The organism is Lentzea aerocolonigenes, from assembly GCF_000955955.1.
Taxonomy (GTDB): Bacteria; Actinomycetota; Actinomycetes; order Mycobacteriales; family Pseudonocardiaceae; genus Lentzea; species Lentzea aerocolonigenes_A.
Genome location: NZ_JYJG01000003.1, coordinates 55,408 through 112,724 on the forward strand (window position 1 = coordinate 55,408; position 57,317 = coordinate 112,724).

At 68.3% G+C, this 57,317-nt stretch carries 54 protein-coding genes (2 of these 54 only partly in view); 33 read left to right on the top strand and 21 right to left on the bottom strand.

The genetic code is table 11. From position 1 onward, the window contains the following. Both UK23_RS00720 and UK23_RS00725 read left to right on the top strand, forming a co-directional pair. Positions 1-223, top strand: partial view of a polyadenylate-specific 3'-exoribonuclease AS gene (locus tag UK23_RS00720; protein WP_045309346.1) — the final stretch only. It extends 290 nt beyond the left edge of the window; only the last 223 of its 513 coding nucleotides appear in the window; its start codon lies off the left edge, out of view; the stop codon is at positions 221-223. Between the two features lie 75 nt (positions 224-298). Further along, positions 299-1,327: a 6-phosphofructokinase gene (locus UK23_RS00725; RefSeq protein ID WP_045309347.1), complete on the top strand. Its 1,029-nt coding sequence runs from the start codon at positions 299-301 to the stop codon at positions 1,325-1,327. A gap of 96 nt (positions 1,328-1,423) precedes the next feature. Here the strand turns inward: UK23_RS00725 and UK23_RS00730 are convergent, their stop codons facing one another. Next, positions 1,424-2,431: a DUF2891 domain-containing protein gene (locus UK23_RS00730; protein ID WP_045309348.1), complete on the bottom strand. Its 1,008-nt coding sequence runs from the start codon at positions 2,429-2,431 to the stop codon at positions 1,424-1,426. Between the two features lie 165 nt (positions 2,432-2,596). Here UK23_RS00730 and UK23_RS00735 point away from each other — a divergent pair, with 165 nt between their 5' ends. Next, positions 2,597-3,985, top strand: a complete 1,389-nt coding sequence (locus UK23_RS00735) for a class II 3-deoxy-7-phosphoheptulonate synthase (RefSeq protein WP_045309349.1) — start codon at positions 2,597-2,599, stop codon at positions 3,983-3,985. A 72-nt stretch (positions 3,986-4,057) separates the two neighbouring features. Here the strand turns inward: UK23_RS00735 and pknB are convergent, their stop codons facing one another. Next, the gene (pknB, locus tag UK23_RS00740) at positions 4,058-6,067 is read right to left on the bottom strand and encodes a Stk1 family PASTA domain-containing Ser/Thr kinase (protein WP_052684261.1); all 2,010 of its coding nucleotides are present in this window, start codon (positions 6,065-6,067) and stop codon (positions 4,058-4,060) included. A 77-nt stretch (positions 6,068-6,144) separates the two neighbouring features. On the opposite strand from pknB, the gene UK23_RS00745 reads away from it, so the two are divergent. Both UK23_RS00745 and UK23_RS00750 read left to right on the top strand, forming a co-directional pair. Next, on the top strand, positions 6,145-6,510 hold the full coding sequence (locus UK23_RS00745) for an Rv2175c family DNA-binding protein (protein WP_269112239.1): 366 nt from the start codon (positions 6,145-6,147) through the stop codon (positions 6,508-6,510). Between the two features lie 69 nt (positions 6,511-6,579). Further along, entirely contained in the window at positions 6,580-6,981 is a 402-nt protein-coding gene (locus tag UK23_RS00750; protein ID WP_156212614.1) for a hypothetical protein, read from the top strand. Between the two features lie 17 nt (positions 6,982-6,998). Here the strand turns inward: UK23_RS00750 and UK23_RS00755 are convergent, their stop codons facing one another. The 3 genes from UK23_RS00755 to UK23_RS00765 form a co-directional block, all read right to left on the bottom strand. After that, on the bottom strand, positions 6,999-7,889 hold the full coding sequence (locus UK23_RS00755) for a phytoene/squalene synthase family protein (protein WP_045309351.1): 891 nt from the start codon (positions 7,887-7,889) through the stop codon (positions 6,999-7,001). Further along, positions 7,886-9,418, bottom strand: a complete 1,533-nt coding sequence (gene mptB / locus UK23_RS00760; RefSeq protein WP_196777560.1) for a polyprenol phosphomannose-dependent alpha 1,6 mannosyltransferase MptB — start codon at positions 9,416-9,418, stop codon at positions 7,886-7,888. Before mptB ends, UK23_RS00755 begins: the two co-directional genes overlap by 4 nt. A 61-nt stretch (positions 9,419-9,479) precedes the next feature. Next, positions 9,480-10,547 carry a polyprenyl synthetase family protein gene (locus tag UK23_RS00765; protein WP_045309353.1) on the bottom strand — a complete coding sequence of 356 codons (1,068 nt, stop codon included), beginning with the start codon at positions 10,545-10,547 and terminating at the stop codon, positions 9,480-9,482. A 104-nt stretch (positions 10,548-10,651) separates the two neighbouring features. Between UK23_RS00765 and metF the strand changes: the two genes are divergently transcribed. Then, positions 10,652-11,533, top strand: coding sequence for a methylenetetrahydrofolate reductase [NAD(P)H] (gene metF / locus UK23_RS00770; protein WP_045309354.1), 882 nt, complete (start codon positions 10,652-10,654; stop codon positions 11,531-11,533). Here the strand turns inward: metF and UK23_RS00775 are convergent. After that, positions 11,530-12,183: a DUF3153 domain-containing protein gene (locus tag UK23_RS00775; RefSeq protein WP_082114326.1), complete on the bottom strand. Its 654-nt coding sequence runs from the start codon at positions 12,181-12,183 to the stop codon at positions 11,530-11,532. The two genes, metF and UK23_RS00775, sit on opposite strands and share 4 nt — an antisense overlap. Positions 12,184-12,301: 118 nt before the next feature. Here UK23_RS00775 and UK23_RS00780 point away from each other — a divergent pair, with 118 nt between their 5' ends. Beyond that, on the top strand, positions 12,302-13,954 hold the full coding sequence (locus UK23_RS00780; protein WP_045309356.1) for a DUF885 domain-containing protein: 1,653 nt from the start codon (positions 12,302-12,304) through the stop codon (positions 13,952-13,954). Between the two features lie 159 nt (positions 13,955-14,113). Here UK23_RS00780 and UK23_RS52445 read toward each other — a convergent pair whose 3' ends face one another. Continuing rightward, on the bottom strand, positions 14,114-14,608 hold the full coding sequence (locus UK23_RS52445; RefSeq protein WP_052684262.1) for a VOC family protein: 495 nt from the start codon (positions 14,606-14,608) through the stop codon (positions 14,114-14,116). Between the two features lie 24 nt (positions 14,609-14,632). Between UK23_RS52445 and UK23_RS00790 the strand changes: the two genes are divergently transcribed. Continuing rightward, positions 14,633-16,198 (top strand): alkaline phosphatase D family protein, encoded by a 1,566-nt coding sequence (locus UK23_RS00790; RefSeq protein ID WP_045309357.1) that lies wholly within the window; start codon positions 14,633-14,635, stop codon positions 16,196-16,198. Here UK23_RS00790 and UK23_RS00795 read toward each other — a convergent pair. Next, positions 16,175-16,921 carry a maleylpyruvate isomerase N-terminal domain-containing protein gene (locus tag UK23_RS00795; RefSeq protein ID WP_052684263.1) on the bottom strand — a complete coding sequence of 249 codons (747 nt, stop codon included), beginning with the start codon at positions 16,919-16,921 and terminating at the stop codon, positions 16,175-16,177. The genes UK23_RS00790 and UK23_RS00795 overlap by 24 nt on opposite strands. After that, positions 16,918-17,361, bottom strand: coding sequence for an SAV_6107 family HEPN domain-containing protein (locus UK23_RS00800; protein WP_045309358.1), 444 nt, complete (start codon positions 17,359-17,361; stop codon positions 16,918-16,920). The genes UK23_RS00795 and UK23_RS00800 overlap by 4 nt, the downstream gene beginning before the upstream one ends. Before the next feature lie 203 nt (positions 17,362-17,564). Here UK23_RS00800 and UK23_RS00805 point away from each other — a divergent pair, with 203 nt between their 5' ends. From UK23_RS00805 to UK23_RS00820, 4 genes are all read left to right on the top strand, one after another. Continuing rightward, positions 17,565-18,053 carry a YbaK/EbsC family protein gene (locus UK23_RS00805; protein WP_045309359.1) on the top strand — a complete coding sequence of 163 codons (489 nt, stop codon included), beginning with the start codon at positions 17,565-17,567 and terminating at the stop codon, positions 18,051-18,053. Next, on the top strand, positions 18,050-18,613 hold the full coding sequence (locus tag UK23_RS00810; RefSeq protein WP_045309360.1) for a GNAT family N-acetyltransferase: 564 nt from the start codon (positions 18,050-18,052) through the stop codon (positions 18,611-18,613). Before UK23_RS00805 ends, UK23_RS00810 begins: the two co-directional genes overlap by 4 nt. A gap of 77 nt (positions 18,614-18,690) precedes the next feature. Further along, a complete protein-coding gene (locus tag UK23_RS00815; protein WP_052684264.1) occupies positions 18,691-19,326 on the top strand; it encodes a GntR family transcriptional regulator in 636 nt (211 codons plus the stop codon). Then, positions 19,323-20,309, top strand: coding sequence for a 1-aminocyclopropane-1-carboxylate deaminase (locus tag UK23_RS00820; protein ID WP_156212616.1), 987 nt, complete (start codon positions 19,323-19,325; stop codon positions 20,307-20,309). Before UK23_RS00815 ends, UK23_RS00820 begins: the two co-directional genes overlap by 4 nt. A gap of 421 nt (positions 20,310-20,730) precedes the next feature. Here UK23_RS00820 and UK23_RS00825 read toward each other — a convergent pair whose 3' ends face one another. Continuing rightward, the gene (locus UK23_RS00825; protein ID WP_196777568.1) at positions 20,731-25,275 is read right to left on the bottom strand and encodes an ATP-dependent helicase; all 4,545 of its coding nucleotides are present in this window, start codon (positions 25,273-25,275) and stop codon (positions 20,731-20,733) included. Positions 25,276-25,386: 111 nt separating this feature from the next. Between UK23_RS00825 and UK23_RS00830 the strand changes: the two genes are divergently transcribed. The 8 genes from UK23_RS00830 to UK23_RS00865 all read left to right on the top strand — a co-directional run bounded on the left by UK23_RS00830 (position 25,387) and on the right by UK23_RS00865 (position 32,865). After that, positions 25,387-27,237, top strand: a complete 1,851-nt coding sequence (locus UK23_RS00830) for an Hsp70 family protein (RefSeq protein ID WP_045309363.1) — start codon at positions 25,387-25,389, stop codon at positions 27,235-27,237. A 53-nt stretch (positions 27,238-27,290) separates the two neighbouring features. Next, positions 27,291-28,541, top strand: coding sequence for an MFS transporter (locus tag UK23_RS00835; protein WP_045309364.1), 1,251 nt, complete (start codon positions 27,291-27,293; stop codon positions 28,539-28,541). A gap of 9 nt (positions 28,542-28,550) precedes the next feature. Beyond that, the gene (locus tag UK23_RS00840) at positions 28,551-28,745 is read left to right on the top strand and encodes a DUF3046 domain-containing protein (protein WP_045309365.1); all 195 of its coding nucleotides are present in this window, start codon (positions 28,551-28,553) and stop codon (positions 28,743-28,745) included. Positions 28,746-28,892: 147 nt separating this feature from the next. After that, on the top strand, positions 28,893-29,939 hold the full coding sequence (gene recA / locus UK23_RS00845) for a recombinase RecA (protein WP_045309366.1): 1,047 nt from the start codon (positions 28,893-28,895) through the stop codon (positions 29,937-29,939). A 13-nt stretch (positions 29,940-29,952) separates the two neighbouring features. Further along, a complete protein-coding gene (locus UK23_RS00850; protein ID WP_045309367.1) occupies positions 29,953-30,462 on the top strand; it encodes a regulatory protein RecX in 510 nt (169 codons plus the stop codon). A gap of 369 nt (positions 30,463-30,831) precedes the next feature. Continuing rightward, the gene (locus UK23_RS00855) at positions 30,832-31,458 is read left to right on the top strand and encodes a nucleotidyltransferase family protein (protein WP_231114327.1); all 627 of its coding nucleotides are present in this window, start codon (positions 30,832-30,834) and stop codon (positions 31,456-31,458) included. Between the two features lie 28 nt (positions 31,459-31,486). Continuing rightward, on the top strand, positions 31,487-31,939 hold the full coding sequence (locus UK23_RS00860; protein WP_045309369.1) for a MarR family winged helix-turn-helix transcriptional regulator: 453 nt from the start codon (positions 31,487-31,489) through the stop codon (positions 31,937-31,939). Between the two features lie 125 nt (positions 31,940-32,064). Further along, complete coding sequence (locus tag UK23_RS00865; protein WP_045309370.1) at positions 32,065-32,865, top strand: alpha/beta fold hydrolase; 801 nt, start codon at positions 32,065-32,067, stop codon at positions 32,863-32,865. A gap of 60 nt (positions 32,866-32,925) precedes the next feature. Here UK23_RS00865 and UK23_RS00870 read toward each other — a convergent pair whose 3' ends face one another. Further along, complete coding sequence (locus UK23_RS00870) at positions 32,926-33,726, bottom strand: S1 family peptidase (RefSeq protein WP_045309371.1); 801 nt, start codon at positions 33,724-33,726, stop codon at positions 32,926-32,928. Positions 33,727-33,912: 186 nt separating this feature from the next. On the opposite strand from UK23_RS00870, the gene UK23_RS00875 reads away from it, so the two are divergent. From UK23_RS00875 to UK23_RS00885, 3 genes are read left to right on the top strand one after another with little or no spacing between them, the layout of a single operon-like run. Then, the gene (locus UK23_RS00875) at positions 33,913-34,674 is read left to right on the top strand and encodes a hypothetical protein (RefSeq protein ID WP_045309372.1); all 762 of its coding nucleotides are present in this window, start codon (positions 33,913-33,915) and stop codon (positions 34,672-34,674) included. Between the two features lie 42 nt (positions 34,675-34,716). Beyond that, a complete protein-coding gene (locus UK23_RS00880; RefSeq protein WP_045309373.1) occupies positions 34,717-35,484 on the top strand; it encodes an RNA ligase family protein in 768 nt (255 codons plus the stop codon). Beyond that, positions 35,477-37,069 (top strand): AAA family ATPase, encoded by a 1,593-nt coding sequence (locus tag UK23_RS00885; RefSeq protein ID WP_082114316.1) that lies wholly within the window; start codon positions 35,477-35,479, stop codon positions 37,067-37,069. Before UK23_RS00880 ends, UK23_RS00885 begins: the two co-directional genes overlap by 8 nt. A 153-nt stretch (positions 37,070-37,222) precedes the next feature. Here UK23_RS00885 and UK23_RS48125 read toward each other — a convergent pair whose 3' ends face one another. Further along, complete coding sequence (locus tag UK23_RS48125) at positions 37,223-38,452, bottom strand: DUF4142 domain-containing protein (protein WP_196777561.1); 1,230 nt, start codon at positions 38,450-38,452, stop codon at positions 37,223-37,225. Positions 38,453-38,712: 260 nt separating this feature from the next. Here UK23_RS48125 and UK23_RS00895 point away from each other — a divergent pair, with 260 nt between their 5' ends. From UK23_RS00895 to UK23_RS00905, 3 genes are all read left to right on the top strand, one after another. Further along, on the top strand, positions 38,713-39,240 hold the full coding sequence (locus UK23_RS00895) for a sigma-70 family RNA polymerase sigma factor (RefSeq protein ID WP_045309470.1): 528 nt from the start codon (positions 38,713-38,715) through the stop codon (positions 39,238-39,240). A gap of 64 nt (positions 39,241-39,304) precedes the next feature. Further along, positions 39,305-39,709, top strand: a complete 405-nt coding sequence (locus UK23_RS00900; RefSeq protein ID WP_196777562.1) for a zf-HC2 domain-containing protein — start codon at positions 39,305-39,307, stop codon at positions 39,707-39,709. A 222-nt stretch (positions 39,710-39,931) separates the two neighbouring features. Next, on the top strand, positions 39,932-42,457 hold the full coding sequence (locus tag UK23_RS00905; protein WP_045309375.1) for a LuxR family transcriptional regulator: 2,526 nt from the start codon (positions 39,932-39,934) through the stop codon (positions 42,455-42,457). Here the strand turns inward: UK23_RS00905 and UK23_RS00910 are convergent. The 4 genes from UK23_RS00910 to edd all read right to left on the bottom strand — a co-directional run bounded on the left by UK23_RS00910 (position 42,417) and on the right by edd (position 48,593). Beyond that, positions 42,417-43,652: an MFS transporter gene (locus UK23_RS00910; RefSeq protein WP_045309376.1), complete on the bottom strand. Its 1,236-nt coding sequence runs from the start codon at positions 43,650-43,652 to the stop codon at positions 42,417-42,419. The genes UK23_RS00905 and UK23_RS00910 overlap by 41 nt on opposite strands. After that, positions 43,652-45,613 carry a PEP/pyruvate-binding domain-containing protein gene (locus UK23_RS00915; RefSeq protein ID WP_045309377.1) on the bottom strand — a complete coding sequence of 654 codons (1,962 nt, stop codon included), beginning with the start codon at positions 45,611-45,613 and terminating at the stop codon, positions 43,652-43,654. The genes UK23_RS00910 and UK23_RS00915 overlap by 1 nt, the downstream gene beginning before the upstream one ends. 214 nt (positions 45,614-45,827) lie before the next feature. Next, on the bottom strand, positions 45,828-46,466 hold the full coding sequence (eda, locus tag UK23_RS00920) for a bifunctional 4-hydroxy-2-oxoglutarate aldolase/2-dehydro-3-deoxy-phosphogluconate aldolase (RefSeq protein WP_045309378.1): 639 nt from the start codon (positions 46,464-46,466) through the stop codon (positions 45,828-45,830). A gap of 270 nt (positions 46,467-46,736) precedes the next feature. Then, positions 46,737-48,593 carry a phosphogluconate dehydratase gene (edd, locus tag UK23_RS00925; RefSeq protein ID WP_045309379.1) on the bottom strand — a complete coding sequence of 619 codons (1,857 nt, stop codon included), beginning with the start codon at positions 48,591-48,593 and terminating at the stop codon, positions 46,737-46,739. Between the two features lie 228 nt (positions 48,594-48,821). Between edd and UK23_RS00930 the strand changes: the two genes are divergently transcribed. From UK23_RS00930 to UK23_RS00945, 4 genes are all read left to right on the top strand, one after another. Continuing rightward, positions 48,822-49,115 carry a hypothetical protein gene (locus UK23_RS00930; RefSeq protein ID WP_045309380.1) on the top strand — a complete coding sequence of 98 codons (294 nt, stop codon included), beginning with the start codon at positions 48,822-48,824 and terminating at the stop codon, positions 49,113-49,115. Positions 49,116-49,200: 85 nt separating this feature from the next. Further along, positions 49,201-49,965, top strand: a complete 765-nt coding sequence (locus UK23_RS00935) for a hypothetical protein (protein WP_045309381.1) — start codon at positions 49,201-49,203, stop codon at positions 49,963-49,965. A gap of 9 nt (positions 49,966-49,974) precedes the next feature. Beyond that, positions 49,975-51,843, top strand: coding sequence for a fumarate reductase/succinate dehydrogenase flavoprotein subunit (locus UK23_RS00940; RefSeq protein ID WP_045309382.1), 1,869 nt, complete (start codon positions 49,975-49,977; stop codon positions 51,841-51,843). Then, positions 51,840-52,586, top strand: a complete 747-nt coding sequence (locus UK23_RS00945; RefSeq protein ID WP_045309383.1) for a succinate dehydrogenase/fumarate reductase iron-sulfur subunit — start codon at positions 51,840-51,842, stop codon at positions 52,584-52,586. The genes UK23_RS00940 and UK23_RS00945 overlap by 4 nt, the downstream gene beginning before the upstream one ends. On the opposite strand, the gene UK23_RS00950 is transcribed toward UK23_RS00945, so the two are convergent. Further along, positions 52,576-53,229: a LuxR C-terminal-related transcriptional regulator gene (locus UK23_RS00950; RefSeq protein ID WP_082114318.1), complete on the bottom strand. Its 654-nt coding sequence runs from the start codon at positions 53,227-53,229 to the stop codon at positions 52,576-52,578. The genes UK23_RS00945 and UK23_RS00950 overlap by 11 nt on opposite strands. A 114-nt stretch (positions 53,230-53,343) precedes the next feature. Between UK23_RS00950 and UK23_RS00955 the strand changes: the two genes are divergently transcribed. Genes UK23_RS00955 through UK23_RS00965 form a run of 3 tightly spaced genes read left to right on the top strand, consistent with a single transcriptional unit; the run spans position 53,344 to position 54,459 of the window. Beyond that, positions 53,344-53,622: a hypothetical protein gene (locus tag UK23_RS00955; RefSeq protein WP_045309385.1), complete on the top strand. Its 279-nt coding sequence runs from the start codon at positions 53,344-53,346 to the stop codon at positions 53,620-53,622. 13 nt (positions 53,623-53,635) lie between these two features. After that, positions 53,636-54,001 (top strand): hypothetical protein, encoded by a 366-nt coding sequence (locus tag UK23_RS00960; RefSeq protein WP_045309386.1) that lies wholly within the window; start codon positions 53,636-53,638, stop codon positions 53,999-54,001. Further along, the gene (locus UK23_RS00965) at positions 53,986-54,459 is read left to right on the top strand and encodes a hypothetical protein (protein WP_156212620.1); all 474 of its coding nucleotides are present in this window, start codon (positions 53,986-53,988) and stop codon (positions 54,457-54,459) included. The genes UK23_RS00960 and UK23_RS00965 overlap by 16 nt, the downstream gene beginning before the upstream one ends. Positions 54,460-54,509: 50 nt before the next feature. On the opposite strand, the gene UK23_RS00970 is transcribed toward UK23_RS00965, so the two are convergent. The 4 genes from UK23_RS00970 to UK23_RS00985 all read right to left on the bottom strand — a co-directional run. Then, entirely contained in the window at positions 54,510-55,367 is an 858-nt protein-coding gene (locus UK23_RS00970; protein WP_045309388.1) for an amino acid ABC transporter permease, read from the bottom strand. Next, positions 55,364-56,011, bottom strand: coding sequence for an amino acid ABC transporter permease (locus UK23_RS00975; protein ID WP_045309389.1), 648 nt, complete (start codon positions 56,009-56,011; stop codon positions 55,364-55,366). The genes UK23_RS00970 and UK23_RS00975 overlap by 4 nt, the downstream gene beginning before the upstream one ends. A 79-nt stretch (positions 56,012-56,090) precedes the next feature. Further along, complete coding sequence (locus tag UK23_RS00980; protein WP_045309390.1) at positions 56,091-56,981, bottom strand: glutamate ABC transporter substrate-binding protein; 891 nt, start codon at positions 56,979-56,981, stop codon at positions 56,091-56,093. A 40-nt stretch (positions 56,982-57,021) separates the two neighbouring features. Further along, on the bottom strand, positions 57,022-57,317 hold the 3' portion of the coding sequence (locus UK23_RS00985) for an amino acid ABC transporter ATP-binding protein (RefSeq protein WP_196777569.1). 433 nt of this gene lie beyond the right edge of the window; only the last 296 of its 729 coding nucleotides appear in the window; the start codon falls outside the window, past its right edge; it ends in the stop codon at positions 57,022-57,024.

Genomic DNA, 57,317 nt, shown 5'->3' on the forward strand with positions numbered 1-57,317 from the left:
CCACGTCGCGCTGGCGCAGCTGTGGGGTGCGATGCCGGCGTTGCCGCGCGCTCTGCCCCGGTTCACTCGCGACCTGCGGCAACGCTGGGACGACGTCGGCAGGCCCAGGCTGCCGGCCCCGCCAGCCGACGCCCACGACGCCCTCGCCGACGCCCGCCACAACCTCGCGCGGTGGAAGGTGATCGAGGAACATCGGCGGAAAATCGGGTTTCCCGTCCGGTAAGTGAGACCCGCATTGCTGCACCGATACAGCTCGTGAAAGTCTGAGTGACACAGAACACGAGAGATTGGGAAGCAGATGCGCATCGGTGTGCTCACTGGCGGTGGTGACTGCCCCGGTCTGAACGCCGTGATCCGGGCCGTGGTCCGCAAGGGCATCAAGGCACACGGCTGGGAGATCGTCGGGTTCCGCAACGGGTGGCAGGGTCCGATCGAGAACCTGACCAAGGAGATCGGCCTCGCGGACGTCGAGGAGATCCTCACCCGCGGTGGCACCATCCTGGGCTCGTCGCGCACGAACCCGTACAAGGTCGAGGGCGGTGTCGACCGCATCCGCGAGACCATCGCGGCCAACAACATCGACGCCATCGTCGCGATCGGCGGCGAGGACACCCTCGGCGTCGCCAAGCGCCTCACCGATGACGGCATCGGCGTCGTCGGCGTGCCGAAGACGATCGACAACGACCTCGGCGCCACGGACTACACGTTCGGCTTCGACACGGCCGTGCACATCGCGACCGAGGCGATCGACCGCCTTCGCACCACGGCCGAGTCGCACCACCGTGCGCTCGTCGTCGAGGTCATGGGCCGGCACGCGGGCTGGATCGCGCTGCACTCCGGTCTCGCCGGTGGCGCGAACGTCATCCTCGTGCCCGAGCGCCCGTTCAGCGTCGACAAGGTCGTCGAGTGGGTCGAGCGCCGCTTCGAGCGCGAGTTCGCGCCGATCATCGTCGTCGCCGAGGGTGCGATTCCCGAGGGCGGCGCCGAGGTGCTGCACTCCGGTGAGCGCGACGCCTTCGGTCACGTCCGTCTCGGCGGCGTCGGCCAGTGGCTCGCGGAGGAGATCGCGGACCGCACCGGCAAGGAGTCCCGCGCGGCCGTGCTCGGCCACATCCAGCGCGGCGGTACGCCCACTGCGTACGACCGCGTGCTCGCGACCCGTTTCGGCCTGCACGCCGTCGACGCCGTCGCGGCCGGTGACTTCGGCACGATGGTCGCGCTGCGCGGCACCGAGATCGTCCGGGTGAAGCTGTCGGAGGCGACGGCCGAGCTCAAGACCGTTCCGACGGAGCGCTACGAAGAGGCCGAGGTCTTCTTCGGCGCCTGATCCGGGCCTGATATCCAATATCCGATATATCGGTTATGCAAAAGACGTTTGCGGACGACCGCAAACGTCTTTAGCATAAGCAGGTGTTTGTGCTGGTCAGAAGGCTTTGGCGTCGAGGTAGGCGGCGAACGTGCCGAGCCAGTGGTCGGCCATGTAGCCGTGACCGCCGAACACGTAGGTCCACCCGGCCTCGCGGTGCGCGGCGGAAGCGGTGCGGGCCAGCGAGGCATACCGGTGCCCGGTCGGCAGGGCGTCGGCGATGGCCTCCCAGTTCCAGGCGCGGGACAGCGCGAGCCCGGCCAGGTGCGAGCCGTAGGGGTCGCTGGGGTCGTCGACCGGGAAGGGCTCGCGCAGCACGCGCCACCGTTCCGCGTCGAGGTCCGGCAGGTAGGCGTCGAACCAGGCGCCGAACTCCGGGGTGTCGAGGGCGCGGCGCATCAGGTCGGCCGTCGTCAGCGCGGGGGAGAGGAAGTCGGCGGCGTCCGGCTCGAACCCGCCGTACGCGACCTCCTCGCGGTGCCAGCGCAGAGCCGCGTCGATGCACGCCGACGCCAGCTCGAAGTCGCCGTTCACCTGAGCGGCGTCGAACACCAGGCAGGTCGCGAACGCGGTGTTGCCGTGGGTGCCGGTGCGCACCGGGAGGCGCGCGGCCGAGATCCATTCGAGCCACCGGTCGCGCAGGACGTCCGCGATCGGCGACACGGACCACGGCAGGCCGGAGGTCCGCAGTTCGGCGTCGAGCAGCAGCAGCCACGCCCACCCGTAGGGCCGCTCCCAGTGCCGGCCAGAGGCGGATGCGAAGAACGCGGCCTCGACGGCGCAGTTCTCCTCCGTGATCAGCTTGTCGAGCGCGTCACGGGCCGCATCAGCGCCCGCGAGAGAAGGACGCAGCCGCAAGAGACGCACGGCGAGCCACGTCTGATGCACGCACGAGTGCCAGTCGAACGACCCGGCGAACACGGGATGCAGCACCCGCTGCGGTATCAGCCGGTCGTCGCCGTCGATGACGTGCGACCAGTGCACCGGGTGATCGCGCTGGATGTTGTCGATCGCGATGGCCAGCAGCCGGGTCGCGGTGCCGTCATCCAGTCGGGGGGCGTTCATGGCCACATCATGCAGTGCGTCGTCTCAATAGGGCAGAGGTCGATAGTTGACAAGTAACAGACTTCACCGGTCGATACACCATCTGATGGTGCCCATATCAAGACCCCTCGAACTGCTGACAGGCCCGGCCCGGTCTCTCAGTGTGGGACAACTAGGATGAGCAGCGTGAACTGGACCGTGGACGTGCCCATCGACACGCTTCCCGAGCTTCCGCCGCTGCCTCCCGAGATGCGCAAGCGCCTGGACGACGCCCTGTCGCGCCCGGCTGCCCAGCAGCCCGAATGGCCCGACGCCGAACAGGTGCGTCGCGTGCGGACCGTGCTCGAGAGCGTGCCGCCGATCACCGTGCCCGCCGAGATCGACCGGCTGCACACGCAACTGGCGCAGGTCGCGAACGGTGAGGCATTTCTGCTGCAGGGCGGTGACTGCGCGGAGACGTTCGCTGACAACACCGAGCCGCACATCCGCGCGAACATCCGGACCCTGCTGCAGATGGCCGTGGTGCTGACCTACGGCGCGAGCCTTCCGGTGGTGAAGGTTGGCCGCATCGCCGGCCAGTACGCCAAGCCGCGTTCGTCGGGCATCGACGCGCTCGGTCTGCCGTCCTACCGCGGCGACATCATCAACTCCCTGGTCGCGACGCCAGAAGCCAGGGTCGCCGATCCGGGCCGCATGATCCGCGCCTACGCGAACGCCGGCGCGGCCATGAACCTGCTGCGCGCGCTCACCGGCGCGGGTCTGGCCGACCTGCACCGGGTGCACGACTGGAACCGCGACTTCGTGCGCACCTCGCCCGCGGGCGAGCGCTACGAGGCCCTGGCCGGCGAGATCGACCGCGGGCTGAAGTTCATGTCGGCCTGCGGCGTGAACGACCAGTCGCTGCACGGCACCGAGATCTTCGCCTCGCACGAGGCGCTGCTGCTGGACTACGAGCGCGCACTGCTCCGCCTCGACACGACGCGCGACGAGCCCAGGCTCTACGACCTGTCGTCGCACTTCGTGTGGATCGGTGAGCGCACCCGTCAGCTCGACGGCGCGCACATCGCGTTCGCCGAGATGCTGTCGAACCCGATCGGTCTCAAGATCGGTCCGACGACGTCGCCGGAGATGGCCGTCGAGTACGTCGAGCGTCTCGACCCGCGGGGCGAGCCTGGCCGCCTGACGCTCATCTCGCGGATGGGCAACCAGAAGGTCCGCGACGTGCTGCCCGCGATCATCGAGAAGGTCGAGGCCAGCGGCCACAAGGTCATCTGGCAGTGCGACCCGATGCACGGCAACACGCACGAGTCGTCCACCGGCTACAAGACCCGCCACTTCGACCGCATCGTCGACGAGGTCCAGGGCTTCTTCGAGGTGCACCGCCGCCTCGGCACCCACCCCGGTGGCATCCACATCGAGCTCACGGGTGAGGACGTCACCGAGTGCCTCGGTGGCGCGCAGGAGATCTCCGACGACGACCTCGCCGGCCGCTACGAGACGGCGTGCGACCCGCGCCTGAACACGCAGCAGTCGCTCGAGCTCGCGTTCCTCGTCGCCGAGATGCTCCGCTCGTAGGTCTTTCCTGAAGACGAGCTGAAGAACGAAGGGCCCCGCGTCGAGAACGCGGGGCCCTTCTGTTTCACCTGATCAGAGACCGACGATCGTGATCTCCGTGCCGCGCTTGACCTTGGTGCCCGGCTGCGGGTTCTGGTTCACGACCGTCGCGTTGTTGCTCCGGTTGAACTCGACCTTCACCTTGAAGCCGCGCTCCTCGAGCTCCTTCTTCGCGTCCCGGACCTTCTGCCGCGTCACGTCCGGCACCTCGATCTCCGAGTTGTCCTGGAAGAACACGGTGACGCGCTTGTTCGCGTTCCCCTCCAGCACAGTGCCCGCGGGCGGGTCCGTGCGCACCACCCGCGCGTCGTCGCCGTTGGCCGCGTCCTGACCGGTCGCCTCGACCGGTTCCAGCCCGGCGCGCTGCAGCTCCGCGAACGCCTCGTCCTTCGACTTGCCCTGCACGTTCGGCACCGGCCTGCGCGGCGCGGGACCCTTGCTCAGCACCAGGGTCACCGGGCTGTTGATCGTCAGTGCCGTGCCTGGACGCGGGTCCAGCGCCACGACCTTGCCGATCGGCACCGTGTCGTGGAACGCGTCCTTCGTCGGGTCCTTGGCCGTTTTCAGACCCGCGGCCTCGATGTCCTTCGTCGCGGTCTCGACATCGACGCCGGCGTTGACGAACGGCACGACGGGCTTGCCGCGCGAGACGGTGACCTTCACGGTCTGGTTCTTGCGCAGCTCCACGCCGGCGGCGGGGTCGGTGCTGATGACCTGGCCGTTCGGCACGTCGTTCGACGGCACCTTCTCGACCAGCCCGGTGAGCTCCGCGACCCTCAACAGCTGCGACGCGTTCACCTCGGACTGCCCGACCACCGCCGGCACGGCCGTCCAGCGGCCCGCGCCGAGGTACCAGGAGAACAGGCCGACGATCAACGCCAGCACGGCGACCACGGAGCCCCAGATGATGAAGAGCCGCTTGCGCCGCTTGCGCTCTTCCTCGATCGGGTCGACCTTCGGCTTCCTCTTCTGCGGGGGACGGCGCCGCGGCTGCTCCGGGCGCGGCATCGCGCGCGTGCCGGAGATGCCGGGCGGAGGCGTCGGCGGGCCCGTGTTGATCGTCGTCATCGCGGACTGCACCGGCTGCACCGGCCGGGTCGCCTCGGCGATCGACGGCGGAGTGGCGCCGACCGAGACCGGAACCGGTCTCATGACCATCGTCTTGTCGTTCTCGGGCGCGGAACCCGGAACGGGCACCGGCTGCGGGGTGAGGCCCAGCTCCGAGCCCACCCGCTCCAGTTCGGCGAGGAAGGCGTCGGCGTTCACGGGACGTAGCGACGGGTCGCGCCGCGTCGCCTTGCGCACCAGCGTGTCCAGGGCCAGCGGGATGTCGGGAACGGACGGGACGTCGTTGTTCACGTGCTGGTAGGCCACCGAGATGGGCGTCTCACCGCGGTACGGCGCCTGACCCGCCAGCATCTCGTACAGCACGATTCCGGCCGCGTAGACGTCACTGCGCGCGTCCGCGGCACCCGTCTCCACCTGTTCAGGTGAGAGGTAGGCCACAGTGCCGAGGATCTCGCTGTCGCTCGTGACGCCGTTCTCGGCGATCGCGCGGGCCAGTCCGAAGTCCGCCACCTTGACCTGGCCACCCGGTCCGATCAGCACGTTCTCCGGCTTCACGTCGCGGTGCACCAGCCCGGCGCGGTGGGCCGCGCCCAACGCGGACAGCACGGGGCCGAGCACGCTCAACGCGACGGCGGGAGGGAGCTTGCCGCGCTGATTGAGCAGGTCACGGAGGTTTCCGCCGTCGATCAGCTCCATCACCAGGTACACCTGGTCACCGTCGACGCCCTGGTCGTGCACGGACACCACGGCCGGGTGATGCAACTGCGCGGCCGCGCGCGCCTCGCGCTCGAAGCGCGCGACGAACGCCGGGTCCGCCGTCAGGTGCGGATCCATCACCTTGACGGCCACATCGCGATCGAGGCGGGTGTCGCGACCTCGATAGACGGTGGACATGCCGCCCCGCGCGAGCACGGAGTCCACCCGGTAGCGCTGCTCGAGCAGTCCACCCATCACGTTCGAAACCGACCTCTCCACAGTGCGAGATGGTAAAGCTCAGGATGACCCGGTTGGCGGAAGGGCGTTCACAGTTCGGTTATGGCATCGTGACCCCCGTGAGTGCGATTCCTGCCGCTGCGGATGTACTGGCTGCCGACCTGGAGGTTCTTCCTCTCCCCGAGGTGGCCGACCGAATGGGACTCCCGGTAACGCGGGTCCAACAACTGCTGCGTGACGGGCAACTGCTCGCCGTGCGGCGGGACGGCGTTCTCGTCGTTCCCGAAGCGTTCCTCGCCGCCGGAACCGTCGTGAAGGGTCTGCCGGGCACCATCACGGTGCTGCGCGACCAGAACTTCTCCACGGACGAGATTCTGCGCTGGCTCTTCACGGAGGACACGAGCCTCCCTGGCACTCCGATCGAAGCATTGCGCGGAGACCGTGGGCGTGAGGTAAAGCGGCGCGCGCAAGCCATGGGCTTCTAGTTCACACGATGCGGCGGTTCCGGGCGTCTCCCCGAGCGGGAGACGTCCGGAACCCCTGAACTTGTGTCCATGATCGTCAAGACTCTCCTCGCCGGGTTCACGGCCGTCGGACTGTTGTTGTCCCCGGTCGCCGCCTCGGCCGCTCCCGCTGTGCACGCCAAGCCCACCACGCTCGAACTCGACGCCGGTGGCGCCAAGGTCAAGGTCAAGAAGGGCAACCAGCTCCAGATCAAGGGCAAGCTCGGTGCCCAGGGCGGCGAACGTCAGCTGACGCTCGGTCTCGACATCTTCGCCCAGGTCAGGGTCAACGCGGGTGTGTGGACCAACATCTTCACGAAGTCCTGCAGCCCGAACGCGCAGTTCAACGCCAAGCTGTCCATCGACGCGTCGGCCGACCTGCGCCTTTACTTCCCCGGCACGAGCACCTATGCCTCCGCGACGTCGAACATCGTCGGCGTTGTCGTCATCTAGAAGGTCTAACGGCGTGTTCATCTGACCATCGCGCGTGCGAGCAGTGCCCGGCCCGCGCCGGGCACTGCCACCGCGAGACGACGAGAGTTCGGCACGGCGACCCGCCTCCAGAGCACCTCGCAGCCGACCAGTCCCAAGATGTCGCGATACAGCGTGTACGCCGTCTGCATACAAGGCCGCGACGCCGGCGACAGCATCCCGATCCCCGGCTCGGCCGACTGATATATCGCATACGAGTGCGCGACGAGGTCGTCCAGCGCCCGTTGCACCCGCTCGTTTGCGCGACGACGGCAACGCACCCATTGCAAAAGGTCGCGGTCGACGCCGTGCGCGCCGAGGACGTCCTGCGGCAGGTACACGCGGCCGCGGTCGAGGTCCTCGCCGACGTCGCGCAGGAAGTTCGTCAGCTGGAACGCCACCCCGAGCCGAGCTGCGTACGGTGCGGCCTCCTCGCGGGGCACGACGGTGCCGAGCACCGGCAGCATCTGCAGCCCGATGACCTCCGCCGAGCCGTGCATGTACACGCCGAGCGCGTCGAGGTCGGCGTACTCGGTGACGTCGAGGTCCATCCGCATCGACGCGAGGAAGTCCGTGAAGAGCGACCTGTCGATGTCGTAGCGCCGCATCGTGTCCGCGAGCGCGAGCAGAACCGGGCTGGAGGGCTGCCTGCTTTCAATGTCACTGTCCAGCAGCCGCTCGAGGTGGTCGAGTTCGTCCGCGCGGTTGTCGACGCCGGCCGCGTCGACGATCTCGTCGGCCCACCGCGCGAATGCATACAACGCGTGCACAGCCGGTCGTTGGTCTGCGCGCAGCAGCGTCGTGGCCAGGAAGAACGTCTTGCCGTAGCGAGCGTTGATCCGGCGGCACGAGGCATACGCGGACGCCATATCCAATGTATTGGTGCTCATGCGTGCTCGTATCGAGGGGACAGGCCGAACGGGTCCGGCTCGACCAACGACCACGCCGCCAGCGCCGACACGCCGAGCGCGAAGGACAGGTAGCTCCAGAAGTACAGGCCCGTGTCTCCGTTCGGGAACGTCACCAGCAGCAGGAAGACCGACGCGAGCGTCACCGTCACCAGCGCGCGCGTGGTCCACAGGAACCCGGCGGCGAGCACCAGCGGCCAGCTGAAGTACCACGGCAGCGTCGCGGGGGACAGCAGCGCGACGGCCAGCATCGTCACCGCGCCGCGCCGGACGTTGTCGCGCACGTCGCCGTCCCGCGCCGCCCACCACTGCGTCCAGGCGACCCAGATGAGCACGACCGCGCCGAGCGTCCGCGCGACGCCGATGAAGATGCCGCTGCTGACGCTGTCGCCGTCGTCGGAGAACCAGCTCACGACCATGTGCACGAAGGCGCCGGCCCCGCTCGGGACCGACAGCCAGTTGACGATCACCGACGAGTTGCTCAGCGCGGGGATCCAGCCGAGGCCCACCCCGGCGACCAGCGTGCAGGCCGCGAACGTCCCGAGAATCGTCACAGCGCCCGGCAACAGGGCCTTCAGGAACCGGACGCGCGGGGCGCCGTCCAGCCGCGCCGCCCAGATCCAGACGAGGAACGGCACGATCACGACCGCCGTCGCCTTCACCGAGAACGCGAGCCCGAGCAGCACGAAGCCGAGCACGTACCCGCGGTCGAGCACCAGCAGCACGCCCGCGGCCATCAACCCGATCATCAGCAGGTCGTTGTGCGCGCCGCCGACCAGGTGGATCAGCAGCAACGGGTTCGCCGCCACCAGCCACAACGCGATCGCGGACTTCCCGCCCAGATGACGACTCAGGCCCGGTAGTGCCCGGCACAGCAGCACGAGCCCGCCGGCGATCGAGAGGCGCATCGCGATGACACCGAGGACCACGCTGCCGCCGGTGAGCCACACGATCGCCTTGGCGACGAGGATGAACAACGGCCCGTACGGCGCCGGCGTGTGCTGCCACACCCCGCTGACGTTCTCGCTGAGCGCGCTCTGCAGCACCGCGGGCCCGACCTGGTACGGGTCGTAGCCGCTCAGCGCGAGCTGGCCCTGCGCGAGGTAGCTGTAGACGTCCTTGCTGAACAGCGGCGGTGCGAACAGCAGCGGCACCGTCCACGCCGTCACCGCGACGAGCACCGCGTGATCGCCGGCCTCACCCGAGCGCACGAGCCTGCCGAGCCGGATCCACGCCCAGACGACCAGACCGAGCCCCAGGTACAGCACCATGATCGCGAGGTCGTGGCCGTGCCCGTACCGCAGCCAGCTCAGCCCGGCCCGGTCGAGCAGCGGGTCGTGCTCGGGAACCGCGCCCGCACCCATGCCCCCGAGCGCCATCAGCGTCACGCCCAGCAGGCCGAGCACGGTCGTGCGGACGGGGACGGTGCGGACGTTCGCGCGTACGGCAGCTGAGGGCTCCGGTGGAAACACCTCGGAGCTCGAGCGGAGGAGTGACGGAGTTGCTGCCATCGCGCGAACATCGTTGCACAAGGCACGAATGCATCAGCACACAACAGCTCACGGTCAAGCGCTAGAAGGTCCGCTTCGTGGAGCTGATCGCGAGGTCCGCGAGCTTGGTCGCGGCGGGCTCGGCGACAGGTGCCGCGTCGAGGGCGGCCAGCGCGCTCTTCGTCAGCTCCTCGATGCGCTCCTCGACGGCGTCGACGGCGCCGACCTTCACGAGCGCCCGGCGGACCTCTTCGACGGTGTCGAGGTCGAGGTCCTGCTTGCCCAGAGCGATATCCAATATATCGGCGCCGAACTGCATACCGAGTGCCACGAGCAGCGTGCGCTTGCCCTCGGCGAGGTCGTCACCGGCGGGCTTGCCGGTCACCTCCGGGTCGCCGAACACGCCGAGCAGGTCGTCGCGCAGCTGGAACGCGACGCCGATGTCGGCACCGAACGCCCGCAGCCCGTCGATGAGCTCCGGCGAACCGCCCGCCATCGCCGCGCCCATGTGCAGCGGCCGTTCGACGGTGTACGCGGCGGTCTTGAGCCGGTCGATCCGCAGCGCCGCGTCCGGGGACGAGTCGCCCCGCGCCTGCGTCAGCACGTCGAGGTACTGGCCCGCGAGCATCTCGGTGCGCATGTCCCGCCACGGCTCGCTCATCCGCCGCAGCACCTCGGACGGCAGCCCGGCCGCGAACAGCATGTCGTCGGCCCACGCCAGCGCGATGTCGCCGATCAGCACCGCCGCGGACATGCCGAACCGCTCCGGCGACCCGAGCCAGCGCTGGTCGCGGTGCCGCGCGCCGAACGCGATGTGCACGGTCGGCTTGCCCCGGCGCACCGACGAGGCGTCCATCAGGTCGTCGTGGATCAGCGCGCACGCCTGGATCAGCTCCAGCGAGCTCACCGCCGTGAGCACCTCGTCCGCGAGCTCGCCGCCGGGATCGCCACCGGCCGCGCGCCAGCCCCACCACGCGTATGTCGGACGGATGCGCTTGCCACCGCCCAGCACGAAGTCCGAGAGCGCGTCCACCGCGCTCGCGAAGCTGGGGTCCATCGCCTCGCCGGACGCGCGCCGGGAGGCCAGGTACGTGGTCAGCGCTTCTTCGACGTGCGTGGGCAGCGACACGTCGATGGGGTGGTGGGACACAGCTCCATGGTCCGCTGTGTCCCGGGCCACCCGCATGCCGGGGCGGGTGTACCACATGGTGAGCTGGAGTCTCACCTAGCGGAAGACACACTAGGGTTGGTCCTATGACGTCGGTCGTGGAGCGCCTGCAGGGCCAGTCGCCGAAGTTCTCGGTCGAGTTCCTGCCGCCGCGGGACGCCGAGGACGAGAAGATCCTGTGGAAGGCCGTCCGCGAGCTGGAGGGTCTCGACCCGGCGTTCGTGTCGATCACCTACGGCGCCGGCGGGTCGCGCCGGGACCGCACGATCCGCGCCACCGGCCGCATCGCGCAGGAGACGACGCTGCTGCCGGTCGCGCACCTCACCGCCGTCGACCACTCGGTTGCCGAGCTGCGCAACGTGATCGGCTGGTACGCGGCGATCGGTGTGCGCAACGTCCTGGCGCTGCGCGGCGACCCTCCCGGCGACCCGATGGGCGAGTGGGTCGCGCACCCCGAGGGCCTCAACTACGCCGACGAGCTCGTGTCGCTCGTCCGCGAACTGGGCGACTTCTGCGTCGGCGTGGCGGCGTTCCCGTACGGGCACCCGCGTTCGAACGACCTCGACACCGACCTGAAGTTCCTGTTGCGCAAGCTCAACGCGGGCGCGGACTACGCGGTGGCACAGCTGTTCCACGAGCCGGAGCCGTTCCTGCGGATGCGGGATAGGGTGGCGGCCGCCGGCTGCTCGGCGGCGATGCTGCCCGGCATCATGCCGATGCTGTCGGCGCGCGGGCTGTCCAAGATCGTGGAGCTGTCCGGTGCCGATCTGCCGGTGGAGATCTCGCGCAGGCTGGAGCCGTACGCGGACGACGCGGCCGGGTTCCGGGCGACGGGCATCGACATCGCGACCGAGATGTGCCAGAAGCTGCTCGACGAGGGCGTTCCGGCACTGCACTTCTACACGATGAACCGCGCCAAGGCGACGCGGGAAGTGCTGGGGCGCTTGGGTTTGGTTGCTCGCGCCTAGACCATCACGTTGCGCTTGTGCGCGATGAGGGCGAGCACGACGACGATCAGCGCGGCGCCACCGGTGAGCCCGGCGACGAGCAATGCCCAGCCGAGGAACGAGCCGGACTCCTCACCCGCGTACTGCACGGTGGCCTGGAGCATCGACGCCTGACCGGGCTTCGGAGACCACGCGATCGTGTTGTTCTCCTCCTCGCGGCCGTTGGTGTTCACGATCTTGCCGGGGAAGCTGACCTTGAACTGGATGTCCGCGCGTTCCACGGGCACCTGGGTGAGGTCGACCGAGCCCGACAACGTGACAAGATCACCCGACCGGCGGAAGTTCATGCTGTAGCGGCTGTTCGACGAGCTGGTCGACATCGAGAGCGTGCGCATCTCGTCGAACGACAGCCCGTTGAAGAACAGCTGCGTACCCGCGTACGACTCCACCCGGTACGGCTTGGTGGTGACGCGGCTGGCGAGCTCCGGCGGCACCTTGAGCTGGGGACCGGGGTCGTTGTCCTGCGTGGGCGGCGTGGCCGCGACGATCTCACCCGAGATGCGGTCGTCGTCCGACACGGCCATGGCCGCGTAGACGCGAACGCATCCGCTCAACGAGAACAGGGTGAGCAGCAGGAAGACCGGCACCAGAAGTGCCCGGGATCGACGCACGGCGGACATCCTGCCAGTCCTCTCCAAACGACGCTGTATCCACCTTTGGCCCTCCTTTGGTCGTGAGCTTGACTAACTACCTTTTGGTGTCGAGAGCCGCGAGGTAGCGTCTCGCGCCATGGCATCGGTGCACGACATCAGCAACAAGTACGTCAGCGACTACGCGGCGCTCGACCCCATCACCGCCACCCACCTGGGCTTCGCGGGAGCCGAGGACCAGCTGACGGACTTCTCGCCGGAGGGGAACGCGGCACGCGACGAACTCGCTGTGCGCGCTCTCACCGACATCACGGCCGCGCAGCCCGCAGATGCTTCCGAGGACGCGGCGCGCGCCGTGTTCCTGGAGCGAGTGGGCCTCGAGCACGAGCTCTACGAGGCCGGCGAGAACGAGTCCTCGCTGAACGTGATCGCGAGCCCGATCCAGTCGGTGCGCGACATCTTCGACCAGATGCCGACCGACACGCCGGAGAACTGGGCCACGATCGGGCGGCGTCTTTCCGCCGTGCCCGCCGCCTTGGACGGTCTGCGCGCCTCTCTCTCGCACGCCGCTTCCCGTGGACACGTTTCCGCGCTGCGCCAGGTGACCAGGGTCGCCGAGCAGTGCGACGTCTGGGCCTCCACGTTCTTCACCTCTTTCGTGGCGACTTCCGGTGCCGAGGGCGCGCTGCGTTCGTCGCTGGACGCCGGTGCCGCCGCCGCTTCCTCCGCCTACGCCGAGTTCGCCTCGTTCCTGCGCACGACGCTCGCTCCGGCCGCGCCCACCAAGGACGCCGTCGGCGAGGAGCGCTACCGCCTCGGCTCGCGCTACTTCACCGGTTCGCGGCTCGACCTGACCGAGGCGTACGCGTGGGGCTGGGAGGAGTTCCTCGGCATCGAGGCCGAGATGAAGAAGGTCGCGGCCCGCCTGAAGCCGGGCGCCTCGCTGGCGGAGACCGCTGCCTACCTCGACGAGCACCCGCGCTACCAGGTCCACGGCCAGGACGGCCTGCAGGCGTGGATGCAGGAGCTCTCCGACAAGGCCCTGCTCGACCTGCGCGACGTGCACTTCGACCTGCCGGACGCGTTGATGAACCTCGAGTGCAAGATCGCCCCGCCCGGCGGTGGCGTCGGCGCCTACTACACCCCGCCGACCGCCGACTTCTCCCGTCCCGGCCGCATGTGGTGGTCGATCGCCGAGGGCAAGTCCGTGTTCCCGACGTGGCGCGAGACGTCGACCGTCTACCACGAGGGCGTGCCGGGCCATCACCTCCAGTGCGCGACGGCGGTCCACCAGTCGGCGACGCTCAACGACTTCCAGCGCCTCATGTGCTGGGTCTCGGGCCACGGCGAGGGCTGGGCTTTGTACGCGGAACGCCTCATGCGCGAGCTCGGCTACCTCGACGACGACGGCGACCTGCTCGGCATGCTGGACGCGCACCTGTTCCGCGCCGCCCGCGTGATCATCGACATCGGTATGCACCTGGAGCTCGAGATCCCGGCCGGCACCGGTTTCCACCCCGGCGAGCGCTGGACGCCCGAGCTCGGCCTGGAGTTCATGCTGACCCGCACGCTGCAGGAACCGGCGGCCGCTCGCGACGAGCTCGACCGCTACCTCGGCTGGCCCGGCCAGGCCCCGGCGTACAAGCTCGGCGAACGCCTCTGGCTCGCCGCGCGCGAGGACGCCCGTGCTCGCAAGGGTGCCGACTTCGATCTCAAGCGCTTCCACAAGGACGCCCTCGAAATGGGCTCGATGGGCCTCGACACCCTGCGCGAGCGGCTGGCCGCCCTCTAGCCCCACCGCTCTGACCTGCGCCAACGCCTCCTCATGCAAAAGACGTTTGCGGACGTCCGCAAACGTCTTTTGCATAACTGATATATCGGATACTGGATATCGGCTGCCGCGAAGATCGAAGTGGCAGCTGCCGACGTCGAGGGCGAAGGCGAACCGGCGTCAGTTCGGGTCGGCCCACCGCACGCGCACGCGGTTCGTGATCGGCTCCGAATCCGAGGTCTGCACGAACTCGAGCCACGGTCCGGGCTCCGGCCGCACCGACGCCCAGCCCTCACCGCTGCGCACCACCGGATGCCCGGTCGCCCGAGCCGACGCCAGCGGATCCGGCGAGTCGACGACGACGGCCGCGATCACCCCGGTGTACTCGGGCCGCGGTTCCAGGACGCAGAACTCGTTGCCCTGCGGATCGCGCAGCACCACCCACGGCACGTCACGCTGCCCGATGTCCGCGTGCTCGGCGCCGAGCTTCAGTGCCCGCGCCACGATGTCCGCCTGGTGTTCGGGCGACGACGAGGCCAGGTCGATGTGCACCCGGTTCTTCTCGATCTTCGGGGCGTCGCTCCACACGAACGTCAGCTCGATCTCGTCACCGGCGAACTCGGACCAGAACGCGGCCAGAGCGGAGGGATCGGCTGCGTCGAACGTGATTTCCACGCGTGCGAGGGTACTGTCTCGCGGGTGGCGAAGCTGGTGCTCGGACCGCTCCTCAGGCATGTGCACGAGACGTCCGCGACCGTGTGGGTCGAGACGGACGCCTCCTGCGAGGTCACGATCGCGGGGCACACCGCTCGCACGTTCCAGGCGGGGGAGCAGCACTTCGCCCTCGTCAGACTGGAGAACCTGGGCCCGCGCACCGAGTACGACGTGCAACTGGACCAGGAACCGGTCTGGCCGGAACCTGACAGCAAGTTCCCGAAACCCGTCATCCGCACAGGCGAAGTCACGAGGATCGCCTTCGGATCGTGCCGCGCCGCGCCGAACCAGCCGGTCGGCCCCGACGCCCTCGACGCCTTCGCGCAACGGCTCATGAGCGCGCCGGAACAGGAGTGGCCGCAGGCGCTGATCCTGTTGGGAGACCAGGTCTACGCCGACGAACCCACCGAGGCGACCAAGCAGTGGCTGCGCGAACACCGCCACGGCACGCAGGAACCCGACGGCGAGGTCGTGCACTTCCGCGAGTACGCCCACCTCTACCACGAGACCTGGGGCGACCCCGAGATCCGCTGGCTGCTGTCGGTCGTGCCGTCCTCGATGATCTTTGACGACCACGACGTGCGCGACGACTGGAACACGTCCGCGGTGTGGCGTGCCGAAATGGCCGGCAAACCCTGGTGGCGGAACAGGATTCGCGGCGCCATCTCGTCGTACTGGGTGTATCAGCACCTCGGCAACCTCGGCCCGGACGAGCTCGCCAGGGATCCCTTGTACGCCAAGGTGAAGGCCCAGGGCACCGACGTGCTGCCGCTGCTGGAGGAGTTCGCCGAGGAAGCGGACAAGGAGACGCAGGGCCGCAAGTCCACGTGGTGGAGCTTCCGCCGCGACTTCGGCCGCGCCCGGCTGCTGATGATCGACACGCGCTGCGGCCGCATCCTGGAGAACGACAAGCGGCAGATGGTCAGCGACGCCGAGTTCGACTGGCTTGAACAAAATGCTGATGGCGACTTCGACCACCTGATGATCGGCTCGTCGCTGCCGTGGCTGATGCCGCACGCGCTCAGCCACTTCCAGTCCCTCAACGAGATCGGCGCGCGCAAGAAGGGCTGGCAGGGCAGGGCCGCGGAGAAGATCCGGCAGGCGGCGGACCTCGAGCACTGGCCGGCGTTCCGCGAGTCGTTCGACCGGCTCACCCACATGATCGAGAAGGCCGCGAACAACGGTGCCGCAACGGTTTCCGTGCTCTCCGGCGACGTCCACCACAGCTACGTCGCCGAAGCCGACTTCCCCGTGCCGACGAAGGCGACCGTGACGCAGCTCGTGTGCTCGCCGGTGCACAACGAGCCGCCGAACGTGTTCCTGCCGATCTTCCGGCTGTCGTGGTCGGCTGCGGCGGCCTGGGTGCTCCGCCGCCTCGCGACGCTCGCGGGCGTGCCGAAGGACCGGATGCGCTGGCGCAAGACCAGCGGCCCGCACTTCGGGAACTCCGTGGCACTGCTGGAGTTCGACGGCCGCCGCGCCCGCTACCGGCTGTTGTCGGCGACGGGCGCGGAGACCGCGAACGTGCTACTTGGTCGCGAGCCGCAGTAGCGCCCAGAGCTGCGCGATCGCGTCGTGGTCGCCGATCACCTGGACCATCCGGTCGGGCAACCGTCCCCACAGCCAGCGGTACATCGTCATCGGGCTCGCGGACACCTGCGCGTCGGCGAGGTGTGCGTCCTCCGGGTCGACCACGCGCCACGCCGACGCCCCGTGCGGCCCGCAGCGCGTGAGCCACAGATGGTCCTGGACCTGGATCGTGACCAGGCTGTCCCGCGACCCCCGCACGCCGAGCACGTCGAGCTTGTGCCCCAGCCACAACGTCAGGACCTCGTCGACGCCGTCGATCGCGACCTCGTCGGTGACCGGGCCGACCTCCATGCCCGCGGCGCCCTGGACGTCCATGCGGTGCACCGTCGTCTCGTGTGCGAGCCGCCGTCGCCAGAACCCGTAGTTCTGCTGCACGGGCCACCACGTCGCGCACGGCTCGTCCTCGTCGTGCGCCTCCAGTTCCGCCAGCACGGCCGCCGCGCCAGAGCGCATGAACTCCAGCGGATCCTCGCCATCCGTCGGAAACTCCTGCCATTCCCCGGTTCCCGGCTCACGACCGAGCCTGATCCACTCCAGCGCCGTCCGGTAGCCGCTGCCGACGTGCCGGACCGTCTCCCCGAGATTGAGCCCGGGGCACGCGGGCACGCCCTTGTGCGGTGGCTGGCCGATCGCGGACATGGCAAGCAGTTCCGCTTCGCGACGCAGCACTTCCAGAGCGTTCACCGCGGTGTCCTGTTTTGGGTCCCGTTTTGGGCCTCGTTCATCACGCGGTCGACGAGCGTCACGAACTGATCGGTCTGGCGCACCAGGTCGTCGGCTGTGCGCGCGTTGACGTGCCGCGTGATGCCCGCGAGCACGGCAGCACGCGTCGACGACCACGACGCGAAGAACCTGGCCCACTCACTCATCTCCGGCGCGATCGCGGCGAGCAGCACCCACGCGCTGGTCGGCCTCGAACGCCCGCGATGCGGTCGTCCGCGTAACGCGAGCACCGCGGCGGCGGCGCGTAACGCGGCGAGATAGGCGGTGGCGAACCGCTCCGGTGGCTCGGGCGTGCGTTCGGACTCGGCGAGCGAGTCACGTGCCTGCCGCAGCAGTGCGAGCGCGGACGCGGGTGGCAGTGGGAGGGGGAAGTTCGCTGGATTCGAAATCTCAGCTGTCATCTCGGCCTCCTCGTGGCGTCGGTGAACGACGTCTCCGCCGAGGGGAAGCCGGCGGCTCCCGGAGGTGGGGTGCTTCCCCCACCCCACCTCCGGGGCATGGTGCGACTCGAACACATGTTCGAGTCCCGCCCAGCGTAGCTCCCGGCCGATGGATTCCTCAACCCGGCCCACCACGTACGGGCCAGTCGTGGTCTGATGGTGATGTGAGTGCGCTCGAACACCCCGGAATCCGCAAAGTCGCGGAAGCCCTGCCGGCCGCCACCGCTGAACGCATCGTCGTGTTGCCGGACGCCGTGCGGACCGCGGCAGCCGCTGCGGACGCGGTGGGCGTGCAGGTCGGCGCGATCGCGAACAGCCTGCTGTTCGCCGCGGTGCGCGACGGCGTGGCGTCCCCGCTGCTAGTGCTGACCTCGGGAGCGCACCGCGCGGACACGTCGATGATCGCCGAACTGGTGGGTGCGGACGCGGTCAAGCGCGCCGACCCGGAGTTCGTGCGCGAGCACACGGGCCAGGTGATCGGAGGTGTCTCGCCGGTCGGGCATCCCGGGCCGATCGAGACCGTGGTGGACAGGGCTCTGTCCGGCTACGAGGAGATCTGGGCCGCGGCGGGCCATCCGCACGCCGTGTACCCCACGACCTTCGCGGATCTGGTGGCGCTGACGGGCGGGCGCGTGGCGGTGGTGTCGGCATGACGGCCTCGCCGCGCCTGGAGCGCATCGTCGAGATGTCCGCGTCCGAGCTGAACGTCCGGCTCGGCGAGGCACTCTCGTTGTACGTGACCGCGATGAACTACCCGCCCGGCACCGTCGAGCAGCGCGCCCCGATGTGGCTCGCGCACATGATGCGCGAGGACTGGCGCTGCGTCGTCGCGCTGGGGGAGCAGGACGAGCTCGTCGGCATCGGCTACGGCTACCGGGGTGCCGCAGGGCAGTGGTGGCACGAACAGGTGCGGCGCGGGCTGATGGCGGTCTCGTCGCCCGCCGTCGTCGACGACTGGCTCACCGACTACTTCGAGCTGACCGAGCTCCACGTGCTGCCGCGCGCCCAAGGCCGCGGCCTCGGCGAGGACCTGTTGCGCCACCTCATGGACGGCGTCGCCCCGTCCCGCGTGCTGCTGTCGACGCCCGAGGGCCCCAGCAAGGCGTGGAAGCTCTACCGCCGCGTCGGCTTCGTCGACGTGCTGCGGCACTACCAGTTCACCGGCGACCCGCGCCCGTTCGCGGTGCTCGGCCGCGCGCTTCCTCTCGTCTAGATCCCCCACCCCTGACTTCCGAACGGCCCTGGCATGCGTTGTTGCATGTCAGGGCCGTTCGTTTTACGCTCACCAATATGCAATATATTGGATATGGGTCACTGAAGGAGCGGGCCGCCGCCGAGATCAGGTCGGCGATCGTGCGCGGCGACCTGGAGCCGGGCACGGCCATCAAGGACGTCGAGCTGGCCGAGAAGCTCGGCCTCTCCCGCACTCCGGTGCGCGAGGCGCTCGCGACGCTGACCGACGAGGGCCTCGTCGAGACCAAGGCGCACGCCTACACCCGTGTCACCGCGCTGGAAGCGGAGCCGGTGCTCGACGCGCTCACGGTCGTGCAGTCCATGCACTCCCTCGCCACGGGCCTGGTCATCGAGCGGGAGTCGTTGACAGCCGACGACATCGCCGCGATGCGCGCCGCCAACAAGGCCTTCAAGAAGGCGCTCGACGCCAACGACGCCGTCGCCGCGCTGGCCGCCGACGACGAGTTCCACGCCGTGGCCATCCGCTGCTGCGACAACTTCGCGATCACCGCGACCATCGACCGCTACACGCCGCTGATCCGCCGCGCCGAGCACAGCCGCTTCTCCTCGCCCAACGCCCGCCACTCGGTCACCCAGCACCAGCAGATCATTGAGGCCTGCGAGAAGGGCGACTCTGCGCAGGCCGCGCGGCTGGTCGACGAGAACTGGAGCACGCTGAAGGAGGAGCTGTGAACAGATTCCCGCTTCTCTTCGGTCCCTCGCCGGTCCACCGCCTGGACCGCCTGTCCACGCACCTCGGCGGCGCCTCGGTCTGGGCGAAGCGCGAGGACTGCAACTCCGGCCTCGCCTACGGAGGCAACAAGACCCGCAAGCTCGAGTACCTCGTCGCCGACGCACTAGCCACCGGCTGCGACACGCTCGTGTCGATCGGCGGCATCCAGTCCAACCACACCCGCCAGGTGGCGGCGGCCGCGGCCCGCGCGGGCCTGAAAGCCGTGCTGGTGCAGGAAAGCTGGGTCGAGTGGTCCGACGTCGGCAGTGACCGGGTGGGCAACATCCTGCTCAGCCGCATGATGGGAGCCGACGTCCGGCTGGTGGACGCCGAGTTCGGCATCGGCATCAAACCGGCGTGGGAGAAGGCGATCGAGGACGTCCGCGCGGCGGGCGGCAAGCCCTACCCGATCCCGGCCGGCGCCTCCGACCACCCGCTGGGCGGCATGGGCTTCGCGAACTGGGCGGACGAGGTCCGCCAGCAGGAAGCCCAGCTCGGCGTCTTCTTCGACACCATCATCGTCTGCTCGGTCACCGGCAGCACCCAGGCGGGCATGGTCGCCGGTTTCGCCGGCGACACCAACCGCCGCGTGCTGGGCATCGACGCCTCGGCCAAGCCCGCCGAGACCCTCGATCAGATCACCCGCATCGCCCACAACACCGCCAAGCTCCGCGAGGTAACGGTGTCCGAGCAGGACATCCTCCTCGACGACCGCTTCCACGCCGGCACCTACGGCATCGCCGACGAGTCCACAGTGGACGCCATGCGTCTCGGCGCGAGCCTCGAGGGCATGATCACCGACCCGGTCTACGAGGGCAAGTCGCTGGCGGGCCTCATCCACCTGGTGTCGTCGGGCGAGATCGACCGCGACTCCACCGTGCTCTACGCGCACCTCGGCGGGCAGCCCGCCCTGAACGCGTACAGCTCGCTCTTCCCGGCCTAGCCCTCGTCTTCCGGCTTGGACTTTGGCTCGCCGGCTCGGCCCTCGTCTCGCCGAGCGTCACCTGAACGGGTGGTTCTCGTTCCTATTGCGCCAGGTCAGCGTCTTGTCTGGAAATCAGATGTCCTGATTCGCCGGTTCGTTCGTCCCGCATATATGCGGAGCGCGGGCTTGCGGACCGGGGAACGCGGTCGAGGAAGCCAGCGAGTGCGCACCGACGGCGCCGAGTGCGCCGGTCCATGGGAAGAGACGAGGAGGTGCTCGACGGGGTGCTCGGCGGGGCGACGAGGACGTGCTCGGTGGGTGGAAATGAAGAGGTGCTCGATGGGTAGCGGTGAGGGGGTGCTCGGTGGGGGAGACGAGGACGTGCTCGGTGGGTGGAGGTGAGGAGGTGCCCGGTGGGTGGAGGTGAGGAGGTGCTCGGTCAGGCCCGTAGTCGCAGGCCCTTCGGGGTGGCGCGGAAGCCCGCCTCCTGCAGCACCGAGGCGAGGTGCGAGGTCAGCGCGACCTCGCCGTCGGCCCGCTGCACAGCCAGCTGACCCAGCCAGCCGTCGCGGACCGCCCGGCTCAGCGCGTTGGCGGCCACGCGCAGCGTCGGGTCGTCGTCGGTGAACGACAGCAGGGACTTGCCGCCCCGCTCGACGTACAGCGCCGGGCTGCCGTCGACCAGCACGGCCAGCGCGCCCGCCTTGCGCGCCGGGCGATGTTTGCCCTCTCCCAACGGATCCGGCCACGCCAGCGCGGCACCGTAGGGCTGGGCCGGGTCGGCCGCGGCGAGCACCACGGCGGCCTGGTCGTCCTGTGCCGGTTGGCCGGGTGGGCGCGACAACGCCCGCAGCCGGTCGACCGCGCCCCGCGCCGCGAACTGGGCGGCGCCCAGGCCCTCGACGACGTACCCGCGGATGACCTGGCCCGACTCCTCCATCGCCCGCAGCACCTTGTAGACACCGCTGAACCCGCCTGTCACGCGTTCGGTGTCGAGGGCGCCGCGGGTCAGCACGCCGTGGCGCTCCAGGAAAGCCTCGGCTCGGGCGTGCGCTCGGCGGGTCGGATCCGAAGCCGGGGCCACCGCCAGCGACCAGCGGCCGGCGGCGGTCGGCGGTCCGGTGCGCGAAGGCATGTCCGGGCGGGCGGCGCGCAGGCGGGCGTAGCGGCCTCGCGGTGCGCTGCGGCGAGGTTTGTGGGCCGCGCCGCCGCCGGATACCAAGGCGCGCAACGGGGACAGCGTGTCGTTGGTGATCAGGCCCGCCCACACCAGGTCCCACAGCGCGCCGACGACCTCGGCGTCCGTGCACTCCACGGACAGCGAGATCCGGTCGACCACCTGCCGGAAGAACAGTGCACCACCGGACAAGACCTCCAGGAGCGCCGTGTGCAGCGGCGACTCCGGGATCGACTCCGGCACCAGGTCGGGCAGCAGCAGGTCAGCCACATCCGTGGGGGCCAAGGCGATCCAGCCGTCGCCACCGGCCAGCGAACCGCAGCCGGTCCACGTCACCTCGCCGGACGCCGTCAGCTCGTCCAGCAGCGCCGGGTAGTAGCCCGGCAGCCGCGAGGGGAGCAGCAGCGATTCCAGAGCGCTTGCCGGAAGTGGTGCTCCCGCAAGCTGTTCGACGACCGAGAACACGTCGTCGACCGTCGGTGCCGAGCGCAGCCGGCGGCCCAGACCGTGCCACGACGGCAGGAACCGGCCCAGCGCCTCCGGTTCGACCGGCTCGACCTCGGACCGCAGCCGAGCGAGCGATACGCGACGCAGCCGCCGGAGCACATCAGCGTCGCAGTACTCGGTGTGGGTGCCGCCGGGGCGGAGCTCGCCGCGGACCAACCGGCCCGTGGCGGCCATCCGTTCCAGCACACCCGTCACCACGGCCACGCCCAGCCCGAAGCGAGCAGCGGGTTCCGTCGCGGCGAACGGACCGTGGGTGCGGGCGTAGCGGCTCAGCAGCTCGCCCAGCGGATCCGCCACCGGTTCGGTGAACGCCTCCGGCACGCCGACCGGCAGAGCCACGCCCAAAGCGTCGCGGACCCGGCCCGCGTCCTCGATCGAGATCGACCGTTCCTCACCGGCGATCCGGACGCGGATCACCCGGCGCTCGGCCACCAGCTCGTCCAGCCACTCGCGGGGCACACCGCGTTCGAGGGCTTCGGCGTCGGAGAGATCTCCCAGGAACCGCAACAGATCCGCGGTGTCCTCGGCATGGCGCGGGCGGCGATCCTCGGACAGGCGTTGCAGGCTGCGTTCGACCTCGGCCACGACCTCCGGATCGAGCAGCTCCCGGATCGCCTCGGAACCGAGCAGCTCCGCGAGCAAGGTCGAGTCCAGTGACAGCGCCGCCGCACGACGTTCCGCCAGAGGAGCGTCGAGCTCGTAGAGGAACATGCCCACATAACCGAACAGCAGGCTGCGCGCGAACGGCGATGGCGACGGTGTCTCCACCTCGACCACGCGCACCCGGCGCGCGCGGACGTCCGACATCAGCTCACGCAGACCCGGCACGTCGTAGACGTCCTGCAGGCACTCGCGCATCGCCTCCAGCACCACCGGGAACCGCTCGTACTTCGCCGCCACCGACAGCAGCTGGGCCGAGCGCTGACGCTGCTGCCACAACGGAGTCCGCCGTTTCGGATCACGGCGAGGGAGCAGCAGCGACCGGGCGGCGCACTCGCGGAACCGGGCCGCGAACAACGCCGAACCGCCCACCTCGGCCACGACGATCTGCTCGACCTCGTCCGGATCGAGCAGCACGTCCTCGGCGCCCGTCGTCACCTCCACGCCCTCGTAGTCGAGAGCATCGGGCAGCCGCAGCACGATGCCGTCGTCGGAGTGCGCGGCCTGCACCTCCACGCCACGGCGTTCGCGCAGCCGGGCCGCGATCGCGAGTGCCCACGGCGCGTTGACCTGCGCACCGAACGGGGAGTGCACCACGAGCCGCCAGTCGCCCAGCTCGTCGCGGAACCGTTCCACCAGCACGGTTCTGTCGTTCGGGACGTGCCGCGTCGCGTCGCGCTGCTCGCCCAGGTACGCCAGCAGGTTGTCCGTCGCCCACTGGTCCAGGCCGGCACTCGCCGCCCGTTCACGAGCGGCTGAATCCTCCATTGTGGACACTTCGCGGAGGAACTTGCCCATCGCGCGGCCGAGCTCCAGCGGACGGCCCGGTGCGTCGCCCTTCCAGAACGGCATCCGCGCGGGCTGACCCGGCGCGGGCACGACAATCACTCGATCGTGTGTGATGTCCTCGACCCGCCACGACGACGTGCCCAGCAGGAACGTGTCGCCGACGCGCGACTCGTAGACCATCTCCTCGTCCAGCTCGCCGACCCGCGAGCCGGGACCGTTCTCCGACGGCGGCGTCATCACCGCGAACAACCCGCGGTCCGGGATCGTGCCGCCGGAGGTGACCGCCAAACGCTGAGACCCAGGTCGTCCGCGCAGCTCGGAGTTCACCCGGTCCCAGGTGATCCGCGGCCGGAGCTCGCCGAACTCCTCGGACGGGTAGCGGCCCGACAGCATGTCCAGCACGGCGTGCAGTGCCGAGTCCGGAAGTCCGGCGAACGGCGCCGCCCGCCGCACCAAACCGGTCAGGTCGTCGACCGTCCACGTCTCCATCGCCACCATCGCGACGATGTGCTGAGCCAGGACGTCCAAGGGGTTGCGCGGGAACTTCACGGCCTCGATCGCGCCGTTCTGCATCCGTTCCGCCACCACCGCGCACGACACCAGGTCGCCGCGGAACTTCGGGAACATCACGCCCCGCGACACCGCACCGACCTGGTGACCGGCGCGGCCGACGCGTTGCAGCCCCGAGGCGACCGACGGCGGTGCCTCGACCTGCACGACCAGGTCGACCGAGCCCATGTCGATGCCGAGCTCCAAGGACGACGTCGCCACCACGCACGGCAGCCGCCCGGACTTCAGGTCCTCTTCTACTGCGGTGCGTTGCTCGCGTGACATCGACCCGTGGTGCGCACGGGCCACGGACGCGGTCTTCTGGACGGTCATCCCGGACTGGCCGATCGCCTCGGCGGGGAACGACTCCAGCTCGGTGGCCTCTTCCGCGAGCTCGTTCAGGCGCGCGGTCAGCCGTTCCGCGAGCCGCCGCGAGTTCGCGAACACGATCGTCGACCGGTGTGCCCGCACCAGCTCGAGCACCCGCGCCTCGACCGACGGCCAGATGGACGTGCGTTGCTCAGGCCCGGCCGCCGAACCCGACACCTCACCGGTCGGCTGACCGAGCAGCGCCATGTCCTCGACCGGCACCTCCACCTCGACCTGGATGGTCTTGGGGGTCTTCGGCTGCACCACCGACACCGGACGCCCGCCGGCCAGGAAGGTGCTGATCTCCTCGACCGGGCGCACCGTCGCCGACAGGCCGATCCGCTGGGCGGGCTTGTCCAGCAGCGCGTCCAGCCGCTCGAGTGACAAAGCCATGTGGGCACCGCGCTTGGTGCCCGCCACCGCGTGCACCTCGTCGATGATCACCGTCTCCACGCCGCGCAACGACTCGCGCGCCGAGGACGTGAGCAGCAGGAACAACGACTCCGGCGTCGTCACCAGCACGTCAGGGGGAGTGCGGCCGAACGCCCGCCGCTCCTCCGGGGAGGTGTCGCCCGTCCTCATGCCCACGGTGATGGACGGCTCGGTGAGGTTCAGCCGGTGCGCGGCCTGCCGAATGCCGGCCAGAGGCGCGCGCAGATTTCGTTCGACGTCGACCGCCAGCGCTTTCAACGGCGACACGTAAAGCACCCGGCACCGTCGTTTCGGCTCCGCCGGGACAGTGGAAGAAGCCAGCCGGTCCAGTGCCCACAGGAACGCGGCCAGCGTCTTGCCCGAGCCCGTCGGGGCGATGACCAGCGCGTGCTCGCCCGCCGCCGCGGCCGCCCACGCACCCGTCTGGGCCTGGGTAGGCGCGGCGAAAGCCCCGGCGAACCACTGCCTGGTCGCCGGTGAGAAAGCTTCCATCACGTCCATGCCGACCATCATGACAACCGGGTCTGACAATTTCTGATTGTGCAGGTCCGAGCACCTGCCGAAGGCCGCTGTGGCACGATCACCCGCAGTACGTCCTGCGAGGGGAGCACGGTGCGCGTCCTGTCCGTCGACCTGGGCACCGCCAACACGGTTGCGGTGCTGTCCGACCACGGTGTGGTGGATGTGGACGGAGGGCCCACCATGCCCTCGTCCGTCTACCTCGACGAGGACGGCACCCTGCGCGTCGGCAGAGAAGCGGAACGGCGCTCGCGCCAGGACCCGTCGCGCTACGAGGCGAACCCGAAGCGCCACATCGACAAGGCGACGATCAAGCTCGGCGAGACGAACCTGCCGATCAACGACGCGATCGCGGCCATCTACGCGCGCGTGATGGAGGCCGTCACGCCGTTGCTGCAGGGCGGGCAACTCGACGAGATCCGCCTGACGCACCCGGCGGAATGGGGCCCGACCAGGCGCACCAAGCTGTTGTCGTCGGCCAGGCTCGCCGGCATGACGGGCGAGCTGGTGCCCGTTCCCGAGGCCATCGCGGTGGCCTCGCTCGGCGGTGGCCGTCCGCTCGCCGTGTACGACTTCGGCGCCGACACGTTCGACGTCTCCGTGCTCGACTCGCAGCACCGCATTCTCGCCGACGGCAGCCTCGGCGACGTCGGCGGTCTCGACATCGACCAGGCGCTGCTCGAGCACATCGGCCGCAGCATCTCGCACAAGGATCCGGCGGGCTGGCAGCGGTTGCTGCGCCCGGTCACCGTGGACGACCACCGCGCCCGCCTCGGCCTGCGCGAGGAGCTGCGCCTCGCCAAGGAGGACCTCTCGGAGCTGCCTCAGGTCGAGGTGATGATGCCGGAGCCGTTCGAGAAGGTCGTCGTCACGCGCGGCGAGCTGGAGGCGTTGATCCGGCCGAGCCTGATCCGCACCACCGAGCTCCTCATCACCACCGTGCACAAGGCGGGCGTCACGCCGGAGCACGTCTACCTCGTCGGCGGCTCCTGCCGGATGCCGCTGGTCGCGCAGGTCATCGCGGAGAAGGTCGGCATCGTGCCGACCAACCCGGACCACCCGGAGACGATCGTCGCGTCCGGCGCGCAGGTCGTGGACCGCGCGATGATCACGCTGAAGCCCGAGGACGACAAGCCCCGCTACGTCGAGCCGCCGACCGTGGTGACGGCGCCGGTCAGCCCGGCCGTGAGCGGTCCGCACCAGGTCAACCCGAACGTCAGCGGCCCGAACCCGGTGATCAGCGGGTCGTACCCGAACCCGAACGTGAGCGGGCCGTACTCGGCGAGCGGTACCTACCAGCTGACCTCGCAGTACCCGATGAACCCGAACGTCAGCGGCAGCTACCCGATGAACTTCCCGCAGCAGCAGATGCCGCCGAAGAAGGACAACAAGAAGGTCCTCCTCGGCATCGGCGGCGCGGTGGTGGTGCTGGCCCTCGTCATCGGCGCGGTGTTCGCGTTCAACAGGCCCGACCTGCCCAGTGCCGACGAGTGCAAGGACGACGTGACCCAGGACGGCCAGGGCTTCACCAAGTGCCTGCGCCAGCTCGCGGGCCACGTGCCGGACGGCGGCGGCTGCGAGAAGGCCGACTCCGCGCAGATCACCGGCATGGAGGAGATCAAGGGCACGGTCGTGAGCTGCACGATCCGCGACGGTTACGCGGTCCAGTACATCCTCACCGACAGCGTCACCGGCGCCGAGAACAACGCCGAGGCCATCGCGAAGTCGTTCCAGACCGACCGCGTCGAGGCCGACTGGACCGGCAACGGCCTGGAGGGCAGCTACCGCGCGGCCACGTCGAGCGGCACCGGCGTGCTGGTGTTCACGGCCAAGGGACGGCCCATGTTCGGCATCCTCACCAAGAACGCCGAGGAGAACGCGGACGAGCTCAAGCCGGACGAAATCGCCGATTTCTTCGAGCAGACCGTTCAACCGGGTGAGTAAGCGCCCCTGATGGACCTGTCGGCGCGCGGGTCCCGCGTGCCACCATCGCGATCATGGTGACCGTCGCGCCGCAGGTCGAACGCGTGCAGCGCAAGGTCGTCCGCGTGCTGACCGGCACCCAGATCCTGGGGTCGGCCGCCGTGACGATCGGCCTCGCGATCAGCACGCTGATCGCCGCGTCGCTGTCCGGGTCCGATGCCGTCGGCGGGCTCGCGCAGACCGCGGCCGTCGCCGGTGCGGGGGTGCTCGCCTTACCCGGAGCACGTCTGGCGCAACGGCGTGGGCGTCGTCCCGCGTTGATCCTCGGCTACGGGATGGGCGCTTTGGGCGCCGTGATCGCCGCTGTCGCCGTGGGTGCCGGGGCGTGGCCCATGCTGCTGGTGGGGCTCCTTCTGTTCGGAGGGGCGTCCAGCGCGAACTACGCGGCTCGTTACGCCGCAACGGATCTGGCGGATCCCCAACGGCGTGCGCGCGAGCTCTCGCGGGTGGTGTGGGCGGCGATGATCGGCGCGATCATCGGGCCGAACCTCGCGGATCCCGCTGGACGGCTCGCGGCTTTCCTCGGTCTGCCAGTGGGTGCCGGGCCGTTCCTGCTCGCCGCCGTGGTGCTCGGCGTGGCGGTGCTGGTGATCCAGTTCGGGCTTCGCCCGGACCCTCTGGTCGTGGTGAGAAGCACTCGACCGGTTGAATCTCCGCACTGCTCCGGCGGTGGCACGCCGGGTGGTCTGAAGATCTGGGGATCGCTCGGGCCGATGGCGCGACTTGCACTCGTTGGAGTGATGTTGTGCCACACCGCGATGGTCGGGCTGATGTCGATGACGCCGGTGCACATGAACCACGCCGGGGCGTCGTTGCGCGTGGTCGGCGTGGTGATCAGCCTGCACGTGGCCGCGATGTACGCCGCGAGCCCGTTGTTCGGGTGGATGGCGGACCGGCTGGGGCGGGTGCCGGTGCTCGCGATCGGCGCGTCGCTGGTGGTGGCGGCGTCCGGGATCGCGGGGATGGCGCCGTCGCACGACGCTCCGCAGCTCGCCGCGGGACTGGCGCTGCTCGGGTTCGGCTGGTCGGCGGGGCTGGTGTCGGGGTCCGCGTTGCTCACTGAATCTGTGCGGGTCGAAGATCGGCCGGCCGCGCAGGGGCTGTCCGATCTGGTGATGAACGTCGGTGGGGCCGTTGGTGGCGCGGTGTCCGGGATCGTGGTGACGGCGTGGTCGTACGCGGCGCTCGGGCTGATCGTCGGGTTCACCGCGCTGCCGTTGCTCGTGGTGTGCCTCTTCGCATCGCTGCGAAAGCCCGTTCGTTAGGGTCTTCCGGTGCGCATCACCATGTTCCGCAAACTCATGGCAGGGGAGTTCGGCCAGGTCAGGGCCGAGATGATCGCCCGCGACCACGTGCTGTCGTCGCTGGGAGGACGTACCGCCGACGACGCGTTGGAGGCGGGGATCGGTGCCAAAGAGGTCTGGGTCGCGGTCTGCGACGCGTTCGAAGTTCCCGAAAATCGACGCTGAGCTCGTGGTTCGGAGTGTCACGTGTGCTCGAACACGTGTTCGGCTACAGTGGCTCCGACCCCCGGCTTCGCAGAATTGTCAGACCCCGCCAGTAGCGTCAGGTCCAACATGACGAAGCAACGGCAGACGACAAAAGGTGGACCCAAGATGGCACCCGCAGCACCCGACCGGGACAAGGCGCTCGAGCTGGCCCTGGCACAGATCGACAAGCAGTTCGGCAAGGGTTCCGTGATGCGCCTCGGCGAAGAGGGCCGTGCCCCGATCGCCGTGATCCCGACCGGCGCGATCGCGCTGGACGTGGCGCTCGGCATCGGTGGCCTGCCGCGTGGCCGGGTCGTCGAGATCTACGGTCCGGAGTCGTCGGGTAAGACGACGGTGGCGCTGCACGCCGTGGCGAACGCGCAGAAGGCGGGCGGCATCGCGGCGTTCATCGACGCGGAGCACGCGCTCGACCCCGAGTACGCGAAGAAGCTGGGCGTGGACACCGACGCGCTGCTGGTCTCCCAGCCCGACACCGGTGAGCAGGCGCTCGAGATCGCGGACATGCTGGTCCGTTCCGGCGCGCTCGACATCCTGGTCATCGACTCGGTCGCGGCCCTCGTGCCGCGCGCCGAGATCGAGGGCGAGATGGGCGACAACCACGTCGGTCTGCAGGCCCGCCTGATGAGCCAGGCGCTGCGCAAGATCACGGGTGCGCTGAGCGCGTCCAACACCACCGCGATCTTCATCAACCAGCTGCGCGAGAAGATCGGCGTGATGTTCGGCTCCCCGGAGACCACGACCGGTGGTAAGGCGCTGAAGTTCTACGCCTCCGTGCGCCTCGACGTGCGCCGCATCGAGACCCTGAAGGACGGCGGCGAGCCCGTGGGCAACCGCACCAGGGTCAAGGTCGTGAAGAACAAGGTCGCGCCGCCCTTCAAGCAGGCCGAGTTCGACATCCTCTACGGCAAGGGCGTCAGCCGCGAGGGCTCGCTCATCGACATGGGTGTCGACCAGGGCATCCTGCGCAAGTCCGGTGCCTGGTACACCTACGAGGGCGACCAGCTGGGCCAGGGCAAGGAGAACGCCCGCAAGTTCCTGCTGGACAACCCGGACATCGCGAACGAGGTCGAGAAGCGCATCAAGGACAAGCTCGGCATCGGCGCCACCCTCGACGCCGACGAGACGGTTCCCGCCGCGCCGGTCGAGTTCTAAGAGGTAGTGCGGGGTGGACGAGGCTGAGGAGCAGCGCAAAGCACGCGACATCTGCTACGCGCTGCTCACCGCTCGCGCCCGATCCCGGCAAGAGCTCCACGACGCGTTGCTGCGCAAGGGAATCAGTCCCGCCGCGGCCGAGACCGTCCTCGGCAAGTTCGACCGCGCGGGCCTGATCGACGACGCTCAGTTCGCCGAGATGTGGGTCCGCTCGCGCCACACGTACAACGGCCTGGGCCGCCGAGCCCTGGCCATGGAGTTGCGCCGCAAGGGCGTGGCCGACGAGGTGGTCGCCGAAGCCGTGGCCGCGGTGGACGGTGAGGCGGAGGAGGAGCGGGCCCGCGAGCTGGTCCGCAAACGCCTCCGCACGCTGTCCGGTGTGGACGAGACGACCAAGATCCGCCGCCTGGTGGGTGCGTTGGCGCGCAAGGGATACGCCGAGGGCCTCGCCTACCGCGTGGTCCGCGACGAGCTGCGTGCCGCCGGTGACGAGGCGTCGGCGTTGGACGAGACCTGGTCCTAGGCCAGGTCTGGCTCGGTCGCGTAGCCGCCGCGGCGACGGCATGGTCGTGGTGCTGCGCTGCGAGGTGCGGTGGCTGCGGGCTCGCGTGCTGGTCCGCAAGACGTTTTCGCACGCTGGCCGGGTGGCTGAGATCCGCTGTCTGATGGGTGCTTTGGCGCGTGAGGATTGCGCCGGGGGCCTCGCCTGCCGTGTGGTGCAGGACGAGCTGCGTGCGGCGGGTGACGAGGCGTTGGACGAGACCTCGTCCTGGCTCAGGTCTCGCGGTCTGGTCGTCGAACTGGTCTGCGCACGCTGTCCGACGCGGACGGATCGAAGTCCGTCCTCTGATGGCCGCGTTGGGGCGCAAGGGTTGCGTGGAAGGGTTCGCTGGTGTCAGGTGTGCCGCTCGGCCGGCTCCCGATCGACGAGCAGGTCGACGCACTCCGGGCGATCCTCGCCCGCAACGAGCTGCTGACCGAGGTCCTGGCTCGTGCCGCGAAGCTCGATCTCCCAGGCTGGTACCTGACGGCCGGGTGCGTGTTCCAGACGGTGTGGAACGTGGTCTCCGGCCGACCACCGGCAGAGGGCATCAAGGACTACGACTTGTTCTACTTCAACGACTCCGACCTCAGCTGGGAGGCGGAGAACGAGGTCATCCAGGCCGGTGAACGTGCCTTCGGCGGCCTGTCCGCGGTCGTCGAGATCCGCAACGAGGCCCGCGTGCACCTCTGGTACGAGGACCGCTTCGGGGTTCCCTGCGAGCCCCACACCTCAACCGAGGCGGCCATCGACTCCTTCGCGGCCACGACGTGCTGCGTCGGCGTCCGGCTCGACGAAGCGGACAGGTGGCGGATCTACGCGCCGCACGGCCTTGCCGACGTGTTCAACCTCGTTGTCCGGCCGAACCCCGTGCTCGCCCCGCGCAGCGTGTACGCGGCGAAAACCCGGCGGTGGCGCGAACAGTGGCCCGAGCTCACCGTGTTGCCCTGGCCTGCGCCGGTCGCCGATGGCGGCTGATTACATCGTGCGCGAGTAGTCTGGCGTTGTGAGCACCACTCCCGACGCGCCGTCCGAGGCCATTCCCACCGTCTCCGACCTGCTCTGCTTCGACCTCTACACGACGTCGAGAGCGGTCACGGGCTTCTACCGCCCGATCTTGGACAAGGCCGGCATCACCTACCCGCAGTTCCTGGTGATGCTCCTGCTGTGGGAGCGCGACTCGCGGCCGATCCGGGAGCTCGTCCACGAGCTCGACCTCGAGTACAGCACCCTGTCGCCGTTGATCAAGAGGCTGGAGAAGAGCGGGCTGCTGGTGCGCGTCACGCACCCCGACGACGAGCGGTCCGTGCTCGTGCAGCTCACCGACAAGGGTCGTGACCTGCAGTGGATCGGCGGCGAGATGACCAGCAAGCTCGGTGAGGCGCTCGGTATGACCAACGACGAGATCGCAGTCCTGCGCAAGGCGTTGCACCGGGTCAAGCACGGCGCCGAGCGCTAGCCGCCTATCGAGTGACCTGAATTACATCGCGTACGAGGTATCTCGTCGGGTAACTTACATCGTGCACGACCTAATCGAGCGCGATGCACCGCCGCCGCGGTGCCTGACGAGAGAGTGAGAGAGCAATGCGAGTTCGTAAGGTGTTCGCCGTTCTTGGGACCCTGCTGGCGCTGGCTGCTGTTGTCCCGTCGGGTGCCGGAGCCTCGGAGGAGACCGAGAAGTCCGGCGCCAAGAAGCCGACCGTCGTGCTGGTGCACGGCGCGTTCGCGGACGCATCCAGCTGGAACGGCGTCGTGGAACGCCTGCAGCGCAAGGGATTCCCGGTCGTCGCGGTGGCGAACCCGCTGCGGTCGCTCACAGGTGACGCAAGCTACCTGCGCAAGGTGCTCGCCTCGATCGACGGGCCGATCGTGCTCGCCGGCCACTCGTACGGCGGCATGGTCCAGTCGGAGGCGGCGCTCGGAAACCCGAACGTGAAGTCGCTCGTCTACGTCGCGGCATTCGCGCCGGAGAAGGGCGAGAGCGCGCTGGAGCTCTCGAACAAGTTCCCCGGCAGCACGCTCGGCGACACGCTGTCGACCATCGACATCGGTGACGGCAGCAAGGACCTGGTGATTCAGCAGGACAAGTACTGGCAGCAGTTCGCGGCCGACGTCTCGCGCAAGGACGCGACGCTGGCGGCGGCGACGCAGCGCCCGGTCAACGACACCGCGCTGACCGAGAAGGCCGGTGACCCCGCGTGGCACCAGATCCCGTCGTACTTCGTGGTGGCGGGCAAGGACAAGAACATCCCGGTCGTGGCCCAGAAGTGGATGGCCGAGCGCGCCCACGCCAAGGCCGTCGTCGAGGTTCGCGGTGCGTCGCACTCGGTGGCCGTGTCTCAGCCGGACACCGTGGCCGACCTGATCGTCCGCGCCGCGCGTTAGTAGAAGCAGAAAGCCGGGGCGCAGCAGGGGCGCCCCGGCTTTCGCCATGTCCTTCAAACGTCAGGGCTTCGCGACCTTGCAGCCCGGCAGTGCCAGGTTCAGCGTCGTGCCGGGGCCGAAGCAGGCGACGAAGTCGAACGTCTGCTGGCCGTAGTTGATGCCCTTGCGAACGGTGATCTTGCCGGCCGCGTCGACCTCGCACGGGTTGTTCATCGTGCAGCGGCCGCCGCTCTCGTTGCCGGTGTTGTTGATGCCGACGACCTTGCCGCTCACGTTGTCGATGATCGGCGAACCCGAGGTGCCGCCGATGGTGTTGCACGACGACGTGTAGCGCAGCGAGTCGCGCCAGGTCCAGTCGGCTTCCTTGAGCTGGTAGACGAAGCCGTCGACCTGGCAGGAGTAGATCTTCTTCCAGTAGCCGGAGACGACCCGGATGTCGGTCTTCGCCACGGGATGCGAGGCCGACAGCTCCAGCGCGCGGATGCCGTACTGCTGCTGGATCTGCCCGTACGTCGTGTTGAGCTGGTAGAACGCGACGTCGGTGCCGGTCATCGTCGCGTAGAGGAGCTTGGCCGTGCGGAGCTTGGCGATCTCGGTGCTGGCGCCGTTGAGCAGCTTGACCTCACGGTTGGCGGACAGGTTGGTGACCACCTGGCCCGCCTTCATGAGCTGGTAGCAGTGCCCGTTCGTGAGCATGAGCGCCTTGTCCGCGGCCGTCGAGCTCGGCAGGCGGACCAGTGAGCCGGAGCAGTTGCTGAGTCCGACGGTTCCGGCGAAGTCGACGGCGGCTTGCGCGGGTGCCGTCGTGACGCCGAGTGCGGCGATCGCCGCGAGCAGGGAAACGACGAGTCGTCGTGCCATGTGCAGGGTTCCTTTCAGGGATGGCATGCAGCGCCAAGCCTGTACGGATCGTATCCAGCTCGCTACCGACGGAAGTCGGCTGACGTGCCGTGAGTAACTCGATCGAGTGGTGCCCGAGTGCGGCGCTAACAGGTAAAGCGGACCAATCGACGTGGTGGTCACACATCGCAACCGCCAGGAGCCGTGATGACCTATCCGACGCAGTCCGTCTACGCCCCGCCTCCGGTCGCACCGCGGAAGCCCACACGGTTCGGTGCGCTCGCGTGGTCGGCGGTGATCCTCGGAATCGTCGGCGTCGTCTGCTCGTGGGTCATCTTCCTCAACAACCTCACCGCCATCGCCGCGTTCGTCGGGCTCGTGCTCGGCGTGATCGCGTTGTTCGGCACGCGCAAGGTTCTCGCCGCGATCGGTGTCGTCCTCTGCGTCGCCGCGATCGTCTTCACGGTGATGGCGCAGCAGGCGACGGCGAAGGAGCTCGACAACATCCTCAACGGCACCACGAACCAGGGTCAGGTCGGCGTCGCAGGTGAGACCCCGAAACAGCAAGCGGTCACCAAACCGCCGACCTGGGGCGAGCGGTACACGTGGGAGAACGGCCTTTCGATCGAGGTCGCCGCGCCGGTCGCGTGCACGCCCGGCCAGTACGCGGCGCCGGCGAACATCGCCCGCGCGGTGAAGTTCAAGGTCACCATCACCAACGGTACGAGCACCGCGTTCGAGACCGCGTTGCTGACGATCGGCAACGACGCGCAGTTCAACGGGCAGCAGGCGGAGCGGGTCTTCGACAGCAACGGCTGTGGCAGCACGTTCGACACGGCGACCGTGCTGCCCGGCAAGACCTACACCTACGACGTCGCGTACTCCGTCGGCAAACAGCCCGGTGAGATGCAGCTCGTGTTCGAGCCGAGCTTCAAGTCCGACAAGGCCGCGTTCGTCGGTCAGGCGTAAACCGTTCGCGAGCGGGCGCTCGGGCGGGTTACAAAATGGGGCATGTTGCGCAAGTACCCGCGAACGCCCCATCTGGAGGGCTCGCGCCTGCAACCGGGCGACGAGGACCTCGACCAGGTGCCGTTCCGCGCGATCGCGGGGCGGCACCTGGTCGTCGAGGAGAAGCTCGACGGTGCCAACGCCGGCATCAGCTTCGACTCCTCCGCCGCGCTGAAGTTGCAGTCACGCGGCCATTTCCTGACCGGCGGGCCGCGCGAACGCCAGTTCGCGCCGCTGAAGGCGTGGGCGGCGACGCACCAGAGCGTGCTCTGGGAACGGCTCGGCACGCGCTTCGTCCTCTACGGGGAATGGCTCTACGCCAAGCACACCGTGTTCTACGACGCGCTGCCGCACCACTTCTGCGAGTTCGACCTGCTCGACCGCGAGACGGGCGACTTCCTGTCCACACCGGAACGCCGCCGCGTGCTCGCCGGAACGCCGGTGGTGCCCGTGCCCGTGCTGCACGAGGGCCCGCTGCGGACGTTGCAGGACCTGACCGCGCTGATCGGCCCGTCCACCTGTCGCACCGCTCTGTGGCGAGACGCGCTGGTCGAGGCGGCGCTGGCGGCGGGGCAGGACGCGGAAACCGTTGTCGCGGAAACGGATTCCGACGACCACATGGAAGGCCTCTACATCAAGGTGGAGGAGAACGGCCGCACCGTCGAGCGCTACAAGTGGGTGCGCCCGACGTTCCTCACCGCAGTGCTGGACTCGGGCAGTCATTGGCAGGACCGCCCGATCCTGCCGAACCGGGTCGTGTCCGGTGTTTGAGGAACTCTGCCCTGCCGGTCCACAGTGGACTCTCGACTGGAACGCCGTCCGCGCGGCGTTCCCGTGGGTGCGCGCGTTGGAAGGCGTGCCGCAGGACCCGATCCACCACGCGGAAGGCGACGTCGCCACCCACACCCGGATGGCGTGCGAGGCTCTCGTCTCGCTGCCGGAGTGGCGCGCACGCCCCGAACCCGACCGGGTGCGCTTGTTCGCGACGGTGCTGCTCCACGACGTCGCGAAGCCGTTCCGCACCCAGATCGACGACGGGCGCATCACCGCCCACGGCCACTCGCGCGCCGGAGATCTCCTGGCACGCAAGCTGTTGTGGGAGATGGGCCGCCCGATCGCGTGGCGCGAACACATCGCGGCTCTGGTGCGCCACCACCAGGTTCCGTTCTGGGCGCTGGAACGTCCCGACCTCGACCAGATCGCGTTCCGGGTGAGCCTGGTCGCGCGCAACGACGACCTCGCGACGCTCGCCCGCGCCGACATCCTCGGCCGGATCTGCGGCGACGCCGAGTCGGTGCTCGAGAACATCGCCCTGTTCGAGGAGTACTGCCGCGAACGCTCGTGCCTCGACCGGCCGCGTCTCTTCCCGTCGGACCACGCGCGGTTCCAGTACTTCCGCACTCCCGGCCGCGACCCGGACTACGCCGCCTACGACGACACGCGCGTCGAGGTGACCGTGCTGTCCGGTCTGCCGGGTGTCGGCAAGGACCACTGGATCGCCGCTCATCGTCCAGGCTGGCCGGTCGTCAGCCTCGACTCCGTGCGCGCACGACTCGGCATCGCGCCTGATGGCGACCAACGCGCCGTGGCGGCTGCGGCGTTCGAGGAAGCGCGGGTGCTGCTTCGTGCGGGGGAGAGGTTCGTCTGGAACGCGACCAACATCTCCCGCCAGCTGCGCGACCGCTGCATCGGCCTGGCCGCCGACTACCACGCCCGGATCACGCTCGTCGGCCTCGAAGCCCCCAAGGCCGTGATCCACTCCCGCAACCGCGCCCGCCGGGAACCGGTGCCGGCCGCGGTGATCGACCGGCTGGTCGACAAGTGGGAGGCGGTCGACCTCACCGAAGCGCACGCCGTCGAACGGGTGGACACGGCGCAAACCTGGACACGTACTCAGCCTCGCCCGCGATGCCTCATACAAGGGACCCCTGCGACCCCTCCGGAGGCACTCGCCATGACCGACGTTCCGTTGACCAGATCCGTCCGCCTCATCTTCGAGTTCACCTCGGACGGCGTCCGGCTCCTGGAGCAGCACCCGGTCAACGTGCCGAAAGATGTCACCGCCGGTCCCTTCCGCGACAGTCACACACTCCGGGACTCCGGCGACCACGTGGAAGTCCGCGACCGCGACGGCCGAACCCTCAGCCGCGTCCCGGTCCGGGCAGGCCTCGGCAGCAACGTCGAAACCTTCCCCCAAGATCCATATATCAGTTCGGACGCCCCGCGCGTCCTGACCGTTGTGGTGCCCGCTCCGCCCGACGCCGACCACGTCGCCGTCGTCCGCGACACCCGCTCGGCCGGCGCCACCGGCTCCACCAGCGTCGAGGTCCTGGGCACGTTTCGCCTTTCATCCTGACTATGTCAACCCAGCAACCCGCCGACCTGCGCCTTAGCAATGACTCTTTGGACGACGTCGTCAAAAGACTCATTGCCAAGGCGGCAGGCGGCGGGTGATATATCGGGTGGCGAGGGCTGCGCAGCCGATATATCAGTGCCGGGCCGGGGTGGGCTAGCGGCGGTGTTCGCCGTGGTGGCCGACGGCTCGGACCAGCCAGAGGGTGCCCGCGCCGGCTACGACCAGGACGATGATCCCGGTGATGAAGCCGATGCTCGTGGGGGAGTCGTCGGGCTGTGCGGGTGCGCTGGCGTTGGGCTGTTTCTGGGTGATGGCCGGGACGTCGGTCATCTGAAGGGAGTTCGACTTCACCAGGCCGGTGCCCTCCAGCAGGAGCATGTGCTTGAGCAGGAGCGTGAGACCGGTTTGTGCGGCGATGCGCGTGGGGACGCTCTTGGTCGTCGCGCGTGCCCGGGCGACCTGGGTGATCAGGGAGCCGTCGGCGGCGCGGGACAGGTTCGCGTACATGCGGTCGAACTCGTCGCCGGAGCTCGACGAGATGGCGTTCGCCCACGACTTCTGCTCGGTGGTCGGTTCGGTCGGCAGATCGACGCCGATCTGAGAGGCCGCTTCCGCGACCGCCGAGACGAGCTGGGTGTGTTCGGCGGCGAGCTGGCCCGCGACCTTGCGGACCTTCGCATCCCTGGCCCGATCCGAGCTCTCGCGGCTCGCCGGTTTCTGCCACAGCGAATGCTGGGTGAGCAGCACGAGCAATTCCCGGTCCGACGGTTCGACGTTCTGGCCGATGACGCGAATCGCGTTCACCTGTGCCTTGACCGCCACCAATTCGAGCGCGGACGGGTCGACCAGACCTGTGTTCTCGACGACCGTCATCGTGCGGATGAGCATTTGAACGGTTTGGTGGGCGAGCGTGCGAATTGTGGTGTTCTGCGTTGTGGCGCGCGTTTGCACGGCCATTACGAGAAGGCCGCCCTGAGTCTGGCGCACGATCGTCGCGTAGGCGCGGTCGTGGTTGTCGCCGGTGCGTTCTGCCATCTCGTTGATGAGTGACTGGTGTTCACTGCTCACGTCGTTCGGCAGCACCACGCCCAGTTCGGTGGCGGCTTTGAGCAGATCGACGTCGAGTCGAGAGTGGCCTTCGAAGATGTCCCTTCCGGCATTGCTGATACCTGCATTCGTGGTCCGCGTCGGAGCCTCTTTGCTGATTGGTACGAGCCAAGAGTTCGCTTGGCGCAGAGATACCATGAAAGAGCGTTCCGAGGGTTGCACGTCGGTCGACTGCGCATTTGCCGGAACTGCTCCTATGAGCGCTCCCAGAAATACTGCAGACGAGACGGCAAACAGCGCTGCGTGCTGCCCCAGCGTACCCAACCGGTGACGCATAGTGCCCGTTCCTCCCCGCGATCGAGCTGCCTTCGAAGGTAATACGCGCAGGTGGAGCCCCGGTTCACAGGACATGCGAAGATGCTTATGTGACGTGGATCACAGCAGAACTTGCGAACCATTGGGGCTGGATTTACGTACCCGAGAGGATTTCGTGTTCACGATGTAGGATGCGATGGATTCCATACTCGGCCACCGAGTCGCTAGGCCTGCCGCCCGAAGCGAAGCCGTCGCCGATATCTGGGGAGGTCGCAAGCTTCATGGTCGATCAGGGCAGGGTCGCACAAGCCCATCAGGACGAGGAATTGCTCACGCTCCTCTACGGGCAGTTCCAGCGGATGTTGTTCTCGCAGGTCCTGTGTCTGACCAACTACGACCGCCAATGGACAGAAGATGTTGTCCAGGAGACGTTGATCAGGGCTTGGCAGAACTCCGCTCACCTTGTTCGTGAACCGGGGATGTTGCGCGGGTGGCTTTGTACCGTGGCTCGTCGCATTGTGATCGACGGATGGCGCAGCCGTCAGGCGAGGCCTCAGGAAGTGGAATTGCTTCGCCCGGACATCGCTGAATCTCCGGACGACACAGAACAGACACTTTCGGTGATGGTCATTACCGATGTAGTACGCCAATTGAGTGATGAACACCGTTCGGCCATCTACGAAACGTATGTCATGGGACGAACCGTGAAGGAGGCCGCGATCGTTCTCGGAGTCCCGGAAGGAACCGTCAAGTCCCGGCTGTACAAGGCCATGCACACGATCCGCCGGGCGCTGCAGGACAGGAGCTAGCGTGATGGTGACTCGTCAACCACATCACGACCCCGTGTACGTAGTAGGACCGCCAGGGGAAGCGGTGGACAGCGAAAACCGCACGAGCCCCGACGGGCCGTGCGGTGATGTTGCGGCATATGCGCTCGGGGTGCTCGACCCCGGCCAGCACGTGATCTTCTCCCGGCACCTAGCCGGGTGCGAGAGCTGCCAGCGCGACGCGGCCGACTTCGGCATGTTCGCGCCTGTGTTGCGTCAGGTCGTCCATCCACCTGCCGGCAACCGGCCGTGCCCTGTCTCGGGCCGCGTCACCCGCGCCATCCTGATGCTGGCGGCGGGCGTCGTCGTGGCCATCGCCGCAGTCCTGACGGTCGTGGAGTCGTTGTCCACGAACACCGTCGATCCTGTCGAAGCCGGCACCCTGACGCGTGCGGAGTCTGCTCGCCCCGAGTCTTGCTCCGGGCCGTTTCCGCTGTTCCGGCACGTGTGAAGCGACAGGTGACCCGATGAGCGCGCAGGCGAGGCGGAGCCATCCGCCCACCAGCCTGGCCCAGATCATCGCGCTCTCCCGAACAGCTCACAGTTCCGTTAACCGTTACCTGTGGGTAAGTTTGCCCGACGACGAAGCGCAGGTCTCTACGGTCCTCACCGAAGGAACACCGAAACGTTCGGCCTGCGGACCTCTCGGTACCGAAGGCAGGGGTAGGCAGAGGTGACATCTCCACTGCTCGGCCGGGACGCGGAACTCGCGGCTCTCGGACGTTTGCTGGACGACGCAGTACAAGGGACGGCCTCGTGCGTGGTCGTCACCGGAGGCTTCGGCATCGGCAAGTCCGCGCTGCTGGACGCCTTCACGGCCGAGGCCAGAGGGCGCGGGTTCACCGTGCGCATGGCCAAGAGCGCCCGGCTGGAGAGCCACTTGCCGGGTGCCGTGGTACGCCAGCTCGCTCCGTGCCTCGCCAACGAACATGACCTCGAAGAGCTGTACGCGCGCGCTGCGAACTCCGCGCGCAAGGCACCGATCCTCATGGTCATCGACGACGTCCACGTCGCCGACACGTTCTCCAAGCGCGCGCTCGCCTACCTGCGGCCACGGATGCAGGGCATGCCGGTCGTCATCGCTCTCGGTGCCTCCCAGGGCTACCTCTCCACGGACGAGGTGACGCTGCCCGAGATCGCCGGCGCCCACCCGCACCGCATCGACCTCGAAGGCCTCGACGTCACCGCGATCGGACAGCTCACCGACAGGGATCCGCAACGCTGCCACGAGCTCACCGGCGGCAATCCCTATCTGCTACAAGCCTTGCTACGCGAGGAAGGTGAGGGCTCTGCTTCGGTCGGCGAGATGATCGGCATGCGGCTGCGTGAGTACACGGGCGCCGCCGAAGTCGCCCGCTCCGCCGCCGTGCTGAACGGTGACGCCGGCCTGGACCTGCTGTCCGCGCTGACCGGCTTCGACGCGTTGCCCGCCGTCGACACGCTCGTCCGCCTCGGCGTGCTCGCCGACACCGACCCGCTGACGTTCCGCCATCCGTTCGTGCGCAACAGCATCCTCGCCGACATGCCGATCGCCGTCCGGTCCGCCGCGCACGCCCGTGCCGCCTGGCTGCTGTTCGAGTCCGACGCCCCGGACGAACGCGTCGCCGAGCACGTGCTGAAGGCCAGGTCCGTCCGCCTGCCGTGGTCCGTCGACCTGCTGCGGGAAGTCGGCGGCGTCGAGCACCTCGAACGAGCGCTGGACGAACATCTGTCCGATGAGGACCGGCTGTCGATCGAGGTCGAGCTCGGCCACGCCGAACACCTCAAGGACAACAGGGAAGGCCGCGACCGGGTCCGGGACGCGCTGACCGCCTGCGAGGACCCGCATCTCGCCGCGAACGCCGCGCTGTCGTTGATCCAGAACATGTGCACGGGCTCCGACGCGCACTTCGCGGTGTCGCTGGCGATCATGGTGGTCGCGCGGCTGCTGCCAGAGGACCGCGACCTGGTCTGGAACCTCGTCTGCACCACGTACCTCCTCGCCGCCAACCGCGACGCCCGGATGGCCAACTGCGCGGGCAAGTACTACGACGACCTCATCGGCGACATCCCGCAGGACCCGAACCTGCGGCGCGCGCGGCAGGCGTTGCTCGCGGTCGGCAACGCTCGCAGCGGTGATTCGTCGACCGAAGCCGTCGAGCACGCGCTGGAGGCACTCGACGGCGAGTGGGTCGACGTGTTCGGCGAGCCCTACCTGTTCACGTTCCTGGTGCCGGTGCTCGCCGACCATCCCGAGCACATCAACAAGTTCTGGCTCTCGCACAGCACCGCGCCGGTCTCGTACGACCCGCACCTGCGCCGGGGAATGCTGAGCATGGTCGCCCGCGCCGCCGCCTTCCACAACAGCGGTGATCTGGCGCGCGCGTACACGTTCCTGACGCCGACCTCGACGGGCAGCACGGACTGCCCCGCGGTCCTGCTGGCCATGGCCAAGCTCGCCGAGGTGTGCATCGAGATGGGGCAGTTCGACGAGGCGGCCCCGCTCGTCGTCGAGGACGGGAATCTGTTGCAGCACATCAACGTCGTCTACGCCCGCGGCCGGCTGAAGCTCGCGTCGTGCCATGCCGAAGGTGCGTTGGAGGACCTGCTGGAGGCCGGCCGACGGCTCGCCGAACGAGAGATGCCGAACCCCGCGCTGCTGGCGTGGCGGCACCACGCGGTGCGCGCGTATTTGGCGTTGGGCAACAAGGACGACGCGGCCCGGCTCGCGCACGAGGAGCTGGATCTCGCCAAGCGGTGGGGTTCCACGCGCGTTGTCGGGACCGCGCTGATGAGTGTCGGCATCAGCACCGACGACGTCGATGTCCTGGCCGAGGCGGAACAGCTGCTCGCCTCGTCACCGCACCGGCTGCTGCACGCCCAGTCGTTGTACTGGCTCGGGCATCACCTGCGCCGCAAGGGACGCACCGAGGCCGCCGCCCCGCACCTGCGCCGTGCGTTCGAACTGGCGCGCCGCCTCAGCGCCCACCCGCTGGCCAAGCTCGCGGGCGACGAGGTGCGCGACGAGGACGACCAGGTGCAGGGCCTGACCAAGCAGGAGAACCGGGTCGCGCGGATGGCGGCGCAGGGTCTGACGAACCGGCAGATCGCCGAGATGCTGCACCTGACCCGCCGCACGGTGGAGCTGCACCTGTCGAGCGCCTACCGCAAACTCGGCATCAACGGACGAGCTGAGCTCGTCGCCGCCTTGTGGTCCTGACGGCGATCAACAGGCCCGCCAGCAACGCCATCAGGATCACGGTGACGACCGACGACAGCACCAGGAACTCGTTGAGCTGCCCGCCGGCGAGGTAGGCGCCGAGTGCGACCGCCACGACCGCGCACACGGCACGGTCCATGATGGACTCCATCGAGAGAAGCGTTGCGCGGTAACGGGAGTCCGGGATCGCGTCGTTGAGGAGCTTCTTCTGGATGGGGAAGCTCATGCCCGCGGTAACGGAGAACAGGCACAGCAACACGATCGTCAGGACCCCGCCGGACGGCACGATGAAGCCGATCGACAACGCCATCACGATCGTCAGCAGGAACACCGACTTCGCTGGGCCGATCTTCTTCGACAGCCAGTGCGGTCTTGCCGCGGCGATCGCCTCGAAGATCGTCATCGCGGCGAGCACCGAGCCGTACCAGTTGACCGAGACGTGCTTCGACTCGAGCACCGGCTGGAACAGGTTCACCTGCAGGATCCGCACCAGCGTGAACATCGCGATGCCCTGGACCATGAGCAGGAGCAGCCAGCGCGAGGCCTTGAGCGAGCTGAACGCCCCGCCGACGCCCGCGAGCAGCTTGGACGTCTTGCCTTCCGGCCTCGTCCAGCCAGGAATCGGCGGGAGCTTCAACGCGAGAACCACGGCGATCGCGGCGTTGATCGCCGTGAGCCAGTACGGCGACGGCATGTTCCACTGCATCAGCAGCCCGATCACCGGCCAGTACACGATCTTGCCGACCAGGCTGTACGACCGTCCGACGCCCTCGACCTTGAGGTAGAGGTGCCCGGCGTCGTGGGCGTTGAGGTACTCGTACAGGTACGCGCTCTGGGCACCCGAGATCAACGACCTGGCGAGCGCGATCAGCAGGAAGTGGATCAGGAACCCGGTGTAGTTGCCCGCGAACACCGGCACCAGGTTCGCGCCGACCAGCACGCTCGCGCCGAGCCACAACGACGTGCGGTAGTCGAAGCGGTCCGCGACCATGCCGGTCGGGATCTCCATGAGGCAGAACGCGACGTAGTAGATCGACTGGATGCCGAAGATCTCGGCGTCGCTCATCCCGAGCTGTTTCTGGTACTCGTAGAAGATCGGGATCCACAGCAGCAGCCCGAAGAAGAACTGGAAGCCGTACGTCAGGCGGACGGCACGCGCCACATCCGGAGTCGCCGGTACGCGAAGTCCCAGCATCAGATCGAGTACGGCCGCAGCTGCAGGACGTACAGGATGTCGTCGGTGGCGAGCCATTCGATGTCGACCGGCGAGTCGAACGTGTAGTCCGGCGAGAAGTGCGACTGCAGCAACCGTCCGACGATCGCGAGCCGCTGCAGCTGCGCCTGTGTCCTGGGACCGAGGTCTTCCTTCGCGTCACCGAGGGAGACCGTGCGACCGCCACCCTCCACAGTGGAGTAGAGGTACTGCATCGGCAGCTTCGAGCCCTCGACGACGTCGGTGACGTTCGGCGAGACGTTGATGTAGACGTTGCGGAAGTCGTTGCGGTTCATGGGGTTCGTGGTGACCATGACGCCGCCGAAGTCCGCCTTGACCTGCTCCTGGATCACGACGCCCATGAAGCAGTCGTCGAGCGAGATGCCTGCCTGCTGCCTGAGCCGGACGCTTCGCGCGGACACGAGCGAGGCCCACACCTCCTTGACCGACTCCACGATCTTCTCGGCGCTCGTGACGTGGTTGTACGACTCGTAGATGCCCGCAGCGGAGAACCCGGCGAGGTCCTCCGCGTTCGACGAGCTGCGCACCACGAACGTCCTGACCCCGGCCAGGTTCTCGACCAGCGCACTGTCCAGTTCGGACAGCAGGTAGTCCGGCACGCGGGTCTTGCGGATCAGCCGCTGCAGCTCGACGCACAACGGCTCGATCTCGCGGGCGTTGAGCTCCAGCGCCATCTTCAGCTTGCCGATGGCCTGCTGGATCTTCGGCGACGACTCCAGGAAGCCCTGGTGCATCGAGAACGGCAGCGCGACGCCGCGAGGCACCCGGACCCGTTCCGCGAGCAGCTGCTGGGCGGCGGCGAGCACGTCGCCGTCGCTGTCGAGCAGCTTCGCCAGGTACGGCATGAGGTTGTCCCGCGGCGGGCGCGGCACCGAGAAGAAACCGAGCAGCCGGCGCGGTGACTCGGTGGCGAGCACGTGGTGCAGCTCGCCGAGGTTCGCGGCCTTGGTGCCGTAGCGGTGGCTGTCGTTGTAGCGGATCTTGGCGAGGTTGAGGATCGGGTTGTAGGTGTCCTCGGGCTCCTCGAGCGTGATGCGCTGGGCGTACCAGGCGGGGCGCTGGCCGAGGTCCTGCGGCTCGTCGATCAGCCGCAACCCGACGGTCGCGCTCTTCGGCGACACCTCGTACTCGACCCACTGGCCGTCGAGGTTCTCCCGGTCGATCAGGTCGAACGCGCCGAGCTGGATGGCGTTCGGGATGGACCAGCCGGTCGCCAGGACGTTCGTGTGCGACAGGGGAGTGGTGTGGCTCGCGTTGATGATGCCGGCGAGCCGCGGAATGTCGTCCGGAACGCGGTGCATCACCACGATGTCGAACCACTCCAGCGAGTTCTCCCGGTACTCCTGCTCGGTGCGGAATGCGCGCAACCGGCCCTTCGTCGTACCCGGATTCAACGCCACGAACTCCGCCGTGGAGAACAATTCGTGCGCCAGGATCCGTGGCAGCCTTTCCACGGGAAGCTCCGCCACCTCCTGTTCCTGGAGGTGGTTGGCGGGCTTGAAGAACAGGGGCGTCGAGGCGTCGACGTTGCGGCGCACCTCGGAGTAGAAGAACTCGATCATGTCCGCCGACATGGTGTCGACCTCGACCGTCTCCAGTGAGAACATGCGCTTGTCCTCGCGCTTGTGCAGCGACAGGATGCCGAGGAAGAACCGCCGGTCAGAGGCGTGGTAGAAGCTCTGGTTGAACTCGTCGATGCGCGCCCGCATCTCCTGCTCGGCCATGCCCAGGATCTCCTGGCCGATGTAGATCGCGTGGAACTCGTGGCGCGCGTTGTTCAGGAAGTGGATCGTCTCGTTCTGGCGGTCGAGGACCACTTTGACGAAGGAATAACCACCCAGACTGCCGGATAGCTGGTTGAAAGCCGACATAGTCAGCTGCTCCCCGACCAACCCCGCCACGTCGGCCTCCTGGACAGCCACACCTGCTCCTCTCGCGCGTCATTGCAACGAGCAAGTGTGACACCCGGGAGATAGGCGTTATTCCTGTTGAAATCTCAATTGGACGGGAGCCGATTCACTTTCCCTCAAACTTTCGTCAACAGGAGACCGGCGTCACCATCCGTTGGGTGAAGAATCCAACTGAATGGGACGCCGGTCCCGTGATGTGAGCCGAAATTCCGGTTGGTGACCTGGGTTACCCGAGCTGGCCCTGCTTGAGCTCGACAGCCTCGCGGGCGAGGGTCTCGATGCGGTCCCAGTCGCCGGCCTTGAGCGCATCCTTCGGAGCCAGCCACGAGCCGCCGACGCAGCCGACGTTCGGCAGTGCGAGGTAGTTCGGCGCGGTCTGCGGGGTGATGCCGCCGGTCGGGCAGAACCTGATGTGCGGGATCGGCCCGCCGATCGACTTCAGGTAGTCGACGCCGCCCGCCGCCTCGGCCGGGAAGAACTTGAGCGCGCTGAGCCCGCGCTCGGCCAGCCGCATCACCTCGGACACGGTCGCCGCGCCCGGCAGGTACGGCAGCCCGGTCGCGTCTGCGGCGTCGAGCACCCGATCGGTCGTGCCGGGCGTGACGAGGAACGCCGCCCCGGCCTTCGCGGCCTGCTCGGCGTGCTCCGGCGCCGTCACGGTGCCCGCGCCGATCACGATCTCCGGCACCTCGCGCGCGACGTTCTCGATCGCGGCGAGCGCGGCCGGGGTGCGCAGCGTCAGCTCGATGACGCGGATGCCCCCGCGCAGCAGCGCCTGGGCGAGCGGCACCGCGTGGTCGGCGTCGTCGACCACGACGACGGGGATGACGGGCGACAGCTCCAGCAGGTCGGCTCCGGTGGTCACGGGCGCTCTCCTTGCCAATCTTTGTGATCGAAAACCGATATATCGGATACTGCCACACCCCCTCCGTCCCCCACCCGGATGCAAAAAACGTTTGCGGACGAAGTCAAAAGACTCATTGCAAAGGTGGCCGGGAGGGCTGCGGGCGGTTGGTGGCGGGCGGGCTGGCCGGGCGTCGCCGCGCCCTTTGCAACGAGTCTTTTGACGGCGTCGTCCAAAGAGTCATTGCTAAGGCGCAGGTCGGCGGTGGTCGGTGCGGCAATATATTAGTGGCTAGAGGTGGGTGACAGGGGCGAAGTGGTCGGCGGTGATCGGGCCGAACACGGTGGCGCCGCGGTCAGCGGGACCGACCGAGCGGCGGAGGGCGGCGAACAGCTCGCGGCCCGTGCCGACCCATTCGCGACCGGTCGGCGGGAAGTCGACGAGCGGGCGGGAGGCGAGCTCCTCGGCCGAGACGCGGACTTCCAACGTGCCGGCGGTGGCGTCGAGCCGGACGACGTCGCCGTCGCGGACCCGGCCCAGTGGACCGCCGACGGCGGCCTCCGGGGTCAGCTGGATCGCGGCCGGGATCTTGCCCGAAGCGCCGGACATGCGGCCGTCGGTGACGAGAGCGACCTTGTAGCCGCGGTCCATCAGGACGCCCAGCGGAGGTGTCAGCTTGTGGAGCTCGGGCATGCCGTTGGCCTGGGGACCCTGCTGGCGGACGACGACGACCACGTCGCGGTCGAGCTCGCCCGCCTTGAAGGCCTCCTGGAACGCCTCCTGCGTGGTGAAGACGCGGGCCGGGGCCTCGACGACGTGGTTCTCGGAAGCCACCGCCGAGACCTTGATGACCGAGCGGCCCAGGTTGCCGGAGAGCATGCGCAGGCCACCGTCGGAGGCGAACGGCTCGGTAACAGGCCGCAGCACGTCGAGGTCCAGCGAGCGGCCGGGGCCGTCGACCCAGACCAGCGAGCCGTCGAGCAGCATCGGTTCCTGGCGGTAGCGGTCGAGGCCGTGACCGACGACGGTGTTGACGTCGGCGTGCAGCAACCCGGCGTCCAGAAGCGTGCCGACGACGAACTGGACACCGCCCGCGGCCTGGAAGTGGTTGATGTCGGCGCTGCCGTTCGGGTAGACCCGCGCGATCAACGGCACCACGGCGGACAGGTCGTTGAGGTCGTCCCAGCTCAGCTCGATGCCCGCGGCGGCGGCGATGGCGACCAGGTGCATCGTGTGGTTCGTCGAACCACCGGTGGCCAGCAACGCGACCACACCGTTGACCACGGCCTTCTCGTCGACGATGTGCGCGATCGGCGTGTAGCCCTCACCGCGGGCCATCTCGACGGCGCGACGGCCGGCGTACTCGGTCAGCGCACGACGCAGACCGGTACCGGGAGGCACGAAGGACGCGCCCGGCAGGTGCAGGCCCATGACCTCGACGACCATCTGGTTCGAGTTCGCGGTGCCGTAGAACGTGCAGGTGCCGGGGGAGTGGTACGAGGCGGCCTCGGCCTCCAGGAGGTCCTCGCGCGAGGCCTTGCCCTCGGCGTAGAGCTGCCGGACGCGGGCCTTCTCCTTGTTCGACAGGCCGGACGCCATCGGGCCCGCGGGCACCAGGATCGACGGCAGGTGGCCGAACGACAGAGCGCCGATCAGCAGCCCGGGCACGATCTTGTCGCAGACGCCCAGCAGCACGGCGGCGTCGAACATCTCGTGCGACAGGGCCACACCGGTGGACATCGCGATGACGTCGCGGCTGAACAGCGACAGCTCCATGCCGTCACGGCCCTGGGTGATGCCGTCGCACATCGCGGGCACACCGCCCGCGAACTGGGACACGCCGCCCACCTCGCGCACGGCGTCCTTGATCCAGGCCGGGTACTCCTGGAACGGCTGGTGGGCCGACAGCATGTCGTTGTAGGACGAGACGATCGCGACGTTGGACTTCCGCAAAGCACGCAGAGCGGCCTTGTCGCCGCCGGTGATCCCGGCGAAGCCGTGCGCCAGGTTGCTGCACGCGAAGCCGGACCGGGACGTGCCGTCCTGCGCGGCGGCCGCCACTCGTTCGAGGTACACACGCCGGGTGTCCGCGCTTCGGGCGGCGATCCTGCGTGTCACCTCTGTCAGAACGGGATGCAGTTCGGTCATGGGGGTCTCCGGGTCATCACGGGCCGTGGTGGGGCCCTTACGAGACGACAACGGTGGCGTCCCACGGACGGGCGTGACGCCACACACAGTAAGTCATGGCTGGTCGTAGACACAAAAACGATTCAGTAGGCGAGACGGGTTCAGTTTTGAATCTTGGCGTGTGGTGCTTGTCACATGGCTTGAGATTGGGCAGAGTGCGGGGCACGACCTTGGAACGGAGGTGTCCCCATGACGTCCACGGAGATCGTCGAACTGCGCCGGGTCATCGGCCAGATGCGGCACTGCGTCAGCTCGTTGCGCGCCAAGTACGGCGACGTGGCGGCCGTGCAACGCCTTGCCAACGACGTAGAACGCATGGACATCGACGCCACCGAACTCGTCGATCTCGGCTCCACCCCGAGGCAGCGGGAAGCGCCTCAAGTGGAACGCGAGGTCGTGGTCGTGCCCGACACGCCCTACGACGAGTCGCTGTGGAAGGACGCAGACGACGAAGGACTCGGTGGCTACCGCAACCGATCCTGAGCCGACCTGATCCCACGGCCCCCGCCTGACGCGGGGGCCGTTCGGCGTTTCCCCACAACGACGTGGACCCCCAGAAAGGTGAGTAATGGCGAGGGCAGAGATCGCCGCCAGGACTCTGCGCACGGACCGATGGTGGCTGCCACCGCTGACGACGTTCGTCGGCCTGCTGCTCATCTCGATCTACGCGGCGTTCCGCACGTTCCAGGGGGACTACTACTGGGTCGACCAGTACCACTACCTCACACCGATGTACTCCCCGTGCCTCACCGAGGAGTGCCTCCCCGCGGCATCGCACTTCGGTCAGTGGTTCCCGGCGCTGCCGGGCTTCCTGACCCCGCCGGTGATCATCATCCCGTTCCTGCTGGGATTCCGGATCACCTGCTACTACTACCGCAAGGCCTACTACCGGGCCGCCTGGGCGTCGCCGCCCGCGTGCGCCGTGGCCGAGCCGCACAGCAAGTACACCGGTGAGACCAGGTTCCCGCTGATCGCGCAGAACCTGCACCGCTACTTCTTCTACGCGGCCTCGATCCTGCTGCTGATCAACATCTACGACGCGATCCTCGCGTTCGGCACCGGACTCGGCCTCGGCAACATCATCCTGCTGGCCAACGTCGCGCTGCTCGGCGCGTACACGCTGTCCTGCCACTCGTGCCGCCACATCGCGGGCGGGCGGCTCAAGCACTTCTCCAAACACCCGGTCCGGTACTGGATGTGGACGCAGATCTCCAAGCTGAACAACCGGCACATGCAGCTCGCGTGGGCCTCGTTGATCTTCGTCTGCCTCACCGACCTGTACGTCGCGCTGGTCGCCTCGGGAACGATCTCCGACCTCCGCTTCATCAACTAAGGAGTGGTTTTGCCCGAGCTGGAAAGGCATTCGTTCGACGTTCTCGTGATCGGTGCCGGTGGCGCTGGGTTGCGTGCCGCGATCGAGGCCCGTGAGCACGGCCTGCGCACCGCCGTTCTCTGCAAGTCGTTGTTCGGCAAGGCCCACACCGTCATGGCCGAGGGTGGCATCGCCGCCGCCATGGGCAACGTGAACTCGAGCGACAGCTGGCAGGTGCACTTCCGCGACACCATGCGCGGCGGCAAGTTCCTCAACAACTGGCGGATGGCCGAGCTGCACGCGCAGGAAGCGCCGCAACGTGTCTGGGAGCTGGAGACCTACGGCGCGCTGTTCGACCGCACCAAGGACGGCCGGATCTCGCAGCGCAACTTCGGTGGCCACGAGTACCCGCGTCTCGCGCACGTCGGTGACCGCACCGGACTCGAACTGATCCGCACGCTGCAGCAGAAGATCGTTTCGTTGCAGCAGGAGGACTTCAAGGAGTTCGGCGACTACGAGGAACGCCTGCGGGTGTTCCAGGAGTTCACCGTCACCGACCTCGTCAAGGACGGGGACCGGATCGCCGGCGCGTTCGGCTACTGGCGCGAGTCCGGCCGGTTCGTGCTGTTCGAGGCACCGGCGGTGATCCTCGCGACCGGCGGCATCGGCAAGTCGTTCAAGGTCACCTCGAACTCCTGGGAGTACACCGGCGACGGTCACGCGCTCGCGATGCGCGCGGGTGCCTCGCTGATCAACATGGAGTTCATCCAGTTCCACCCCACCGGGATGGTCTGGCCGCCGTCCGTGAAGGGCATCCTCGTCACCGAGTCCGTGCGCGGTGACGGTGGCGTGCTCAGGAACTCCGACGGCAAGCGCTTCATGTTCGACTACATCCCCGAGGTGTTCAAGGACAAGTACGCCGACAACGAAGAAGAAGGCGACCGCTGGTACACCGACCAGGCGAACAACCGGCGCCCACCGGAGCTGTTGCCGCGCGACGAGGTCGCACGCGCGATCAACTCCGAGGTCAAGGCCGGGCGCGGGTCACCCCACGGCGGCGTTTTCCTCGACGTGTCAACGCGTCTGCCCGCTGAAGAGATCCGCAAGCGGCTGCCGTCCATGCACCACCAGTTCAAGGAACTGGCCGATGTGGACATCACCGCGCAGCCGATGGAGGTCGGCCCGACGTGTCACTACGTGATGGGTGGCGTCGAGGTCGACCCGGACACCGGATCCTCTTCCGTGGCAGGGCTTTACGCGGCCGGTGAGGTCTCCGGTGGCATGCACGGCTCGAACCGCCTGGGTGGGAACTCGTTGTCGGACCTGCTCGTGTTCGGGCGCAGGGCCGGTGCGGGTGCCGCGGAGTACGTGCGCGCGATGACCGACCGCCCCACCGTCTCCGAAGACATCGTCACAGAGGCGCGGGCGACCGCTCTGAAGCCGTTCCAGACGGAAGGCGGCGAGAACCCGTACACGCTGCACATGGAGCTGCAGCAGTCGATGAACGACCTGGTCGGCATCATCCGGCGCCAGGGTGAGATGGAAGAGGCCTTGCAGCGGCTGGAGAAGCTCAAGGAGCGCGCCCAGTCGCTGACGGTCGAGGGACACCAGCAGTTCAACCCCGGCTGGCACCTCGCGCTCGACCTGCGCAACATGCTGCTGGTGTCGGAGTGCGTGGCGAAGGCCGCGTTGCTGCGGACCGAGTCGCGCGGCGGGCACACCCGTGACGACCACCCGGTGATGGACGCCGAGTGGCGCCGGAAGCTGTTGGTCTGCAACGTCGACGGAGATGGTGTCTCGGTGGAGGAGAAACCGCAGATCCCGATTCGCCACGACCTGCTGGACCTGTTCGACCGCGCCGAGCTGGAGAAGTACCTCACCGCCGAGGAGTTGTCATGAGCTACCAGGGGAAGTTCCGGGTGTGGCGCGGTGACGACTCCGGCGGCGCGCTGGAGGACTTCACCGTCGAGGTCAACGAGGGTGAGGTCGTGCTCGACATCATCCACCGGCTGCAGGCCACGCAGGCGCCGGACCTCGCGGTGCGGTGGAACTGCAAGGCGGGCAAGTGCGGCTCGTGCTCGGCGGAGATCAACGGCCGGCCTCGGCTGCTGTGCATGACCCGGATGTCGACGTTCACGGAGGGCGAGACGATCACGGTCACGCCGATGCGGACGTTCCCGATCATCCGCGACCTCGTCACCGACGTGTCCTTCAACTACACCAAGGCGCGCGAGGTGCCGTCGTTCGCGCCGCCGAAGGACCTGGCGCCGGGCGAGTACCGGATGCAGCAGGTCGACGTCGAGCGCTCGCAGGAGTTCCGCAAATGCATCGAGTGCTTCCTGTGCCAGAACACCTGTCACGTGGTGCGTGATCACGAGGAGAACAAGGAGGCGTTCTCGGGGCCGCGATTCCTCATGCGGGTCGCGGAACTGGAGATGCACCCGCTCGACACCGCCGATCGCGTCGACCAGGCGCAGGAGGAGCACGGACTCGGGCTCTGCAACATCACCAAGTGCTGCAGCGAGGTGTGCCCCGAGCACATCCACATCACCGACAACGCGCTCATCCCGATGAAGGAGCGCGTGGCGGACCGCAAGTACGACCCGATCGTCTGGCTCGGCAACAAGCTGTTCAAGCGCTGAACGCCTGAGGCACGACCAGCCGGGACTCGTAGGCCATCACCACGGCCTGCGCCCGGCTGGTCAGCCGCAGCTTCGTCATCACGCGGTTGAGGTGCGTCTTCACCGTGCCCTCGGTGACGGTCAGCTTCGCCGCGATGGCCGCGTTCGTCAGCCCCGTGCCGACGAGCCGCAGCACCTCGCGTTCGCGGCCCGTGAGCTCGTCCAGGCCCACCGCACTCCACGGCGCGACAGCCGTGTCACCACGCAGATAGGCCGCCACGAGCCGGCGCATCACGGTAGGGCTGAACTGCATCTCGCCGGACGCCACCGCGTTGATCGCGGCCAGCAGACGGGCGGGTTCCGACTCCTTCAGCACGAACCCCGCGGCACCCAGGCGCAACGCCTCGTGGATGTACTCGTCGAGGTCGACCGTGGTCAGGATGAGCACACGCGACGTGGCCGCCAGCTGTTCCACAGCGGACAGGCGGGTGTCCATCAGCACCACGTCCGGGCGCGACGACTCGGCGAGCAGCACCGCCGTGTCGCTGTCGGCGGTCTCCCCGACGACTGTCATGCCAGGTGTGGCGTTCAGCAAAGCGACCAGGCCCGCTCTGAACAACGGCTGGTCGTCGACTACGAGCACGCGCGTCACAATGCCCCTCATTCATGTGACGTCACCGCGGTAGATCCCCCCAACTCCGAGCGTACCGCGAAAGTTGACGAGAGATCCACTGTTCGTGAGACGCAACGGTTCCGCTCTCGTCGATACGTTCCGCGCATGCGCACCGCATCGGCAGACCTGCTCTCCGTCCGGACGATCACCGCCGACGGCTCGGACGTCTACCTGCGCGTCACGTCCAGTCCCGTGGACCTGGAGATCCGGTGGTTCCGCGACGGCGACCTCCGGGTGGCGGGGAGCCCCGTGCTGTTCCCGGCGGGGGACCGTTCGCGCCGGCGGATCGGCTCGAACTTCCGCGCCGGGACGACGTTCTACCTGGGGGTCGTGGGCAGTGAGCAGGACTGGTGCGGCGTCGTCGACTGGAACGTCTACTCCTGAGGGGAAACTCCTGATGAAACGAGCACTCGTCGGTCTGCTCGCCGTGGGCTTCGCGATGCTGTCCGCCGTGCCCGCGCAGGCGGCGTCGACCACGATCACGGTGCCGTTCAAGCACAACCAGATCACGTGGTTCACGACCGCGCGCACGATCACCGTCGCGGGCTCGAACATCGACGCCCAGGTCGCCTACGGCGGCATCATGCAGCTCGCCTGGTACAAGTGCGGCGACCGCAACACGCGCGGCGCGTTCGTGCGGATGGAGGAGACGCGCACGCGCGTCGGCTCGAACTTCAAGGCGGGCACCAAGTTCTGCCTCGCCTCGAACAGCCCGTACACCTCGGGCACCGTCGGAGGAACGTTGTGGTGGAGCGGAAACTGACCGCACTGCTCCCGATCTCTCTGGTCGCGGTCGCCCTGCTCGCGGGCTGCGCGACGCCCCAACCGCAGTTCGTGGACCAGGGGCAGTACGCGAAAGCCGTGCGGGACAGCGCTTCGAAGCTCACCTGGCCGGACGGCCGCACGCCGGACCTCGACGTGCTCGCGGAGAAGTCGGGTCCGGGGCCGGACAAGGCACCGGTGGGCAGCGAGCGGATCGTCCTGGAGATGACCAACGCGTGCGCCTGGTACCTCGGCTGGGAGGACGCCCGCAAGCGCGGCGACCAAGCGGCCGAGTCCACGGCGTTGAAGGTGATGGACGAGGTGCTGCCGAAGTTCTCACCGGAGGACCCGGACGGTCAGCGCTACGCCCGTGAGACGGCTGCCAAGGCCAAGGCGGGCAACGGTTCACTGGCGGCGGACTACGTGGCGAACAACTGCGAGTCCGTGGTCTGGAAGTAGCAGAACGGGGCGTGTCCGATGTGGACACGCCCCGTTCTCGCCGCGAACCGTCAGACCGACGCCATCTCGGGAATGTCGTCGGCGTCCACGTGGATGACCTTCTTGTTGCGGCGGTTGCGCTTCTCGAGGTAGGTCGCGAGCCACGTCAGCAGCAGGCACAGCCCGATGTAGATCGCGGCGACCACGATCATCACCGAGATCATCGGCCGGCCGAAGTTCGGCGCGTCACCACCGATGCGCGTACCCCACCGCAGCAGCTCCTCGTACGTGATCAAGAAGCCGAGCGCGGTGTCCTTCAGCAGCACCACGAGCTGGCTGATGATCGTCGGCAGCATGGCCCGCAACGCCTGCGGCAGCAGCACGAACGTCATCACCTGCGTCTTGCGCATGCCCAGCGCGTACGCGGCCTCGCTCTGCCCCTTCGGCAGCGAGTTGATGCCCGCGCGGAAGACCTCCGCGAGCACCGAGCCGTTGTAGAGCATCAGGCTGACCACGACCGCCGTGAACGCGGTCAGCTTGATCCCGGCCTGCGGCAGGCCGTAGTAGAAGAAGAACATCATGATCACGAGCGGGATCGCGCGGAAGACCTCGACGATCACCGCCGCGGGCGTGCGGACCCACGCGTGGTCTGACAGCCGGGCGGCCGCGAAGATCGCGCCGAACGCGAGCGCCAGCACCGCGCCGACGGCGAACGCGGACAGCGTGTTGCCGATGGCGTCGACCAGTGAGAGCTGGATCTGCTTGTAGTTGATCCAGTCGAGCCTGCGGCTGGAGAACTGGTCGGTGACGATGAACCGCATCACCACGTACACGATCGCCGCGAGCACCGCCGCGATGCCGACGACGGCCATGATCTTGTGACGGACGCGGGCCTTCGGGCCCGGGACGTCGAACAGCACCATGCTCATCGGGCCACGCTCCACCGCTTCTCGAAGACCTGCTGGACGTACGTCAGCGGCAGCACCAGGATGATGAACCCGATGGCGACCCAGATGAGTCCGAAGAGGACGTCGTCACCCTGGTCCGCCAGCGCCTCGCGGATGTTGCCCGCCTGGAAGACGGCGAAGCCGGACGCGACCGTCGTGTTCTTCAGCAACGCGATCATGGTGCTCGTCATCGGCGGCACCACCGAGCGCAACGCCTGCGGCAGCACGACGTTGCCGAGCATCTGGGTGAACGTGAGGCCGAGCGCGCGCGACGCCTCCGCCTGGCCGACCGGGACCGTGTTGATGCCCGACCGCACGACCTCGCACACGAACGCCGCCGTGTAGAGCGACAGCGCCACCAGCGCGGCGGTGTACTCGCTGATCTTCAGGATCTCCAGCAGCGGGTACGCGAACACGAAGAACACGAAGACCAGCGTCAACGGCGTGTTGCGCAGGACCGTCACGTACCCGGTGCCGATGCCGCGGAAGACCGGCACGGGGCTGACCCTCAGTGCCGCGAGGAGCGTGCCCAGCACCAGCGACAGCACCGCGGAGACCGCGAAGAGCTGCAGCGTCTGGCCGAAAGCCCGCAGGAACAGATCTAGGTTGTTGGTGAGGACGCTCATCGGTTTCCTTGCCGTCCGTCCGCCTTCAAAGGAACGGCCGGTGGACCCACGCGGGATCCACCGGCCACGTGAGGAACCGTCAGTACCGGTCGATCTTCGGCTTCTCGGCGGACGAGCCGGACTTGCCCAGCGTGCCGTCGTAGATCTTCTGCCAGGAGCCGTCGTCCAGCGAGGCCTGCAGGATGTCGTTCACCTTGCCGCGCAGGGCCGTGTCCTCCTTGGGCAGGCCGATGCCGTACGGCTCGCTGGAGAACGTCTTGCCGACGACCTTCAGCTTGCCGTCCTCGGCGGCGGCGTAGCCCTTGAGGATCGCGTCGTCGGTGGTGACCGCGTCGACCTCACCGTTGAGCAGCTTGGTGACGCACTGCGAGTAGCCCTGGAACTCGAGGACGTTGCCCTCCTCGGTGAGCTTCTCGTCCTTGATGCGCTTGGCCGGCGTGGAGCCCGTGACCGAGCAGACCTTCTTGCCCTTGAGCGTGTCCTTGCCGGTGATGTCGGTGTTGTCCTTCTTCACCAGCAGGTCCTGACCGGCGACGAAGTACGGGCCGGCGAAGCCGACCTTCTCCTTGCGGCCCGCGTTGATCGTGTACGTGCCGACGTAGTAGTCGACGTCGCCGTTGATCAGCGCCTGCTCACGCGCGGCGGACTGGATCGTCTTGTACTGGATCTTCTCGGGGTCGAAGCCCAGCTTCGCCGAGATCAGTCGCGCGATGTCGATGTCGAAGCCGCTGTACTTGTTCGTCGTCGGGTCCTTGTAGCCCAGGCCCGGCTGGTCTTCCTTGACACCGATCACGAGGTTGCCGCGCGCCTTGGCCTTCTCGAACGTGGGCGAGCCGTCGACCTTGACGTCCTTGGCGACCTCGAACAGGCCGGCGGGCGCCGCCGTGTCGGTCGGGGAGCCCTCCTTGCCACACGCGGTCAGGGCCAGTGCGCCCGTCAGCAGCACCGCCGCAAGGGTGCGAACCCTCATCGTCCTTCTCCTGCCATTCGTCCGAAAAGTGGGCTGACTTCTAGTGAGTCAGGATCTTGCCAAGGAAGTCCTTCGCGCGGTTGGACTTCGGGGCCGAGAAGAACTCTTCCGGGGTGGAGTCCTCGACGACCTCGCCGTCGGACATGAAGATCACCCGGTCCGCGGCCTTGCGGGCGAAGCCCATCTCGTGCGTGACGACCAGCATCGTCATGCCGTCCTTGGCCAGGCCCGTCATGACGTCCAGGACCTCCTGGACCATCTCGGGGTCCAGAGCGGACGTGGGCTCGTCGAACAGCATGACCTTGGGCTTCATCGCGAGCGCGCGGGCGATCGCCG

Excerpts from the sequence above, each read along its gene's own strand:
- UK23_RS00975 (WP_045309389.1), bottom strand. The coding sequence starts at position 56,011 with ATGAGCGTCCTCACCAACAACCTAGATCTGTTCCTGCGGGCTTTCGGC.
- metF (WP_045309354.1), top strand. The coding sequence starts at position 10,652 with ATGACGTCGGTCGTGGAGCGCCTGCAGGGCCAGTCGCCGAAGTTCTCG.
- UK23_RS00865 (WP_045309370.1), top strand. The coding sequence starts at position 32,065 with ATGCGAGTTCGTAAGGTGTTCGCCGTTCTTGGGACCCTGCTGGCGCTG.
- UK23_RS00970 (WP_045309388.1), bottom strand. The coding sequence starts at position 55,367 with ATGAGCATGGTGCTGTTCGACGTCCCGGGCCCGAAGGCCCGCGTCCGT.
- UK23_RS00980 (WP_045309390.1), bottom strand. The coding sequence starts at position 56,981 with ATGAGGGTTCGCACCCTTGCGGCGGTGCTGCTGACGGGCGCACTGGCC.
- UK23_RS00800 (WP_045309358.1), bottom strand. The coding sequence starts at position 17,361 with ATGACAGCTGAGATTTCGAATCCAGCGAACTTCCCCCTCCCACTGCCA.
- UK23_RS00935 (WP_045309381.1), top strand. The coding sequence starts at position 49,201 with ATGGCGAGGGCAGAGATCGCCGCCAGGACTCTGCGCACGGACCGATGG.
- UK23_RS00725 (WP_045309347.1), top strand. The coding sequence starts at position 299 with ATGCGCATCGGTGTGCTCACTGGCGGTGGTGACTGCCCCGGTCTGAAC.
- UK23_RS00955 (WP_045309385.1), top strand. The coding sequence starts at position 53,344 with ATGCGCACCGCATCGGCAGACCTGCTCTCCGTCCGGACGATCACCGCC.
- UK23_RS00895 (WP_045309470.1), top strand. The coding sequence starts at position 38,713 with ATGGTCGATCAGGGCAGGGTCGCACAAGCCCATCAGGACGAGGAATTG.
- UK23_RS00780 (WP_045309356.1), top strand. The coding sequence starts at position 12,302 with ATGGCATCGGTGCACGACATCAGCAACAAGTACGTCAGCGACTACGCG.
- recA (WP_045309366.1), top strand. The coding sequence starts at position 28,893 with ATGGCACCCGCAGCACCCGACCGGGACAAGGCGCTCGAGCTGGCCCTG.
- UK23_RS00945 (WP_045309383.1), top strand. The coding sequence starts at position 51,840 with ATGAGCTACCAGGGGAAGTTCCGGGTGTGGCGCGGTGACGACTCCGGC.
- UK23_RS00950 (WP_082114318.1), bottom strand. The coding sequence starts at position 53,229 with ATGAGGGGCATTGTGACGCGCGTGCTCGTAGTCGACGACCAGCCGTTG.
- UK23_RS00730 (WP_045309348.1), bottom strand. The coding sequence starts at position 2,431 with ATGAACGCCCCCCGACTGGATGACGGCACCGCGACCCGGCTGCTGGCC.
- UK23_RS00910 (WP_045309376.1), bottom strand. The coding sequence starts at position 43,652 with ATGCTGGGACTTCGCGTACCGGCGACTCCGGATGTGGCGCGTGCCGTC.
- mptB (WP_196777560.1), bottom strand. The coding sequence starts at position 9,418 with ATGGCAGCAACTCCGTCACTCCTCCGCTCGAGCTCCGAGGTGTTTCCA.
- edd (WP_045309379.1), bottom strand. The coding sequence starts at position 48,593 with ATGACCGAACTGCATCCCGTTCTGACAGAGGTGACACGCAGGATCGCC.
- UK23_RS00755 (WP_045309351.1), bottom strand. The coding sequence starts at position 7,889 with ATGAGCACCAATACATTGGATATGGCGTCCGCGTATGCCTCGTGCCGC.
- UK23_RS00930 (WP_045309380.1), top strand. The coding sequence starts at position 48,822 with ATGACGTCCACGGAGATCGTCGAACTGCGCCGGGTCATCGGCCAGATG.
- UK23_RS00815 (WP_052684264.1), top strand. The coding sequence starts at position 18,691 with ATGCAATATATTGGATATGGGTCACTGAAGGAGCGGGCCGCCGCCGAG.
- UK23_RS00960 (WP_045309386.1), top strand. The coding sequence starts at position 53,636 with ATGAAACGAGCACTCGTCGGTCTGCTCGCCGTGGGCTTCGCGATGCTG.
- UK23_RS48125 (WP_196777561.1), bottom strand. The coding sequence starts at position 38,452 with ATGCGTCACCGGTTGGGTACGCTGGGGCAGCACGCAGCGCTGTTTGCC.
- UK23_RS00810 (WP_045309360.1), top strand. The coding sequence starts at position 18,050 with ATGACGGCCTCGCCGCGCCTGGAGCGCATCGTCGAGATGTCCGCGTCC.
- UK23_RS00880 (WP_045309373.1), top strand. The coding sequence starts at position 34,717 with ATGTTGCGCAAGTACCCGCGAACGCCCCATCTGGAGGGCTCGCGCCTG.
- UK23_RS00875 (WP_045309372.1), top strand. The coding sequence starts at position 33,913 with ATGACCTATCCGACGCAGTCCGTCTACGCCCCGCCTCCGGTCGCACCG.
- UK23_RS00835 (WP_045309364.1), top strand. The coding sequence starts at position 27,291 with ATGGTGACCGTCGCGCCGCAGGTCGAACGCGTGCAGCGCAAGGTCGTC.
- UK23_RS00750 (WP_156212614.1), top strand. The coding sequence starts at position 6,580 with ATGATCGTCAAGACTCTCCTCGCCGGGTTCACGGCCGTCGGACTGTTG.
- UK23_RS00825 (WP_196777568.1), bottom strand. The coding sequence starts at position 25,275 with ATGGACGTGATGGAAGCTTTCTCACCGGCGACCAGGCAGTGGTTCGCC.
- UK23_RS00870 (WP_045309371.1), bottom strand. The coding sequence starts at position 33,726 with ATGGCACGACGACTCGTCGTTTCCCTGCTCGCGGCGATCGCCGCACTC.